This window comes from Pseudomonas sp. GW821-FHT03E01 (assembly GCF_059420765.1).
This window is the reverse complement of record NZ_JBWKUI010000009.1, coordinates 55,742-111,937: the sequence shown is the minus strand read 5'-3', so window position 1 is coordinate 111,937 and position 56,196 is coordinate 55,742. Positions and strand designations below refer to the sequence as shown.

The window sequence follows — 56,196 nt, the reverse complement described above, 5'->3', positions numbered from 1 at the left end:
GCGCGTGTGGGGTGGCCGGTCAGGCGTGCGAGCACCAGCCATTGTTCGGCGACGCCGAGTTGTTCAAAACCGGGATGACGGTGGCGGACACGACGCAGGATGTCTTGCTGCAAGGCGTGCAACAGGCTGTGCTGACCGCTGCGGCGCAGCATGAAATCGGCGCTTGCGCGCAGGTGTTCCTGAAGATGCCGACGCGCCCTTGGGGCCGGCTCCAGCAACGGGCCGCTGCGCACGCCAACGTGCCAGAAACCCAAAGCGATCAAGGCGATCAGGGCCACCAGGGCTTGGGGAAAGTAACGCCACAACAAGGTCAGCAGACTGTCGTGCTCGGTATTGAACAGCAGGGTCACATCGGTGTCAGCCGTCAGGTACCACAGCAGCCAGGCGTTGTCGTACTGGTTGATGGCCGGGGTTTTCCAGAGGTCGGCATCGGTGACCACGGTGATCGAACCCAGCCCGTGGCTCAGCTGCATCATGTGCGTGGCCTTGCCACTGTTGGCCCAGGCCTGGGCGAGGTTTTTCGGGTCGTCGAGGTGGAACGCGGTATCGAAGCTGAAGTAGGCCGGCGCCTCTTCGTTTTCCAGATAGAGCTTGGTCAGTTTGGGGTAGGGATCATCGCGCAGATCGGGAGGCGAGTCCTTGAGGTCTTTGCTCAGGAACTGGTGCAACTGCACCCGGTCGAGCAGCAGGTCATTGCTTTGGCCGGTCTTTTCATCCCACAGGGCTTCGGCGACGAATACCAGGCGCCCACCGGCCCGGGTCCAGTTCAACACCTGATCCACCTGGCGCGGCGACATGTTCGAGCGGTCGCCGAGCAACAACAGGCTGTGCTGACGCGGTTCGAGGGTCGGCAGGATGTCGAGGCTGTTGGCGTGGCTGACGGTCAGGCCCTGTTTGCGCAGAAAATGCTCGGCGGCCAGGTAGGGATTGGCCTGGGCTTCAGGGGACGGGCCGTGTTCGATTTGTACCTGATAGGGTGTGGCCTTGAAATACAGGTAAACACTCAGCGCACCCAAGAGCACGACGATGAACACGCCGACCGCCAGCCATGCCCTGCGATTCAACGGACCGCTCCGGGGCCGAACAATGCGCGCCAGCCGTCACACAGTTCCTGTTGCAAATGCGCCGGTGGCAGGCGATGCCCGTAGGCCATGTTCTGCCAGTGTGCGGTCAGGCTTTTACTGAAGGCCAGCAACGCCGGTTGCTTCAAATGTTCAACGCGCTGAAGCACTTCGCCTTCGGTGTCGGCGGGCTTGAGCGTCATGTCGAAGTCGTTCAACAAGTGGCTGAGCAAGGCGCGATAGAGCAAGCCAAGGGCTTCACGCGGGTTGGTTTGCCAGAGGCTTTCGGCGCTGGCCGCAATATCGGCGGGCAGGGTTTCGCGGTTGAGGTCCAGGCCGAACGCCTGCTGCGGCAATGGTCGCGTCACTTTTCGGTTGAGCGCTGGTCGGCGGCTGACGAACGCTTGCAACCAGTCGCGGTAACGCCAGATCAACAGGCCAATGGCGCCGATCACCGCGCCCCACAGCAACACCTCGATCAGGTTGGCCAATGCGCCGAAACGTTGGCTGTCGAGCAAACTGAACAGCGCTTTCAGCCAGGCGGGTGTTTGACCACCGTGCGCAGTATCGTCGTTGGGCTTGTCTTCGCCAAACCGATAGCGGGTCACCGTTTCCTTGTTCTTGAACGGTGGCTGATCGAGGATGGCCTTGATGCTGTCTCGGGATGCCTGACTGGTCAGCGGTTGCTCCAGCAGACGCGGGCTGTCCGGTGACATGCCCGGTTCGGCGGCCCATACGCTTTGCCCCGTCGGCACCAGCACAAACGCCGCCAGCAGTAGCGTGATGACTGCGCTGCTCAGGCGTTGGCGCAAGCGGCGGAACACCAGTTCGATGTCCCAGGCTTCCAGCCGTGTGCGCCGGTTCAGGTAAAGGCTGAAACCACAGGCGACATAAATCGGTTCCCAGACCACCAGCACCAGGGCGTAAAAAGCATTGGTCAGGTGCTCCAGCCAGCGCCAGTCTTGTGTGGCGGCGGCAATCAAGGTCTGCCAGCCCCAGTCGAGTTCGACCTGCAGCGGCAAGAGCATGTAGAACAGCACCATCAGGCCGATCCACAACGCGGTTTCCAGGTGCACGCCGATGATCGTCAGCCATTGCGCGGCACCGGCATTGCGCTGCAACAGCACGCGTAAACGCTGTTGTCGTGCTTCGCCCTCCAGGCCTTCGAGTTGTACCACCGGCATCAGAAAGCTGCGGCTCAGGCTCAGGCGGCGCCAGGTCAGGCTGGCCAGCAGTTGCGGCGGGAGCAGGCGCGGCCATTGGCGCAGGGCCTGTTTCAGTGTGGGTGTTTCGCCGAACATGGCTTTGGACAGGATGTACAGCGGTAGCCGGTCGAACGCCGGTTTGAGCCACCAGAACAGGAACAGGGCGAGGGAGGGCGACTCCCACAGCATCAAGCTGAGCAAGGTAAAAATCGGTAGGGTCACGATCGCCCAACTGGTCATCAACAGGCGTCGATGGCGCTGACTCAGCAGCACCCCCAGGTCCATGGCTTCCCAGTTTGTGCGTGGGCGAATCACTGCACTGACGTCACTCAGGCGCATGGCGGGTCCGTCCGGCAAACAGCAGATAAGTCGCGACCAACACCCAGAGCGCTGCGCCGACCAGGTATTTGGTCAGCGGCGTGACTCCGGTCCGCGACGACCAGTAGGCTTCTATAAACGCTGCAATCAACAAAAACAGCATGACCCCGCAAATCAGCAACACGCTCTTGCTCGCCGCCACTCGCAGGGCTTCGGCGCGGGGCAAACGTCCCGGCGCGATCAACGCCCAGCCCAGTTGCAGGCCGGCGGCACCGGCCAGGGCAATGGCGCTCAGTTCGAAGGCGCCGTGCCCGATCACGAATGACCAGAAGGTTTGCCCGTAGCCGATGTGCGTCAGGTGCCCGGCCACCGCACCGATCATCAAGCCGTTGAAGAACAGGAAAAACGCGCTGCCCAGGCCAAACAGCAAACCGCTGGCGAAGGTCTGAAACGCGATGCCGATGTTGTGCATGATGTAGTAACCGAACATCTCCCAGTCTTCACTGGCCGCCCGTTCTGCCAAGCGCCCCAGATGACCGGCGACGGGGTCGTACATGCTTTGCATCTCACTGACCTGCTCGGCCGGGATCAGGTTGTAGACCAGTTCCGGGAACAGATACACCAGCAGCCCGATGCCAATCAGGCTGCCAAAAAATATCAGGCTGGCGGCAAGCACGAAGGGCCATTGTTCGCGCACCAGTCGCGGGAAGTCGGCAAGGATGAAGCTCAGTACGTTGGCCCTCAGCCAACTGCGATGCCGATAAAGCTGTTGATGCCCGCGCAGCACTTGTTGCTGTAACGAGTCGACCAAAAAGCTGCTGTAACCACGCTCCTGAGCCAGGGCCAGGTGTTGGCAGAGCCGTCGATAGTCGCTGGGGAAGCTGGCGACTCGCGAGGTTTCCTTGCCGCGTTCCAGCCGTTCGAGCATGAGTGCAAACTGCTCCCATTCGGTCTTGTGGCGGCTTTCGAATAGGCTTTGCTTCATGTCGGGCCCAACAGTCCGCGGGCGATGCCGTTGAGTTCGGCCACGGCCTGCGGCGCTGAAACGTGCAGCGGTTGCGCGAGTATCGAGGCGAGTTCACCTGCCCGCGCCTCGGAGAGTTCACCCTGGCGCTCGGCAAACCCGAGGATGGCGCGTTGCTCGGTCAGCGTCAGCGCGAAAGCGGCACGGCGCGGCGGGGCATCGGGTAACTGCGGTCGGGTGAGCGGTTGTTCGCGGTAGATCACCAGCGTGCCGGCGGCCAGATCGCCGAGGCGTTTGAAGGTGGGATGTTGCAGGCAACTGATCGCCCCGAGGAAGTAGCCGAACGGCAACATGTCGACAAATCGCAACAGGTTGCGCAGCAAGGACGCGGACCAGCCGATCGGGGTGCCATCGTCGTGCACCACGCGCAATCCCATCCATTGTTTGCCCGGCGAGCGCCCCTGATTGAGCACCTCGAACAGCACCATGTACCACCAGCTCACCACGAACAGCAAAATCGAGCCAAGCCCCGCGCCGAGTTTGCCGAGGAACGCCAGCACCATGAACAGCAGGCCCAGGATCAACCCGCGCAGGCCCAGGTCGATGGTGAACGCCAGCGCACGGACCATCAACCCGGCCGGGCGCAGTGGCAAGTCGATGCCTTCGGGCGTTTCGACCTGATACCGCGTATCCAGTGGCGGGGCCAGCGTTGCTTTCCGTGGCAGTGCTGTGGTCTCGAGCATGGGCAACCTTGCTGTGGCCGGTTTGCGATTCGATGTCCGTTCGATGCTAGCAGCCTCTCGGGGGGAAACGACATAACTATGTATTGCACGGTATGCGGCCGGAGGTGATTGAATGACAACATTTCTGGTCGAGGCAGCCTGTGTGCGCCTAGACTTCGCCGGTCTTCTGTTCAGGAACAACCCGTGACCTCGATCTTCTGGTACGACTACGAAACCACTGGCATCAACCCCCGTTGCGACCGTCCGTTGCAAGTGGCGGGGATTCGCACCGACTTCGATCTCAATGAAATAGACGAGCCGGTCAATCTCTACTGCCAGCCCAGTGACGACATCCTGCCGCATCCGGCAGCCTGCGCGATCACCGGTATCACGCCTGGCCTTCTGGCCGAGCAAGGTTTGAGCGAAGCCGATTTCATGACCCGGGTTCATGCCCAGCTCGCCCTGCCCGGCACTTGTGGGGCGGGGTACAACACGCTGCGTTTCGACGACGAGATGACCCGTTACAGCCTGTATCGAAACTTTTTCGACCCCTACGCACGGGAGTGGCAGGGCGGCAACAGCCGCTGGGACCTGATCGACATCGTGCGCGCGGCTTATGCGTTGCGTCCCGATGGCTTCGTCTGGCCCACGGATGACGAAGGGCGGGTGACGCTCAAGCTCGAACGCCTGACCGCCGCCAATGGCATCGATCACGGAAATGCCCACGAGGCGCTATCGGATGTTCGCGCCACAATCGCCCTGGCGCGTCTGATTCGTGAAAAACAGCCGAAGTTGTATGACTGGCTGTTTCAGTTACGCAGCAAACAAAAGGTGATGGACCAGATTCGGCTGTTGCAGCCGATGGTGCACATTTCCGGACGCTTTTCGGCGGCCCGCCATTATGTCGGCGTGGTACTGCCACTGGCCTGGCATCCACGCAATCGCAACGCGCTGATTGTCTGTGACCTGCACCTGGACCCTCAGGGGCTGCTCGATCTGGATACCGAAACCTTGCGTCAGCGGCTTTATACACGCCGTGACGATCTGGCCGAAGGCGAACTGCCCGTGCCGCTCAAGCTCATACACATCAACAAGTGCCCGGTCGTGGCGCCGTTATCGGTACTTCGTCCCGAAGATCAGCAACGTTTGGGGCTGGACATGGCGCTCTATCAGGAACGGGCGCTGCGGCTAAGTGCCGCACAACAACTTTGGCAAGATAAAGTCTCGGGAGTTTATGCCCGCGAGGATTTCGCCGCGAGCCTGGACCCCGAGCAACAGTTATACGACGGTTTTATCGGCGATCGGGATCGGCGTCTATGTGAGCAAGTCAGAGCCGCCGACCCTGCGCAATTAGCACAAGAACAGTGGCCTTTCGATGATGAACGTTTGCCCGAATTATTGTTTCGTTATCGCGCACGCAACTTTCCGGATACGTTGAGCCTGGAAGAGCAAGAACGCTGGCGAATATTTTGTCAGCAGCGTTTGTCCGTGCCGGAGTGGGGCGCTCCCAATACGCTGGAAAGTTTTCTGACAGCTGCCGCCCAATTGACGATTAGTCCTACATCGTTTCAGCAAGAGGTTCTGGATGAATGGCAGATTCATGTCCAGGCATTACGCAAACGTTTGAATATTTGAAAACGAAAATGACTTGCGATTGAATTCCGGGCATAAAAAAACGCCAGCATTTGCTGGCGTTCTTTTGGTCGCGGATCAGTCTGCGACGTGCTTGCGGCTTAGCCCAGCAGGGTAGCCCAGCCTTCAACCACGTCACCGCCCCACTTGGCTTTCCACTCTTTCAGAGTTTTGTGGTTGCCACCTTTGGTTTCGATGACTTCGCCGTTGTGCGGGTTTTTGTATTGTTTAACTTTGCGAGCACGCTTGGTGCCAGTAGTTTTTACTGCGCCGCCACGTGGAGCCTTGGTTTTGGACTCTGGATCCAATAGGGCAATGATGTCACGCAGGGATTTGGAGTATTCGCCCATCAGGGTGCGCAATTTGCCTTCGAATTCCAGCTCGGTTTGCAGTTTGTCGTCTTGGGACAGGTTCTTCAAACGGGCTTGCAGCTCTTTGATAGCTTCTTCGGTGGCGCGATATTCGTTGATCAAGGACATGAGGACTACCTTATGTTGGCGCTGGATGACAGGGTGACAGTGCGACAATAATAGTCAGGGTGTTTCATCAAGTAAACATTTAACCGAAGTTTTACTTAAATTAGTTGCGGTGAATAGGACACACATTGGAGAGACAGTTAAATAGCGTCACAAATATTCACAGTTAACCTCTTGAAGGCTGGCTACAAGAGCACCATGCACTGGCGTATGGCACCGCCGGAACCTGTGCCGATGACCGCAATCCGCAGCCGCGCGTCATCAATACTGCAGTTTTGCTGCGCAATCGCTAGAATGGCGGCCTTTGCGAAGTTCTGGAGTTTCCCCCTCATGCGCACTTTTCGGCTGGTGATTGCTTGCCCGGACCGCGTCGGTATCGTTGCTAAAGTCAGTAACTTTCTGGCGTCACATAACGGCTGGATCACTGAAGCGAGCCATCACTCGGACAATCAGAGTGGCTGGTTCTTCATGCGTCACGAAATTCGTGCCGATTCGCTGCCTTTCGGTATCGAAGCCTTTCGCGAAGCGTTTGCACCGATTGCCCAAGAGTTCTCGATGGACTGGCGCATCACCGACACCGAGCAGAAGAAGCGCGTGGTGTTGATGGCCAGCCGTGAGTCCCATTGCCTGGCTGACTTGTTGCACCGCTGGCACAGCGACGAACTGGACTGCGAAATCGCCTGCGTGATTTCCAACCATGACGATTTGCGCAGCATGGTCGAGTGGCACGGTATTCCTTACTACCATGTACCGGTCAACCCGCAGGACAAGGAACCGGCCTTCGCCGAAGTCTCGCGCCTGGTCAAACAGCACGACGCCGAAGTGGTGGTACTTGCTCGTTACATGCAGATTCTGCCGCCCGACTTGTGCAGCGAATATGCCCACAAAGTCATCAACATTCACCATAGCTTCCTGCCGTCGTTCGTCGGCGCCAAGCCGTATCATCAGGCTTCGATGCGCGGTGTGAAGTTGATCGGTGCCACTTGCCACTATGTCACCGAAGAGTTGGACGCCGGTCCGATCATCGAGCAGGACGTGGTGCGTGTCAGCCACAGCGACAGTATTGAAGACATGGTGCGCTTCGGTCGTGACGTCGAGAAAATGGTGCTGGCCCGTGGCCTGCGTTACCACCTGGAAGACCGGGTGTTGGTGCACGGCAACAAAACCGTCGTGTTCTGACAACCATACGGTTGAAATCCGAAGGGCCTGGGCGTTCAATCGCTTCAGGCCCTTCGCCGTTTCTGCACCGAGGACATGACCATGGCCGATCCGCTGGATAAAGCCGTTTCCAAGGCGCCCGCCACATTGGGCGAGGGCTGTTTGAGCCGCTACGATCCGGACGACCTGAGCCCCGAAGACGGCACGGAGTTTCCCGGCGCCGCCGAGTTGTGGGAGCAGTTGCAGGACGATTCTGAAGATACAGCCGGTGGTGCCTGAAAAGCCCCTGTGGCGATCTTTAAGCTTGCTTGAACTTCATCAACTTCTTCAGCAATGGCCGCCCGAGCATCAGCAGAAACACCGGGCCACCGACCACCAGATAGAAGTAATAAGTCACCGTCCGCCAGATCAGAATCGCTGCCGCCGCGGTGGATTTCCCCACCATCGGCGCCAGCAGCGCCGCCGATGTCAGTTCCGCCGCCCCGGCACCGCCCGGCAACAGACTGAATTGCCCCGCACTCAATGACAGCATCTGGATCAGAAAGCACCAGGCCCATTGCAAGTCCACGCCCAGCCCGCGTAATGCCAGATACAGCACGCTATACCGCAAGATCCAATGCAGGCAGGTCAGGGCAAACACCGTGATCAATGTTTGAAAGGGTAACTTCAGTGTGTCGGTGAATGCCGCCAGGAAGTGCAGGAGCTTTCGCGCCCAACGAAGCCGGGTCGCTTCCTTGACATTGAAACGGGCGAGCAACCGACCACTCAGGCGAATCAGCGAACGGTGGCAGCGAGCCATCAATACACAGCTGAACAGCCCGCCGAACAACGAGATGGCGCTGACCGTCAGCATCCATTCCAGGCGCTGACTGAGGTGCTGGAACAGTGCATAAATCAGAATCGCGCTCAGCGCGCAGAGAAAAAACAGCAAGTCGCTCAACTGGTCCATGGCGAACACGGCGCTGCCCCTGGCCGGCCGCACGCCGTGGCGCGCCAACAGGGCCATGATGGTCAGCGGTCCACCACTGCCGCCGGGGGTGGCGCAGTAGGCGAACTCGGCGGACATCACCACCCCGAGGCTTTTGAGTCGGCTCACCTTGTCACGCTGATCGCCCAGCAACAGGCGCAAGCGCAGGGTGTTGAGCGCCCAGCACAACAGGATCATGCCGAACATGATCAGCAGCCATTCCAGCGGGAAGCGTTGCAACCGCGACCATGTCTCGCCGCCGCCCAGCAACGACGGGATGAGCACCGCAGCGAGCAGCGCGATGACCAGCAGAATTCCCCGGCTCATGCTGCGCGACCGATGGGGTCGCGTTGCAGTTTCAACCAACCGGCCTTGGTCATCGGCACACGGCCCTCGTCGAGCAAGCGCTTGAGCGTTTGCAGCCAATATTGACGCGAGAACTCATGTCGCATGTCCACCGGGTGCAGGCCGAGACGAATCACCGGCGCCTGGCGCCAGCGCTGTTCGCGCTGATCGCTGACGATTTTCGACAGGCCACGGCGCCAGGCGCTGCGTGCGCTCCAGACCAGGCCTGGGGCATCGATCGCAGTGAAATCCGGCAAACGATACAGGTGCTGCGAATCGCTGGTGTAGCGCAGCGGTAACTGACGCAACGCCTGACGGGTGCCTTCGCTCATCAGCCAGGCGGGGGCGACAAAGCCTTCGAGCGGCCAGTTGTAGCGATGGAATACCTCGATTCCGGCGCGCAGGCGGGTGAGGGCGGCGTCTAGAGGCAGGTCATAGAACTCGCCTTCATGGGTATAGATCCGGCGCATGAACCAGTCTCGGGGAGTGGTGGGAATCGACCCTTCATCGCAATGGTAGTAACCGTGCAGTACCAGTTCGTCGCCGCGAGCGACGCGACGGCTCAGCAAACGTCGAAACTCCGGATGTGCGTCAAGGTCGTCATGTTTGTGGAAATTCGGCACCACCAGCCAGGTCATCGGCACTGTACCCAGTGCGTCGACGGCTTCGACGAAGGCCTGGTAATCGGGCCAGGTCTGCGGTGCAACGTCGTGTAGCACCAATAACAGACTGGGTGTGTTCATGGGCTCAGCCATTGGCGATCAGCGGCCATTGCGTGCCGAGTACGGCGTGATAGTGCCCCAGCAGGCTGTGGACCACGGTGTCCCAGGCGTAATGTTGCTCGACATGCCGTCGGGCCTGTTTGCCCAACGCGGCGCTGCCTTGGCTGAACAGTTCGCGAACGGTGTTGGCCATCGCCACTGGATTGTTCGGCGCGCAGAGCAAGCCGCATTGATCGGTGACAATCTCCTGGAAAGCCCCGGCCGCCACGGCCACCACGGGAATGCCACTGGCCATGGCTTCGAGAACCACCAGGCCAAAGGTTTCCTGGTCGCCGGCATGCACCAGCGCGTCGGCGCTGGCCATCAGGCGTGCGACTTGCGCTGCCGGGCAGAATTCATCGAGGACGGTGACATTGCGCGGCACCAGGGTCGGCATCGACGAGCCCACCAGCAGCAAGTGGTAGCGACGACCCAGGCGTTTCATGCAGTTGAGCAGCACCGGCAGGTTTTTTTCCTTGGAGCCGCGGCCGGCGAAGATCAGCAGGTGAGTGTTTTCATCGATGCCCAATTCGGCCCGCAGGCCTGGATCCCGAACGCTGGGGTTGAACGTTTGCAGGTCGACGCCCAAGGGCTGTACGAAAACGTTCTTCACCCCTAACCCGATCAGTTTGTCGGCCATGACCTGGCTTGGCGCCAGAACCCGGTCGAAGTTGCCGTAGAGCTTGCTGACATAAGCCTCGACATTGGGTGTAACCCAGTTGCCCATGCGATTGCTGACCAGCATCGGCAGGTCGGAGTGATAAAAACCGATTACCGGCACATCGAGTTGTCGCTTGGCGTCCAAAGCGGCCCAGGCGGTCAGGTAAGGGTCGCCGACTTCAATCAGATCGGGTTGTAAATCTCGCAGAACATTGCGCCACGGCCCGAGACGGAGGGGGAAGCGATAACCCTTGCCGAAGGGCAGGGCGGGGGCCGGAACCGTATAGACACCATCCTGTTCACTCAAATGCGCCCCTGGGATCAGCAGGCTATGGCAAATGCCGGGTTTGATGCCCAAACGACGGTGCTTGGCATCCAGATACGTGCGCACGCCACCGCTGGCAGGGGCGTAGAACATGGTTATGTCAGCGATATGCACGATGAACATCCCTCCGGGTTCGATGTGCTCCCTTTGGTTGACCTATATGAAGGATAGATGTTCGGTTGGGTTTTGCGGCGATGCCGAGGGCTTTGGACTGTTGTGTGGCGAGGGAGCGTGCTCCCGCTCGGCTGCGAAGCAGTCGTAAAATCAGCTGGTGTGTTCAATCTGACACACCTTCAATCCCGATTTTTGGGTCGCTTTGCGACCCAGCGGGAGCAAGCTCCCTCGCCACGGTGTCTGTGAACAGACGCTAGATACGGAAACTGCCCACCAATTGCTTCAAGCGCGAGGCCTGCTGCTCAAGGTCCGAGCACGCCCGCAGGGTCGATTGCAGGTTTTCCACGCCTTCCTGGTTCAGCGTGTTGATCTCGGTGATGTCCACATTGATCGACTCCACCACTGCCGTCTGTTCCTCGGTCGCCGTGGCCACCGACTGGTTCATGCCGTCGATTTCGCCGATGCGCAACGTCACGCTGTTCAGGCGCTCGCCCGCCAGGTTGGCGATTTCCACGCTGTCCTGGCTGTGGCGCTGGCTGTCGCTCATGGTGCTGACGGATTCGCGGGCGCCGACTTGCAGCTCTTCGATCATGGTCTGCACCTGTTGCGCCGACTCCTGTGTGCGGTGCGCCAGGTTGCGTACCTCGTCGGCCACCACGGCAAAACCGCGCCCGGCTTCACCGGCCCGCGCTGCTTCGATGGCGGCGTTGAGCGCCAGCAGGTTGGTTTGCTGGGAAATGCTGGTGATCACTTCGAGAATCTGCCCGATGTTCACGGTTTTGCTGTTCAGCGATTCGATGTTGGTGCTCGAAGCGCTGAGCATGCTCGACAGCTGATTCATCGCGGCAATGCTGCGATCCACCACTTGCTGGCCGTCTTCGGCCAGGCTGCGGGCATCGCTGGCCTGATTCGATGCCTGGGCGGCGTTACGGGCGATTTCCTGAGCCGCGGCGCCGAGCTGGTTGATGGCCGCGGCGACGCTGCTGGTGCGCGAAGCTTGCTGGTCGGAGTTGAACATCGACGAGTTCGAGGCCGCCACCACCCGCAAGGCCACTTCGTTGACCTGGCCGGTGGCCGAGGACACTTCGCGGATCGATGTATGAATTCGCTCCACGAAACGATTGAACGCCGTGCCAAGGACGCCGAATTCGTCCTGATTCTGGATGGTCAGGCGTTTGGTCAGGTCGCCTTCACCGTCGGCGATGTCTTCCATGGCGCGGGTCATCACGTGCAGCGGCTGGATCAGCAGGCGGATCAGCATGCCCAGCAAGCCAATGATGATGGCCACTGCAATCAGGGTCGCGATGATCGCCGAGGTGCGGAATTCGCTGAGCATGGAGAAGGCTTTGTCCTTGTCCACCGACAGGCCGATGTACCAGTTGACCGAGGACAGTCCCTTGATCGGGGTGAAGGTCACGATGCGGGTTTTGCCGTCGACTTCGATCTCGCTCGGCTTATTACCGATGACGGGCGTGTCTTGTGGGTAGACGTCCTTGAGGTTTTTCATCGCCAGCGTTTTGTCCGGGTGGACCAGGATCTTGCCGTCGGCGCTGACCAGGAACGCATAGCCCATGCCGTCGAAGTCCAGCGCGTTGAGGCTGTCGGTGATCGCTTGCAGGCTCAGGTCGCCACCGACCACACCGATGTTCTGACCGTCCTTGAGAACGCTGTCGACGATGGAAATCACCAACTGGCCAGACGCCAGGTCGATGTAAGGTTCGGTCAAGGCTGACCCGCTGGTGCTTTGCGCGCTCTTGTACCAAGGGCGGACGCGAGGGTCATAGCCGTCGGGCATCTTGCTGTCCGGACGGATAATGAAGGTGCCATCCTTGTTGCCCAGGTAGGCACCCATGAAGGTCGATGTGACAGCCTTCTGTTCCAGCAGTTTGGCGACGTTGTCGGTCTCGGCGTTCAGGGCAACGGTCTGTGACAGGTTTTCGATCAACAGGCTACGACCCGCCAGCCAGGTCTGAATGTTCTTGGCGGTGACGTTACCCATTTCTTGCAGGTAGTTGTCCAGGTCGCGGCGTATCGCATTGCGCTGCAAATAGTCGTTGTACAGTGTGAACGAAGCGAATGCGGCGATAACGATCAGGGCGGCGGCAAGCAGTATTTTATGGCTGAAGCGCAGGTTTTTATTCATGGCTTGGGGTCCGCTAGGTCTTAATGTCCAGGGCGTGCTTTTATAAAGGCACGCAAATTGGGCAGTGTTGAAAGTAAGCTGATAGTTCCGTCTCTCCTTAGGGAATTACCGACGCTATTTTCAGTCTGGTCTCTCGGTTGTTATCGGCCATGCAGGATCAAAGATTAACCATGGGTGACAAAATGCCTGACTCATCGCAACTCGTTATCGGCGCTGACCTCGCTGGCCAGCCAATCGCCCAGGCCATGCGCCTGGCGAACCGTCACGGTTTGGTAGCGGGCGCTACCGGGACCGGTAAAACCGTTACGTTGCAGCGCCTGGCCGAAGCGTTCAGCGATGCAGGCGTGGCGGTGTTCGCGGCGGATATCAAAGGCGACTTGTGCGGCCTGGGCGCCGCCGGTAACCCTCAAGGCAAGGTCGCGGAGCGGATCGCCGGCATGCCCTGGCTGAACCATAAGCCTCAGGCGTATCCGGTAACCCTGTGGGATATTCACGGTCAGTCCGGTCATCCATTGCGCACCACCTTGAGCGAAATGGGACCGTTGCTGCTCGGCAGCCTGCTGGAGCTGACCGACAGTCAGCAGTCGGCACTTTATGCCGCGTTCAAGGTGGCCGACCGCGAAGGGCTGTTGCTGCTGGATTTGAAGGATTTGAAGGCGCTGCTCAATCATCTGCGCGATAACCCCGAATTGCTGGGCGATGACGCCGCGCTGATGACCACCGGTTCCAGCCAGGCACTGTTGCGCCGTTTGGCGACGCTGGAACAGCAGGGCGCCGAAGCGTTGTTCGGTGAACCGGCACTGCAACTGGAAGATATTTTGCAGCCGGCGATGGACGGTCGCGGGCGCATCCACTTGCTCGACGCCAGCCGTCTGGTGCACGAAGCACCGAAAGTCTACGCGACGTTCCTGCTGTGGTTGCTGGCTGAATTGTTCGAGCAACTGCCGGAACGCGGCGATGCCGATAAACCGCTGCTGGCGCTGTTTTTCGACGAGGCGCACTTGTTGTTCGCCGGTACGCCCAAGGCGTTGCAGGATCGTCTGGAACAAGTGGTGCGGCTGATCCGTTCGAAAGGCGTGGGCGTGTATTTCGTCACCCAATCGCCGGGGGACTTACCGGATGATGTGCTGGCTCAGTTGGGCCTGCGTGTTCAGCACGGCTTGCGCGCGTTCACCGCCAAAGAGCAGAAATCCCTGCGTGCAGTGGCCGAGGGCTTCCGGCCGAACCCGGCATTTGATGCCTTGTCGGTGTTGACTGAGCTGGGCATCGGCGAGGCATTGGTCGGCACCTTGCAGGACAAGGGCACGCCGGAGATGGTCCAGCGTGTACTGGTCGCACCGCCGCAATCGCGGATCGGGCCGCTGACCGAGACTGAGCGCACGGTGCTGATTGCCGGTTCGCCGTTTAAAGGGCGATATGACAAACCGGTTGATCGCGAATCGGCCTATGAAGTGCTGATGGGGCGCAGGGGGTTGGCGCCGGAGCCTGAAACCGCGCCGGGCAAACCTGCCCCCGAAGAGCCGAGTTTCACCGAACAGGCCGGGGAATTCCTCGGTACGGCCGCAGGACAGGCGCTTAAATCGGCGATGCGACAGGCGGCCAATCAATTGGGCCGACAACTGGTACGCGGGTTGATGGGGTCATTGCTTGGGGGCAGTAAGCGCCGCTAGCGAGTGTACGCAGTCAAAATGTGGGAGCGGCGGTGTGGCGCTCCCACATTAAATTTGAGTCAGGATTTAGGTTTTGCGTGCGCCGCAAGGCGCTCCAGCGCCGCCCTTAGATTCGGGTCGGTAATCCCGTCAGCCGTCGCCTGAATGGTCGCCGCGGCATCCGTCGACAAATCCATGGTATGCCCAGCCGCTCCTTGCTGAACGGTCGGTGGCTGCACCTTGAACAGGATCCGCGTCAGGCTGGCGAACTCGTCGAACAGCTGTAACTGGCGTTGCAGACGCTTTTGTTGATAACGCAGGCGGGTGGCCCAGTGACCGTCGGTGACAATCAGCAATAAACTGCCTTCGCGCCACGACGCCACATGGCAATGCTCGCGGGCGGCCGGTTGCAGCTGGCTTTCCACCAGACGTTGCAAATGACCCAGGCGTTGAGCGTGGCCAAAGATGGCTTTCAGCGGTTTGGCTTCGCGAAGCAGAACGGCGGGTGCTCTGGCCGTGAGAGGGCGAAATGCCATGATCGAACACCTGAAGTAACAGAACGGCTATGGTAACAGAAAGCACCCGCTGGTCCCGACCCATTGCTTTACGAGCGCTTTACCCATTAAATCAACGAGTAACTTGTACCCTCAATGGGTTGAAGTTCAGTAAAAAGCCCTTATTTTAAGTGAGCCCCGTCACAGCGCAGTGCATGCATCGTGGAACAACGCCACTTTCCTCACCATCGTTTCCGGGTAGAATGCTCGTTCGCATGCGGCCATGAGGGCTGCACGGGCGACTCACGGGGCCGCCCTCCATCCCTTTAGTGTGGAAGATCCTGCCGATATGTTTGCGCCTTTGTTAAAGAAACTTTTTGGAAGCAAGAACGAGCGTGAAGTCAAACGCATGCTCAAGACGGTGCAGCTCGTCAATGCCTTCGAAGAGCAAATGGTGGCCCTTTCGGACGATCAATTGCGTGCCAAGACCAACGAGTTCAAGGCCCGCCTCGCCAAAGGGGAAACCCTCGACAAGCTGCTGCCAGAAGCCTTTGCGGTCGCCCGCGAAGCCGGTAAGCGCGTCATGGGTATGCGCCACTTCGATGTCCAGCTGATCGGCGGCATGACCTTGCATGAAGGCATGATCGCGGAAATGCGTACCGGTGAAGGCAAGACCCTGGTGGCAACACTGGGCGTTTACCTCAACGCGCTGTCCGGCAAGGGCGTGCACGTTGTGACGGTGAACGACTACCTGGCCCGTCGTGACGCCAACTGGATGCGTCCGCTCTACGAATTCCTTGGCATGACGGTCGGCGTGGTCACGCCATTCCAGCCGCCGGAAGAGAAGCGCGCCGCTTACGCCGCCGACATCACCTACGGCACCAACAACGAATTCGGTTTCGACTACCTGCGCGACAACATGGCGTTCAGCATGGAAGAAAAATTCCAGCGCGAACTCAATTTTGCCGTGATCGACGAAGTCGACTCCATCCTCATCGACGAAGCCCGTACCCCGCTGATCATCTCCGGTCAGGCCGAGGACAGCTCCAAGCTGTACATCGAGATCAACAAACTGATCCCGCAGCTTGAATTGCACATCGAGGAAGTCGAAGGGGAAGTCACCAAGGCTGGCCATTACACCATCGACGAGAAGACCCGTCAGGTCGAACTCAACGAAGCCGGTCACCAGTTCATCGAAGAAATGCTCACCCGCGTCGGCCTGCTGGCTGAAGGCGAGAGCCTGTATTCGGCGCATAACCTGGGCTTGCTGACTCACGTCTATGCCGGCCTGCGTGCGCACAAACTGTTCCATCGCAATGTCGAGTACATCGTGCAGGACGGTCAGGTGGTGCTGGTCGACGAACACACCGGCCGTACCATGCCGGGTCGCCGTTTGTCCGAAGGTCTGCACCAGGCCATCGAAGCCAAGGAAAACCTGAACATCCAGGCCGAGAGCCAGACCCTGGCGTCGACCACGTTCCAGAACTACTTCCGTCTGTACAACAAGCTGTCCGGCATGACCGGTACCGCGGACACCGAAGCGTTCGAATTCCATCAGATCTATGGCCTGCAGGTCATGGTCATCCCGCCGAACAAGCCGTTGGCGCGTAAAGACTACAACGACCTGGTGTTCCTGACCGCCGAAGAGAAATACGCGGCGATCATCGGCGACATCAAGGAGTGCATGGCTCAGGGCCGTCCAGTGCTGGTGGGTACCGCCACCATCGAAACGTCCGAGCACATGTCCGGCCTGCTTCAGAAGGAAGGCATCGAACACAAGGTTCTGAACGCCAAGTTCCACGAAAAAGAAGCCGAAATCATCGCTCAGGCCGGTCGTCCGGGTGCACTGACCATCGCCACCAACATGGCCGGTCGTGGTACCGACATCCTGTTGGGCGGTAACTGGGAAGTGGAAGTGGCTTCGCTGGAAGACCCGACCCCTGAGCAGATTGCCCAGATCAAGGCCGACTGGCAGAAACGTCACCAGCAAGTGCTGGAGTCGGGCGGCTTGCAGGTGATCGCTTCCGAGCGTCACGAATCGCGTCGTATCGACAACCAGTTGCGCGGTCGTGCCGGTCGTCAGGGCGACGCCGGTTCCAGCCGTTTCTACCTGTCGCTGGAAGACAGCCTGATGCGCATCTTCGCCTCTGACCGGGTGAAGAACTTCATGAAGGCGCTGGGCATGCAGTCCGGTGAAGCGATCGAGCACCGCATGGTGACCAACGCCATCGAGAAGGCTCAGCGCAAGGTTGAAGGCCGCAACTTCGACATCCGTAAGCAGCTGCTTGAGTTCGACGACGTCAACAACGAACAACGTAAAGTGATCTATCACATGCGTAACAGTTTGTTGGCCGCCGACAATATTGGCGAAACCATTGCCGATTTCCGTCAGGACGTGCTCAACGCAACCGTCAGCGCACACATTCCGCCACAATCGCTGCCTGAGCAGTGGGACGTGTCCGGTCTGGAAGCGGCGTTGCAGAGCGACTTCGGTGTGGCGCTGCCGATCCAGCAATGGCTCGACGAAGACGACCACCTGTACGAAGAAACCCTGCGTGAGAAGCTGCTCAACGAACTGATCGCCGCGTACAACGAGAAAGAAGACCAGGCCGGTGCCGAAGCACTGCGCTCCTTCGAGAAGCAAATCGTACTGCGCGTGCTCGACGACCTGTGGAAAGACCACCTGTCGACCATGGATCACCTGCGTCACGGCATTCACTTGCGTGGTTATGCGCAGAAGAACCCGAAGCAAGAGTACAAGCGCGAGTCCTTCACCTTGTTCTCCGAGCTGCTGGATTCGATCAAGCGCGACTCGATTCGTGTGCTGTCGCACGTTCAGGTGCGCCGCGAAGATCCGGAAGCCGAAGAGCAACGTCTGCGTCAGGAAGCCGAGGCGCTGGCTGCGCGCATGCAGTTCCAGCACGACGAAGCGCCTGGCCTGGAGCAACCGGAAGTGTTGGGTGAAGAGATCGATGTAGCTCTCGCCACCGCACCGGTTCGCAACGAGCAGAAGCTGGGCCGTAACGAGCTGTGCTACTGCGGCTCGGGCAAGAAGTACAAGCATTGCCACGGGCAGATCCAGTAAACCCCGTTTCAAACGCTGAAATACCCGCGCCGCGACCGGCTTCTGCCGTCGCGGCGTTTTGCCATTTAAACCACCGTCCATCGCACTGACGGTGACAACATTTTTTAAGGAGCGCATTCATGGCTGTTGGTCTTGGTCCTTTGCCAACGTTGCACCCGGTTGCCGGTTTTGAACTCGGTATCGCCTCGGCCGGTATCAAGCGCCCGGGGCGCAAGGATGTCGTGGTCATGCGCTGTGCCGAAGGTTCCACAGTGGCGGGCGTGTTCACCCTGAACGCCTTTTGCGCCGCTCCCGTGATCCTGGCCAAGCAACGCGTGCAAGGTCCGGTACGTTACCTGCTGACCAACACCGGCAATGCCAACGCCGGCACCGGCGAACCAGGCCTGGCCGCCGCCGAGCGCACCTGCGCCAAGCTGGCCGAGCTGACCGGCGTTGATGCCAGCCTGGTGCTGCCGTATTCCACCGGCGTGATCGGCGAACCGCTGCCGGTCGAGAAAATCGAAGGCGCATTGCAAGCTGCCCTCGATGATTTGTCGGAAAACAACTGGGAAGCTGCCGCCACCGGCATCATGACCACCGACACTCTACCCAAGGGCGCCAGCCGTCAGTTCCAGCATGACGGCGTGACCATCACTGTCACCGGCATCAGCAAAGGCGCGGGCATGATTCGCCCGAACATGGCGACCATGCTCGGTTACATCGCCACCGACGCCAAAGTCTCCCGCGAGGTGCTGCAAAACCTGCTGCTGGACGGCGCCAACAAGTCGTTCAACCGCATCACCATCGACGGCGACACCTCGACTAACGACTGCTGCATGCTGATCGCCACCGGCAAGGCCGCACTGCCGGAAATCACCCGTGCCGAAGGCGAGCTGTTCGCCAAGTTGAAACAAGCGGTATTCGAAGTGTGCATGGACGTAGCCCAGGCCATCGTGCGTGACGGCGAAGGCGCGACCAAGTTCGTCACCGTTGAAGTCAACGGCGGCGGCAATCACCAGGAATGCCTGGACGTCGGTTACACCGTGGCCCACTCGCCGCTGATCAAGACTGCGCTGTTCGCCTCCGACCCGAACTGGGGCCGCATCCTGGCCGCTGTAGGCCGTGCCGGTGTACCGAACCTGGACGTGAGCAAGATCGACGTATTCCTTGGCGAGGTGTGCATCGCCAGCCGTGGCGCGCGTTCTGCCACCTACACCGAAGCCCAGGGCGCGGCGGTGATGCAGCAGGAAGAAATCACCATCCGCATCGAGCTGGGTCGCGGCGATTGCAGCGAAACCATCTGGACCACCGACCTGTCCCACGAATACGTGAAGATCAACGCCGAGTACCGCACGTAAGACAGATCGCTTTCGCGGGCAAACCTCGTTCCTACAGGTCACACCACCTGTAGGAGCGAGCTGTGCGGCGATCCGACTTGCCCACGAAGACGGACCACCAGACGCTAAAGATTCTGGCTTGTACTCTTACCAAAAGGCGCCCGAACATGAGCCTCCACCTGATCATCGGCGACAAACTGTATTCTTCCTGGTCCCTGCGCGCCGCGCTGGCCCTCGACCTGACCGGCGCGTCCTACACCGAAGAACTGATCAAGCTGAACCAGCCGGACACCCGCGCACGCGTGCTCAAGCATTCGCCGACCGGGAAAGTCCCGCTGCTGAAAAGCGAACACGGCACCATCGCCGATTCGCTGGCGATTGCCGAGTACCTGGCCGAGCAATTCCCCGATGCCGGCCTCTGGCCCAAAGACACCGCCGCCCGCGCCCAGGCGCGTTCGGCCTGCGCGCAGATGCACAGCGGCTTCTTCGCCATGCGCGGCAACATGCCGTTCGACCTGAGCCACAATGCGCCGTTGTTGCCGACTCCGCCTGACGTTCAGGCCGAGATCGAGCGCATGCTGGCGTTGTGGGCTGAATGTCGTGCGGCCGCGACTGAAGCCGGCCCGTTCCTGTTCGGTGGCGCGACCCTGGCCGATGCGTTTTTCGCACCGATCGCCGTCCGCCTGCGCACCTATCAAGTGAAGCTGCCCGAGGTCGATGCAGCCTATGTCGAAACCATTTACCAATGGCCAGCTTTCAAGGCCTGGCAGAAGGCAGGTCTGGAGGAGGTCGGGCAGTGAAACGAGTACACGTGGCCGCGGCGGTTATCCGCGATAGCAACGGCAAGATCCTCATCGCCCGGCGTGCCGACACCCAGCATCAGGGCGGCTTGTGGGAGTTCCCCGGTGGCAAGGTCGAGGATAACGAATCCGTCGAAACCGCCCTGGCCCGCGAGCTTCACGAAGAGTTGGGCATCGTGGTCAATACCGCGCGACCGTTGATCAAGGTTCGCCACGACTACCCGGACAAGCAGGTGTTGCTGGATGTCTGGGAAGTCTCGGCGTTTACCGGCGAACCCCATGGTGCCGAAGGTCAGCCTTTGGCCTGGGTGACTGCGCGGGAACTGCTGGACTACGAGTTTCCAGCCGCCAACCAGCCGATCGTCTCGGCAGCACGCTTGCCTGGCGAGTACCTGATCACCCCGGACGGTCTGGAAACCCCGGCCTTGCTGCGCGGTATTCAGAAAGCCATCGCGGGCGGCATCAAGCTGATTCAGTTGCGTGCGCCCAATGGCTATGACCCGCAATACCGCGATTTGGCGGTGGACGCGGCAGGGCTGTGTGCCGGCAAGGCGCAGTTGATGATCAAGGGGCCGTTTGAATGGCTGGGGGACTTTCCGTCCGCCGGCTGGCACATCACTGCCGCGCAGTTGCGCAAGTACGCGGCGGCCGGCCGACCGCTACCGGCGTCGCGCTGGTTGGCGGCGTCCTGCCACAACGCTGAAGAGCTGGCGCTGGCCGAGCAGATGGGCGTGGACTTTGTGACCCTGTCGCCGGTGCAGCCGACCCAGACGCACCCGGATGCTCAGCCGCTGGGTTGGGAGCTGGCGTCGACTTTGATCGAAGGCTTCAGCAAACCGGTGTTCTTGTTGGGTGGTGTTAGCCCGGTAGAGCGGCAGAAAGCCTGGGAAGCGGGCGCGCAGGGTGTGGCGGGAATTCGGGCGTTCTGGCCTGAGGCTTGATTTGCAGTGCTGTGATCATTCCCACGCTCCACGTGGGAATGATCAGTCGATCAGTTTGAAGGTTTCGCCGCAGGCTGCCATAAAATCTCGGCAATCCCCTGGCGCTTGGCAATCAACCGTGCCGCCACAAACAACAAATCCGACAACCGATTGATATACGCCAGGCCCACCCCGGCCAACGGTTCGATCGTATTCAATTGCTGACACCGGCGCTCGGCACTGCGCGCCAGGCTGCGGCACACGTGGGCCTGGGCAATCAGCGCCGAACCGCCGGGCAGAATGAAATTCTCCAGCGGCCCCAGTTCTTCATTCCACACATCAATGGCCGCTTCCAGCCGTTCGATTTCTGCCGTGTTCAGTGCCTGATACACCGGCATGGCCAGTTCGCCACCGAGGTCGAACAACCGATGCTGGCAGGGCGCCAATACCTCGATCACTTCGCCAAGTCCGGGAAACTCGCCACTTTGCGCGGCCAACCCGACCAACAGCACGCCCACCTGGCTGTTCAGCGTATCGACCTCGCCAATGGCCTCGATTCGCGGATGGTCCTTGGGCACCCGGCGGCCGTCACCAAGCCCGGTTTCGCCTTTGTCACCGGTGCGGGTGTAAATCTTCGACAAACGAAAGCCCATGGTTACCTCGACAGCTGATTGAGTTCTTGAGAGTTCACCGCAGTGCCCGACAAAGGCAGGCGCAAGGTGAAGCAAGTGCCTTGGCCCGGCGTCGATTGCACTTCCATCTGGCCCTTGTGGTTGTTGGTGATGATGAAATACGAAACCGAGAGCCCAAGGCCGGTGCCCTGACCGATTTCCTTGGTGGTGAAGAACGGCTCGAACGTGCGTTTGCGCACGCTTTCGCTCATGCCGATGCCGTTGTCCTCGACCTGGATTTCCGCCCACGGCGGATTCAGTTTTGTGCGCAGAATGATCCGCCCCGGTTCGCGGTCGTCTGTACGCTGGTGAATGGCTTGCGCAGCGTTTTTCAGCAGGTTGAGCAGCACCTGTTCCAGTTCGTTGGCGGTGCCGGGTACCGGGCCCAGCGCCGGATCGAACTGGCGAATGATCGCCTGGCCCTTGAAGTCGAAGCCAATGGCCAGGTCGAAGTCGTTGCCGGCGATTTCCACCGCTTGATCGATCAGTGCCGGCAGGTCGCATGGTGCCATTTGCCGAGTGCTGCGGCGGCTGAAGCTGAGCATGTGGGTCACGATCTTCGCCGCCCGGGCGCCAGCCTGCTGAATGCCGTCGAGCAGCTGCGGTACTTCACGCGCTTTCAGGTACTTATTGACCGTTTCCAGTTCGATGCCCATTTGCTCGGCCTGTTCGAGGTTCTTCGGCAGGTCGGGGGACAGACGTCGACGAATGTTCTGCACGTTGTGCAGGATCGCGCCCAGCGGGTTGTTGATCTCATGGGCCATACCGGCGGCGAGGCCGCCGACCGAGAGCATTTTTTCCGACTGCACCATCATCTCTTCCAGGGACAGACGCTGGGTGATGTCGTCGATCCGGATGACCACGCCACGTCCGGCACCGCCCATCAAGGGGTAGAACGTCAGGGCGTAATGCCGGGGTTCGTCGTCCTTGGGCCAGGTAACGCGTTCGATCTTGGCCACCGTATGCTGCTCGACGGTTTGCTTGAGCTGCGGCAGGAACGGCTTGAGGGGTTTGAAGGCGAGAAAAATCGGCTGGTTCAGGGCTTCGTCCAGGCGCGTGCCGGACAGTGCGCTGGCCTCCTGATTCCACTGGGTCACGTAAAGCTGCTCGTCGAGGGCGATCAGTGCCGATGGCATGGAGTCGATGATGCTGTTGAGGTAGTTCTGGAAACCGGTGAGTTTTTTCTCGATCTTGCTCCGCACCTGAACTTCCAGTTCCAGCTTGCGGTTGGTGTGACGGGTTTCTTCGGCCAGCCCCTGGGCCTGGTCGTAAGCCGCCTGGGAATCGTCGCGGGCGCGCTTGAGCTGCTGCTCCCGGGCCTCGATGCGCGAGAGCATGGTGTTGAACGCTTCGGCGAGGCTGCCGATTTCGTCGTGGTTGCCGCGAGAGGCGCGCAGGGCGTAGTTCTCTTCCCGGGTGACTTGCCGGGACAGCTCTTCGAGCTGATGGATGGGGCGGGTAATCAGGCGTTTGATCTGCCGGGCGATCACCAGCCACAACAGCACGCTGAAGATCAGAATCCCCAGGCTGGCGGTCAGGGTCCCGGTGTAGAACGCCATCGGCAATTCGCTGCTGGCCACCAGCAGCAAATGCCCGGGAGCGGTGCCGGGGCGGGGCAGGGTGATCACTTGATTGCTGCGAAACTCCGTGGCTTGCCAGGCTTCGAGGTGCTGGTAGTGCTCTGGCAGGCTCAGCATGTCGCCGTGTTGCAGCTGCGCCAGACGCGTACCCGTGCCGTCGTAAAGGGCTGCCGCACGCAGTGGTGAATAACTGTTGAGTTCGTTGAGCAGGCGTTCGGCGTTTTGCGGCGACTTCAGGGCGTCGGACACCAGGCTCGGGTTGGACACCAGTCGGCCGATGGTCTGCAGGGCCTGGGGGGCCATGCTTTCCTGGGAGATGTAATACGCGGCGCTGATAAAGGTCAGGTTGGCGACCAGCAAAACGGTGGTCAACAGCACCAGCAGGGCGGCCAGCAGTTTCTGGCCGACCGGAAGGTTTTCAAGGCGCTGGCGCAATGGCATCAGGTTCATCGCTGAAAAGGAACAAGTGGCCAGCGTAGCCGCTGCTCAGTCGCTGGGCAATCCAAGGCTGTGCAGATGATCGATCAAGCGCTGCTGCAATTGATTGAGGTGGGGCAGGTTCAACTGATGCCGCGACGCAACTTTGCAGGCATGGCCCAAGAGGTAGCTGATTTCGGTGCGGCGCTGATTGGCGACGTCCTGGTACATCGAGGAGAAATTGGTCGCGGTAGCCTTGATCACCCGTTCGACTTCCTCCCGGAGGTTTTCGGCTGCCGCCGGCTGGCCGCAGCGCTCCAGCAGTTCGGTGAGTTCGGCGCACAGGGTGGCCACTTCGCACTGATGTTGCTGCAAGCCGCCGTTGCGGCATTCGTGCAGGACGGTCAACGGGTTGATTGCACAATTGAGCGCCAGCTTGCGCCACAGCCTTGTGAGAATGTCGGTGCTCCACTCATGGGGAATGCCGGCGTCGCTCAAGTCCTCCAGCCAGAACGGTGCCACTGGATGGCCGGCATCTCCCAGCCAGGTGTAACCATGACCGGCAAACACCACACGCCAGTCGCCATCGCGAAACGCGCCTTCGGTACTGGAAGCGAAGATGCAGCGGGCATGCGGGACTTGCGCGGCGACGGCGTCCTGGCTGCCAAGGCCGTTTTGCAACAGGATCAGTTCGGCGTCCGGTGTCAGGCGGTGGGCGAGCTGGGCCACGGCTGTTACGGCGTCATAGGCTTTACAGGCTACCAGCAGACGGCTGATCGGCCCGTCGCTGTCGGCTGTTTCGCCAGGCACCGGGTACAGCTGCGCTTCGCCGTGCTCGACCAGCGTCAGCCCGCCCGCCGCCTGATAGGCCTGCAGGCGTGCCGCGTCCCGTACGATCAGCCTGACCGGCACTGAAGCCCGTGCCAGACGGGTGGCCCACAACGTGCCGAGGCTGCCGGCGCCCAGAACATGCCAAGGGGTAGACATCAGCTTTTTACTCGGTTTGTCGCTGGCATGTGAGGCTCGCAGTATCGGTTGGAAAAGACCCGTTATAATGAGCCCGATTTTAACCGCAAGCCAAGCGCGCTCCATCGTTATCGAGCGCGCCTTTTTATTGGAGAAATTACATGCCGTCGTTCGACGTGGTATCCGAACTGGACAAACACGAAGTCACCAACGCGGTCGAGAACGCCGTCAAGGAACTCGATCGTCGTTATGACCTGAAAGGCAAGGGCAGCTTCGAGTTCAAGGAAAAAGACCTGACCGTCAACCTGACCGCTGAAGCCGATTTCCAGCTCGAAGCGATGATCGAGATCCTCAAGCTGGCCCTGGTCAAGCGCAAGATCGACGTGCAATGCCTTGAAGTCAAGGATGCCTATGCGTCGGGCAAGCTGATGAAGCAGGAAGCGGTCCTCAAGGAAGGCATCGACAAAGAGCTGGCGAAGAAAATTGTCGCTCACGTCAAAGATGCCAAGCTCAAGGTCCAGGCTGCCATTCAGGGTGAGCAGGTGCGTATCACCGGTAAAAAGCGTGACGATCTGCAGGAAGCCATCGCCGCCCTGCGCGCCAAAACTTTCGACATGCCGCTGCAGTTCAATAACTTCCGCGACTGATCTTTCAAGCGGGAACCTCTCGGCGATTTCGACGTCCGAGGCCCAAGCAACGGCAGAAACGACCGAGCCTTATGGGGGCGGTCTTTCTGCCGCTCATTTTTTGCGTGCCGGGCAGCCGGAAATCAGGAGAAAGTAGATGGATTTGAATACTGAAGTGGACAACCTGGTCAAGGCATCTCAAGCCTGGATTCCGATGATCATGGAATACGGCAGCCGCGTGTTGCTGGCGGTGATCACCCTGGCCATTGGCTGGTGGCTGATCAACAAAGTCACGCAAAAACTGGGCGGCCTGTTGGCGTTGCGCAACGCCGACCTGGCGCTGCAAGGCTTCATCAGCAGCCTGGCGAACATCATTCTCAAGGTTCTGTTGATCGTCAGCGTGGCGTCGATGATCGGTGTGGAAACCACCTCCTTCGTCGCGGCTATCGGTGCAGCCGGCCTGGCCATCGGTCTGGCCCTGCAGGGCAGCCTGGCGAATTTCGCCGGCGGCGTGTTGATTCTGTTGTTCCGTCCGTTCCGTATCGGTGACTGGATCGAAGCCCAAGGTGTTGCCGGTACTGTCGACAGCATCCAGATCTTCCACACTGTTCTGCGCACAGGCGATAACAAAACCATCATCGTGCCTAACGGTAATCTGTCGAATGGCATCATCACCAACACCAACCGCCAGCCGACCCGCAAAGTAGTATTTGATGTGGGTGTGGACTACGAAGCGGACTTGCAGAAGGCCCGTGAAGTGTTGCTGGACCTGGCCAAGGATCCGCGAGTATTGGCTGAGCCGGCACCGGAAGCGGTGATTTCCACACTGGGCGACAGTTCGATCACTGTTTCTCTGCGGGTGTGGGTGAAGACTGCCGACTATTGGAATGTGATGTTCATGTTTAACGAGCAATCGCGTGATCGTTTGAAGAATGCCGGTATCGATATTCCGTTTCCGCAGCGGGTTATTCGCGTGGTGCAGGAATCGGCGGCGGTGTAAGGAACAGTCAATCAACTGATGTCTGACCTTTTGGTCAAACATTTTGCAAGCCCCGATCCTTTAAACAATGCTGTAGCCAATAAAAAAGGCCCATCCGAAGATGGGCCTTTTTTTGATTACCGCGAACTAACTTTCTGCGATTACAGAATGTTGAGCGGGTAGTCGGTGATCAGGCGGAACTCAGAGATATCGCCTTCGCCTTCGTCTGCGTTGGCGGTGTGCCATGCTTGACGGATGCGGAACGACAGATCTTTAGCTGGGCCGGACTGAATTACGTATTTAACTTCCACGTTGGTTTCGTGGTGTTTACCGTCTGCACCGTACAGGCCAGCGTAAGGGCTGCCTGCTGGAGTGTTGGTGCCGTCGATGTCCCAACCTTTCACGTAACGGGTCATGAAGCTCAGACCAGGGATGCCGTATTCGGCCATTTTCAGGTCGTAACGGGCCTGTACCGATTTCTCGCCAGGGGCGTTGAAGTCAGAGTACTGGATGGAGTTGGCGAGGAAGATCGAGTCGCCACCACGGTTGTTTTTACCCACGCCGATATAGTCGAACGGAGTATCGCCATTCACTTTCTGGAAGCCCAGGGTGATGGTGTGTGCCTTCAGGAACGAGAAAGCAGCAGCGAGGGAGTAGGCGGTGTTATTGATTTCGCCTGCTTTAGCGCTACCAGTGTCCCTGGTGTTGTAGATGTTACCGTCGAAGTTGATCGACTGATCGCCACCCAATGCGAGGGTGTAGTTCGCGTTGGCGTAGTACTGGTTCCAGATGTCTTCGAGCTTGGCACCGTAGAGCGACACGCTCAGGTCTGGGGTAATGCCGTACTTGCCACCGAAGTAGTCGATGGAGTTGGCTTTCACGCCAGCGTAGGTTGCCCACAGGTCGCCATCACGGGCATTTCGGTCCTGACTGGTCGCCGAGTAGAAGTGACCGGCTTCGAGGTCGAGGTCTTTGACTTCGCTGCTCTGCAGTTGGATACCGCTGGCAGTTTGGTGAAGGATGCGGGAGCCGCCAACAGCGAACACCGGAGAAGTGCTTGGCTGCATGTCGCCGATTTTCAGCTCGGTCTTGGAGATGCGGAACTTGGCGGCAGCGCCGGCTTTGCCCTGGTTGTTTTCGACTTCGCCATCATTGCCCACGGGCATGTTGCCGGTACCCGAATACTTGTCGGAACCGTCCAGCTTAATGGCCAGTTGGCCCCAAGCTTCAACGCCAACACCGATCAGACCTTGGGTGTAGCCCGAGCTGTACATGCCCTGGATGCCCTGGGTCCAGTCTTTGTCATCGACGGCGCCGTCTTTCTTGTTACGGTTGTAGTAGTAGTTGCGAACCAGCAAGTCGAGCTTGCTATCTTCAACAAAACCTTTGGCGTCAGCCTGGTCACTTACGAAAGGTGCGGCCGTAGCCAATTGAGTACTGGCTGCTGCTGCAACTGCCAGTGCGATCATGCTCCACTTCATCACGCGCATCGTGATTTGCTCCTTTGGTTTTTAGAAGAGTACTGCCGTCCCACCTGTTTTATTATCTGGGCGGCTCTTTCTTTTTGTGTCGGCGCAAACTTATATCACGCCGACCCTATTGGCGATACTTGCACATCTAACCTTTCAGCTTCTTTACGACCCTGTCGCAAATGGCTGGGTAGATGTCGCAAATTCACAGTCCCGACGCAATCGGACTGACAACTTCAGCGCTGTTTTCCAGGGCTTGAGCATCGGTAAAAAAGAGTCCTTGGTCCTACACTTGAATCTCCATCGGGCAACCCTGCCACTGTTTTTATTGGCCTTAAGGCTTCCACTTCCAGCGGAGCACTTATAGACGATACGGGGGTGAATGCAACAAGCGTGCACAAACCAGAATTCTGTTGCTGTTTTTTTCTGAAAGCCTGCCTGTTGCTGTAAAAACCTCATAAAACCGGGGGGTTCAAGCTCGTTTTTCTTAGGCTTGACGCCATGCTTTGCATCGTGGTTACCGCATTGGAGCTGCGAGGTGACAACCAAAAACGTTACCGGTTCACCCCGTCAGTGAGTAATTGGCGGATGCTGACGCACTGAGCGTAGACGCGTTGTGCGGTTTTGGTGCAAAAAATTTTATTTCCTGTACTGAATTCACACATGGTGGCGTTGCCGTGGGTTCGAACAGTGCGTTGTTTATGGGCTGTTTCGGCGTTTTTTCCGTGATGGCCGGTTCCGTCATGGTGCGTCCCGAATCAAAATGGCGCATCTCGGCGCGCCCGCAGGGCGGTGCTGGCGGCAGTTCGTCGTGAAGCGCATGGCATTCGCAGGTATGCTGCCGTCCTGTCGCTTGGTGCGCCGTCTTTCGGTGGGGGCGCTAAGCTGAAAAAGGATGACCAGAGGGGAGTGTGCGCTGTGTTCGCTTTAGATCCACGACTTCAACAAGACACGTTGCCAATCGGCGATTTCCCGCTCTGCCGGTTACTGCTGTCCAATGATTCGAATTACCCCTGGTTCATCCTCGTGCCACGCCGCGAGGATATCAGTGAAATATTTCAGCTGGATGGCGCAGATCAACAGCAGCTGTGGCGGGAAACGACTGAGCTGGCGGAAATCCTCAAGGACTCTTTCGACGCGGACAAGTTGAACGTCGCGGCCCTGGGTAACGTCGTCAATCAGTTGCATATGCATGTGATTGTGCGCAAGCGTGAGGACGCCGCCTGGCCAGCTCCGATCTGGGGCAAACAGGAGGCCAAGCCATACAGTTCAGAGCAGATCGCGACGATTCGCGAGCGACTGCGTCTGGTATTGACCGACGATTTCAAGTTTCTGGAGGGCTGAATCATGAGCCTGGGCGAACGCGTTACCGATCTGGAAAGCCGACTGGCATTTCAGGATGACACCATCCAGGCATTGAATGATGTGCTGGTGGCGCAGCAGCGGATGGTCGAGCGTCTGCAATTGCAAATGTCGGCGTTGCTCAAGCGGCAGGAGGAAATGGCCGGCCAGTTTGCGACGCTTGAAGAAGAAGAGGCGCCACCGCCTCATTACTGAGAAGCAGGCGATAAAAAACCGCGAACAGCCAAGCTGTTCGCGGTTTTTTTTAGCCTTGAATCAGCGGCGCGGCAGTGCGGCGATCACATCTTCGGCTTGCAGGCCTTTGTCACGGTTCATGACGGAGAACTCCACGCGCTGGCCTTCCACCAGAACGCGGTGGCCTTCACCGCGAATCGCCCGGAAATGCACGAAAATATCATCGCCGGAGTCGCGGGAAATAAAGCCGAAGCCTTTGGAGGTGTTGAACCATTTGACGGTGCCAGTATCGCGGTTGCTCATGTCATAGCTTGGCGCGGCGGCGGCCGGTGAAGATTTGTAGAAGCTGATGGCCAGGTGCAGGAATACGGCGATCAGGGCAGCGACCAGGCTGAACAGAACGGCAGGTTGACCGGCGATGACAGGCATCGGAGCGATCAGCGTCAGGGTTTGCAGTACGACAGCCAGAACCAGCAAAGCGCTGACCAGGTTTTGCAATTGATGACGCGGGCCTTTGTTCCAGTAAGGGATAACAGGCGCGAGGGTGAGGTTGAGCAGGCCGAAAAAGGCCAGGTAAAGCGCATCGGGTTGTTGCAGGTAAGGTACCGCTTCGGATCGCAGGCTAGGGATGAAGGACAGCAGCAGGGCTGCTGCGCCCATTAGCAGGTGGACGATTTTCAACATTTTGATTAACTCACGTTAAGACGGATCACAAGGAAGAGCTGATAGAGCACGGTTCGCTTCAGAACAATAAGAGGCGTTGGGCACGTACCTGATATCAGCCTATGCGCAGCCCCCGGAAAATAGGTGGTAGCGACACACTGCCTATTTAACAGCAAAGCCTGCGGCTACTCAAATCAGGCGGTCCGGCGGTGTTTCCATTGGCATGGCGCGCGGATGACGATGCCGAGTGTTATTCGTGCGCTGTGTTTCTCGGATCTTTCGCCTTTTCGTTGAGTGATGTTGCGTCAGTTTTCGTAGGAAATCGTCCGGCCTAGGACGAGCTCCATGATCGCCCCTCCATTGTTGGCTTATCCTACGTTGATGGTCATAAAGTCATCTGGATATACCGTTGCGCCTGCGCTTTTATAAGGAAACGGAATATGGCCCTTACAAGCAGCAAGGATGACAAAGGAGTGTCAACGGTATGGTTCATGAAGAAAGACAAGACGAGGGGAGGATCGGTCCACTCAAGGATATAAGGATTGATTCACTTGTCAGCGAATTCGATATGGGGCTGGCCCAGCCCTTATCCCGGTCGGTGCGTTTGAATGGCTTTGCGACCTGTTTGCGGCTTGAGCAGGTCTATTGGGATATTTTGGGCAACATGGCCAAGGTCAATTGCTGCTCGGTCAGTGCGCTGTTGTCTCAGGTGGATCGCGAGGTGCACTTGCGCCATGGCGGGGTGAAAAATTTCACCGGGCTGGTGCGGGTTGTCTGCGTCGTGCACAGCCTGAAGGAGGGCAGTTGCCCCGTCATGGCTTAGCGAGAGCGGCTGAATGAGTCGAGTGTCGGTCTGTGCAGTCTTACGGCTGCACAGGCTGCATTTAATGGATATAATCCCGCTCTTTGCCGCGAAGCCCTGCATGCGCGGTAGCAATCTGATCGCCGAGACAACCCCCATGCCGATGTACGATTACCAATGTGCTTCCTGTGGTCATCAGTTGGAAGCCATTCAAAAGATCAGCGCAGCACCGCTGGTCGACTGCCCTGCCTGCCAGGCGCCAGAGCTTAAAAAGATGCTGTCCATGCCCGGTTTCCGCCTCAGTGGCACCGGCTGGTACGAAACCGACTTCAAGACCGGTTCCAAGAAAAATCTGGCCGGTGGCGACAAAGCTGACTAGGGTCTAGCGCCCGGGTTGAACGACACGCGCGAGCTCTTGCATCATCTGGCACCTTATTCAAGTGCGGTGGTGTGGCAAGACCTCCACCCGAATTTCGAATTACGAGAAGTGAAACCACTACCATGATGCGCAGCCATTATTGCGGCCAACTGAACGAAAGCCTGGAAGGCCAGGAAATTACCCTTTGCGGATGGGTTCACCGTCGCCGTGACCATGGCGGGGTGATTTTCCTCGATATCCGTGATCGTGACGGTCTGGCCCAGGTGGTGTTCGATCCGGACCGTGCCGAGAGCTTCGCCGCCGCCGATCGCGTGCGCAGCGAGTACGTCGTGAAGATCACCGGCAAGGTTCGCCTGCGTCCGGCCGGTGCAACCAACGCCAACATGGCGTCGGGCATGATCGAGGTCCTGGGCTACGAGCTGGAAGTGCTGAACGAATCGGAAACCCCGCCGTTCCCGCTGAACGAGTTCTCCGACGTTGGCGAAGAAACCCGCCTGCGTTATCGCTTCCTTGATCTGCGTCGCCCTGAAATGGCCGAGAAGCTGCGTCTGCGTTCGCGCATGACCACCAGCATCCGCCGCTACCTGGACGAGAACGGTTTCCTCGATGTCGAGACGCCGATCCTGACCCGTGCGACGCCGGAAGGCGCGCGTGACTATCTGGTGCCGAGCCGTACTCACGCCGGTTCGTTCTTCGCCTTGCCGCAATCGCCGCAGCTGTTCAAGCAGCTGCTGATGGTGGCCGGCTTCGACCGTTACTACCAGATCGCCAAGTGCTTCCGCGACGAAGACCTGCGGGCTGATCGCCAGCCGGAATTCACTCAGATCGACATCGAGACCAGCTTCCTCGATGAAAAAGACATCATGGGCCTGACCGAAGGCATGATCCGCAACCTGTTCAAGGAAGTGCTGGGTCTGGAATTCGGCGAATTCCCGCACATGACCTTCGAAGAGGCCATGCGCCGCTACGGTTCCGACAAGCCAGACCTGCGTAACCCGCTGGAACTGGTGGATGTTGCCGATCAGCTCAAGGAAGTCGATTTCAAGGTGTTCAGTGGCCCGGCCAATGACCCGAAATGCCGTATCGCCGCCTTGCGCGTTCCAGGCGGTGCGAGCATGCCGCGCAAGCAGATCGACGATTACACCAAGTTCGTCGGCATCTACGGTGCCAAGGGCCTGGCGTACATCAAGGTCAACGAGCGTGCTGCCGGTGTTGAAGGTCTGCAGTCGCCGATCGTGAAAAACATCCCGGAAGCCAACCTGAACGTGATCCTCGATCGCGTGGGTGCGGTCGATGGCGACATCGTGTTCTTCGGCGCCGACAAAGCCAAGATCGTCAGCGAAGCCCTGGGCGCGCTGCGGATCAAGCTGGGTCATGACCTCGAGCTGCTGACCTGCAAGTGGGCGCCAATGTGGGTCGTCGACTTCCCGATGTTCGAAGAGAACGACGACGGCAGCTTCAGCGCCTTGCACCACCCGTTCACCGCGCCGAAGTGCACTCCTGAAGAGCTGGAAGCCAACCCGGCTGGCGCTTTGTCCCGTGCCTACGACATGGTTCTGAACGGCACCGAGCTGGGTGGCGGTTCGATCCGTATCCACCGTAAGGAAATGCAACAGTCGGTGTTCCGTCTGTTGGGTATCAACGAAGCGGAACAGGAAGAGAAGTTCGGCTTCCTGCTCGACGCCCTGAAATATGGCGCGCCGCCGCACGGTGGTCTGGCCTTCGGTCTGGATCGTCTGGTGATGCTGATGACCGGCGCCCAGTCGATCCGTGAAGTGATCGCCTTCCCGAAAACCCAGAGTGCTGCGGACGTGATGACGCAGGCTCCGGGCGTGGTAGATGCCAAGGCGTTGCGTGAGCTGCACATTCGTCTGCGCGAAACGCCAAAGGCAGAGTAAGGCTGACCGCAAAGGCGCATCCTGTGGGATGCGCCTTTTCTTTAGGTCAAGATTTTTTTGTTGCTGGCCGACACTCCCTGTGTGGCGGGCGATGTTTCAAAGAGAAATTCGGAGCGAGTTATGGCGGGTCATTCCAAGTGGGCGAACATCAAGCACCGCAAAGAACGTCAGGATGCCAAGAAGGGCAAGATTTTCACCAAGTGGATTCGTGAGCTGACGGTCGCTGCCCGTCAGGGCGGCGCTGATCCGGGCTCCAACCCGCGTCTGCGTCTGGCGCTGGATAAAGCGCTGGGTGCGAACATGAGCCGCGACATCATCGACCGCGCGGTGGCCCGTGGTGCCGGCGCTGCCGATACCGATGACATGGTCGAGCTGACCTACGAAGGCTATGGCCCGGGCGGTGTGGCGGTGATGGTCGAATGCATGACCGACAACCGCAACCGTACCGCAGCCGCTGTTCGCCATGCGTTCAGCAAGTGCGGCGGTAACCTCGGTACCGACGGTTCGGTGGCTTATCTGTTCGAACGCAAAGGGCAGATTTCCTTCGCGCCAGGGGTTGATGAAGACGCGCTGATGGAAGCAGCCATGGAAGCCGACGCCGATGACGTGGTGACCAACGAAGACGGCTCCATCGACGTGTTCACCTCGTTCGCCGGCTTCTATTCCGTGCGTAACGCCTTGGAGGCCGCAGGCTTCAAGGGCAGCGATGCGGAAATCGTCATGTTGCCGACCACCAGTGCCGAACTGGATCTGGAAGGCGCCGAGAAGGTTCTCAAGCTGATCGACATGCTCGAAGACCTGGATGACGTGCAGAACGTGTACTCCAACGCGGACATTCCAGAGGCGGTGGCCGCGCAGCTCGGTTGATGCCTTTATAAAGATCGCAGCCTTCATCAGCCCTGCAGGCGCTGGCGAAGCCTGCGATCTTTTGATTTACAGTTATTTATTTTAAAGATCGTCCGAACGCGGCCCGAGCCTTCGGCAGCTCCTACGGTTACTCTCAGATATTCGCACTAGCTTCGCAGGCGTTATGACTTTAATTCTTGGTATCGACCCCGGCTCGCGTATCACCGGTTACGGCATTGTTCGCGATACTGGCCGTGGTTGTGTTTACGTGGCATCGGGCTGTATTCGCACCGGTGCTGGCGAGTTGCATGAGCGTCTGCAGATCGTCTATCGCGGCGTGCGTGAAATCATTCAGACTTATGGCCCGGTCACCATGGGCATCGAGAAGGTGTTCATGGCGCGCAATGCCGACTCCGCGCTGAAACTGGGGCAGGCCCGTGGCGCGGCGATTGTCGCCGGCGCCGAAGAGAGCCTGGAAATTGCCGAGTACACCGCAACCCAGGTCAAGCAGGCCGTGGTCGGCACCGGCGCCGCCAATAAAGAACAAGTGCAAATGATGGTCATGCACATGCTGAAACTGACCAGCAAGCCGCAAATCGATGCCTCGGATGCCCTGGCCATCGCGATTTGCCACGCTCACACCCGTTCCAGCCTGTTGCCTCATGGCCTGGGCGCGGCACGCAGTCGTGGCGGGCGCCTGCGTCTCTGATAGCATCAGCAATCATTTTTTGTGGGATGAGGGTTTTGCGCCTGTGTTGTCGGCGCAAAACCCTTGTTCTGTCAGTCGCCAGCACTGATCTGGCCAACGCTCAAGGATCTGAAACGTGATTGGACGCTTGCGCGGCACATTGGCTGAGAAACAGCCGCCGCACCTGATTCTGGATGTAAACGGTCTGGGGTATGAGCTGGAAGTGCCCATGACCACGCTTTATCGTTTGCCGTCGGTCGGTGAACCGCTGACCTTGCACACCCATTTGGTCGTACGCGAAGACGCGCAGTTACTCTATGGCTTCTTCGGCAAGCGTGAGCGAGACTTTTTTCGCGAACTGATCCGTCTCAATGGGGTGGGGCCGAAACTGGCGCTGGCCCTGATGTCGAGCCTGGAAGTCGACGAGTTGATCCATTGCGTGCAGTCCCAGGACACCTCGGCGCTGACCAAGGTGCCGGGGGTGGGCAAGAAGACTGCCGAACGTTTGCTGGTGGAACTCAAGGATCGCTTCAAGGCCTGGGAAACCGTACCGAGCATGTTTGCGTTGGTGCCGAACCAGCCGGATGCGCCAGCGCAACAAGTCGCTGCCGCCGAAAATGACGCGGTCAGCGCGCTGATTTCCCTGGGCTACAAGCCGCAGGAAGCCAGCAAGGCGATTTCCGCGATCAAGGAGAAAGGTTTGAGCAGTGAAGACATGATTCGTCGTGCCCTGAAGGGAATGATCTAAGTGATTGAAGCTGATCGTCTGATCGCCGCTACGGGTGGCCCCCGTGAGCGCGAAGAAGTCCAGGACCGGGCGATTCGTCCCGTCAGCCTGGCCGAATACATTGGCCAGCCGACTGTTCGCGAGCAAATGGAGTTGTTCATCCAGGCCGCGCGCGGGCGCAATGAATCACTGGATCACACCCTGATTTTCGGCCCGCCGGGCCTGGGTAAAACCACCCTGGCCAACATCATTGCCCAGGAAATGGGCGTGTCGATCAAAAGCACCTCGGGGCCGGTCCTCGAGCGTCCTGGTGATCTGGCTGCATTGCTGACCAACCTTGAGCCCCATGACGTGCTGTTCATCGACGAGATCCATCGGTTGTCGCCGATCGTCGAAGAAGTGCTGTACCCGGCCATGGAAGATTTCCAGCTCGACATCATGATCGGCGAAGGGCCGGCCGCGCGCTCGATCAAGCTCGATCTGCCACCGTTTACCCTGGTTGGCGCAACGACCCGTGCCGGTATGCTGACCAACCCGTTGCGCGACCGTTTCGGGATCGTCCAGCGCCTGGAGTTCTACAGCACCGCCGATCTGGCAACGATTGTCAGCCGTTCGGCGAACATTCTCGGTTTGCCGCTGGACCCGGAAGGCGCCTTTGAAATCGCCCGGCGTGCCCGCGGTACACCGCGAATCGCCAACCGCTTGCTGCGCCGGGTCCGGGATTTTGCCGAGGTTCGTGCCAAGGGCCACATCACTAAACCGATCGCCGACCTGGCCTTGAACCTGCTGGATGTCGATGAGCGTGGCTTCGACCATCAGGACCGACGCCTGCTGTTGACCATGATCGAGAAGTTCGACGGTGGGCCGGTGGGGGTGGACAGTCTGGCCGCTGCGATCAGCGAAGAACGCCACACCATTGAAGACGTGCTGGAGCCGTACCTGATCCAGCAGGGCTATATCATGCGCACGCCGCGGGGGCGGGTAGTGACCCGGCATGCGTATTTGCACTTCGGCTTAAACATTCCGTCACGATTGGGCGAGATGCCCGTGGTAGACGAGTTCCTCGATGCCGTGGACGATTAATCACCTTTGCGTGCTGATTTATTCGGGGTTTGTGCTGTCCCAGGACGGTACTTTCGCCAGAAAGCCGCGAATCAATGAAAAACAGTTGCCTGGCCGGATTGGCAACCTGAGGAGTAAGCACTAGAGTATGCGCGCGCAAAACGGGCTTGAGCCGTTCGCACATCGTTGTCGCGTTTATTACGAGGACACCGATGCCGGCGGCATCGTGTATTACGTCAATTACCTCAAGTTTATGGAACGGGCTCGAACCGAGCGGCTCCGAGAGCTGGGCTTTGCCCAGTCGGCGCTGGCAGGGGAGGACCTGTTGTTCGTCGTGCATTCCAGCGAAGCGCGTTACCACGCGCCGGCGCGACTGGACGACGAACTGCTGGTAAGCGCCGAAGTAATTGAATTGAACCGGGTCAGCCTGCGCTTCAAGCAGCAGGTCAGGCGGGCTACGGATAACGTGCTGCTCTGCGAAGGGCAGTTTCTGGTGGCCTGTGTGCGCACTAACAGTTTGAAACCCCGGGCCATTCCCGAAGCTCTACGTGCGGCCTTTGCCGACGTGAGCGGCGCGGGTACACACTCAAAGCAGGAGATAAAGCGTGGAAGCTAACGTCGTCGACCATTCCTCCATGTGGAGCCTGGTCAGCAATGCCAGTGTCGTGGTGCAACTGGTAATGCTGATCCTGGTAGCCGCATCGGTGACCTCGTGGATCATGATCTTTCAGCGCAGCAACTTGCTGCGCGCCGGTCGACGTGCCCTGGAGAGCTTTGAAGAGCGCTTCTGGTCCGGTATCGACCTGTCCAAACTCTACCGTCAGGCTGGCAGCAACCCTGATCCGGATTCCGGTGTCGAGCAGATCTTCCGTGCCGGCTTCAAGGAATTCTCCCGTCTGCGCCAGCAGTCGGGCGTTGATCCGGAAGCGGTCATGGAAGGCGTGGCGCGTGCCATGCGCGTAGCCATCTCCCGCGAGGAAGAGAAGCTCGAGCAGAGCCTGCCGTTCCTCGCCACCGTCGGTTCCGTCAGCCCGTACATCGGTCTGTTCGGTACAGTCTGGGGCATCATGAACTCCTTCCGTGGTCTGGCGACTGCCCAGCAAGCGACCCTGGCCACTGTGGCTCCAGGTATCGCCGAAGCACTGGTTGCTACTGCGATCGGTCTGTTTGCCGCCATTCCGGCCGTTATCGCCTACAACCGTTTTGCTGCCCGCAGCGAAACCCTGCTGGGCCGCTATTACACCTTCGCCGACGAATTCCAGGCGATCCTGCACCGCAAAGTGCACACCAGCGAAGAATAAGCAGGTAATTTCCAATGGCTTTAATCGCTCGAGCTCGCAAAAAGCGCAAGCCGGTTGCCGAGATGAACGTGGTGCCTTACATCGACGTGATGCTGGTACTGCTGGTCATCTTCATGGTGACCGCGCCGATGCTCAATCAGGGCGTGAAAGTTGATCTGCCCAAGGTTTCCAGCGAAGCCTTGCCGCAGGACAACAACACTCAGGTCCTGACCATTTCGATCAAGGCTGACAAGACCTACTACTGGAACCTTGGCAGCGAAGTCGACACCGAAAAGCAGCAGGACAAGGCCATGACCTTGCCGCAAATGACCGACGCCGTGACCAAGATCATTCGCGTTGGCAACGGTAACGGCAAGCGCACGCAGGTGTTCATTCGTGGCGACAAAACCGTCGATTATGGCTCCGTCATGGGCGCCATGGGCGGGTTGCAGAAGGCCGGGGTCGGTAATGTTGGCTTGATTACCGAGGCGCCCTGATGCAGCAACTGCGAGAGCCGTCCGCCTCGGAAAGCTACTTCTGGCCTAGTGTCTGGGCGATTGTCTTGCACGTGCTGGTGTTCGGCATGCTGTTCGTCAGTTTCGCCTTCACACCGGAGCTGCCGCCGGCCAAGCCGATTGTCCAGGCAACCCTGTACCAGCTGAAATCGAAAAGTCGGGCGACCACCCAGACCAATCAGAAGATCGCGGGTGAGGCGCAGAAATCTGCTGCGCGTCAGACCGAAGTCGAGCAGATGGAACAGAAGAAGGTCGAGCAGGAAGCGGTGAAGGCTGCGGAACAAAAGAAAGAAGAAGCGGCTCAAAAGGCCGAGGAAGCCAAGAAGGCCGACGAGTCGAAGAAAGCGGAAGAGGCGAAAAAGGCTGATGAAGCCAAGAAAGCCGACGAAGCGAAGAAGACCGCCGAAGCCAAAAAGGCCGAAGAGAAACAATTGGCTGATATAGCCAAGAAGAAAGCCGAAGAAGAAGCCAAAAAAGCTGCTGAAGAAGAGGCCAAGAAAGCGGCCGCTGAAGAAGCGAAGAAAAAGATCGTCGAAGACGCGAAGAAGAAAGCCGCGGAAGACGCCAAGAAGAAAGCTGAAGCGGAAGAGGCGAAGAAGAAAATCGCCGAAGACGCGAAGAAGAAAGCGACTGCCGATGCCGCGAAGAAGAAAGCGCAGGATGCGGCTCGCAAATCGGTAGAGGACAAGAAGGCTCAGGCTCTGGCTGACTTGCTGTCCGATAAGACCGAGCGTCAGCAGGCTTTGGCGGATGAGCAAGGCGATGAAACCGCGGGCAACTTTGATGATCTGATTCGTTCGCGAGCATCTGAAGGTTGGGCGCAGCCACCGTCGGCCCGCAAGGGCATGAAGGTGATTCTGCAAATCAACATGCTCCCTGACGGAACGATCTCCGGTGTTTCGGTTGCTCATTCCAGCGGTGACGCGCCGTTCGACAGTTCTGCAGTCGCGGCTGTAAAAAATATTGGTCGATTGACCGAAATGCAGGGTCTGAAGCCAGCTGATTTCGCACCCTATCGTTCATTCAAGATGACATTCACACCTGAGGATCTAGCCTTGTGAGAAACCTTCTTCGAGGACTGCTTGTAGTCATGTTCTGCTTTGCAGGACTGGCCACGGCAGATGAAAAAAATATCCTGGTCAGCAGTGGCAGCTCCCAGGCAACTCCAATTGCCGTTGTGCCTTTCGGCTTCCAGGGCGGTAGCGTGCTGCCGGACGACATGGCTGAGATTATCGGTAACGACCTGCGCAATTCGGGTTACTACGCGCCGATTCCAAAGCAGAACATGATCAGCCAGCCAAGCCAGGCTAGCGAAATCATCTACCGTGACTTCAAGGCGGTGGGTGCCCAGTACGTCATGGTCGGCAGCATTGTTCCGGCGGGCGGTCGCCTGCAGGTGCAGTACGCACTGTTCAACGTCGCCACCGAGCAGCAAGTGCTGACCGGCAGCGTGTCGGGCGGTGTCGATCAACTGCGCGACATGGCGCACTACATCTCCGACCAGTCGTTCGAAAAACTCACTGGTGTCAAAGGTGCGTTCTCGACGCGTCTGCTGTACGTGACGGCCGAGCGTTTCTCTGAGAAGAACACTCGCTACACACTGCAACGTTCGGACTACGACGGTGCCCGTGCCGTGACGCTGCTGCAATCGCGCGAGCCAATCCTGTCGCCGCGTTTCGCACCGGATGGCAAGCGCATTGCCTACGTGTCGTTCGAGCAGAAGCGTCCACGCATTTTCATGCAGAACATCGACACCGGTCGCCGTGAGCAGATCACCAACTTCGAAGGCCTGAATGGCGCGCCAGCCTGGTCGCCGGATGGCAATCGCCTGGCATTCGTGTTGTCGAAAGACGGTAACCCGGACATCTACGTGATGAACCTGGGGTCGCGTCAGATCACCCGTGTCACCAATGGTCCAGGCATCAACACCGAACCGTTCTGGGGTAAGGATGGTTCGACCATCTACTTCACCTCTGACCGTGGCGGCAAGCCTCAGATCTATAAAACCAGCGCAGGCGGTGGTGGTGCGGAGCGTGTGACCTTCATCGGTAACTACAACGCCAACCCTAAACTGTCGGCCGATGAAAAGACCCTGGTAATGATTCACCGCCAGGACGGTTTCACCAACTTCAAGGTGGCGGCCCAGGATTTGCAGCGCGGTAGTGTAAAGATCCTCACTGATAGCACTCTGGACGAGTCTCCTACTGTTGCGCCCAACGGCACCATGGTAATCTACGCCACCCGCCAGCAGGGCCGGGGAGTCTTGATGCTCGTGTCCATTAATGGACGCGTGAGGCTCCCGCTTCCTACCGCACAAGGCGAAGTCAGAGAACCGTCCTGGTCCCCTTACCTGAACTGACGCGGCGCTATACGTTTTACTTAACACACTGGGGTTCATTAGGAGTTTCACGATGGAAATGCTGAAGTTTGGTAAATTTGCTGCGCTGGCTCTGGCCATGGCTGTAGCTGTAGGTTGCTCGTCCAAAGGCGGCGACAACGCCGGTGAAGGCGCTGTAGATCCAAACGCTGGTTACGGCGCTAACACTGGTGCAGTTGACGGCTCCCTGAGCGAAGAAGCTGCTCTGCGCGCAATCACCACCTTCTACTTCGAATACGACAGCTCGGACCTGAAGCCAGAAGCCATGCGCGCTCTGGACGTTCACGCCAAAGACCTGAAAGCAAACGGCGCTCGCGTTGTTCTGGAAGGCAACACCGACGAACGTGGTACTCGTGAGTACAACATGGCACTGGGCGAGCGTCGTGCGAAAGCCGTTCAGCGCTACCTGGTACTGCAAGGTGTTTCCCCAGCTCAGCTGGAACTGGTTTCCTATGGCGAAGAGCGTCCAGTTGCTACCGGCAACGACGAGCAGTCCTGGGCTCAAAACCGTCGCGTCGAACTGCGTAAGTAATTCGTCATGCGAACGTGCCGTCGTGCTGTAACTATTTTGGCTCTCAGTCTCGCACCGCTTGCGGTGTGGGCTGCGGTTCCTGTGGTCGAGGACAACTCCGGCTATAACAATAGCGGGAGCAGTTATCCGCCTGCAGGTTACGGTACGAACGGCGCCTATGCCGGGGGAGGGGTTTCGGCCCCTGTCTCGGCACAGGGCGAGCTGTTCAACCAACTGCAATCGATGCAGGAGCAGATCTCGCGCCAACAAGGCATCATTGAAGTTCTGCAAAATGATGTAGCGCGCATGAAGCAAGAGAACCTGGAGCGATATCAGGATCTTGATCGGCGCATAGGAACCGGCGTTGCACCAGCCGCGACTCCTGATAATTCTTCCGCCGGTGGCAATTTGAATGCCCCCGGTGCAGCAGCCGGCGCAGGTGCGGGAGCGGCTGCCGCTCAAGCCCCGGCCGCGGGTGGCGAACCGGCTGACCCGGCGAAGGAAAAACTGTATTACGATGCAGCCTTCGACCTGATCAAAGCCAAGGATTTCGACAAGGCCAGCCAGGCTTTCGCCGCATTCCTGCGCAAATACCCGAACAGCCAATACGCGGGCAATGCCCAGTACTGGTTGGGGGAAGTGAACCTGGCCAAAGGCGATCTGCAAGGTGCGGGTCAGGCATTTGCCAAGGTTTCGCAGTTGTACCCCAAGCACCCCAAAGTGCCTGATTCGCTGTACAAGCTCGCTGATGTAGAGCGTCGTCTCGGTCATACCGACCGGGTCAAAGGCATTCTGCAACAGGTCGTGTCCCAATATCCGGGCACTTCCGCCGCTCAGCTGGCGCAACGGGACTTGCAGCGCATGTAAGCCTGTTTAGCCCGTTTTGAAGAAACCCGCGCTTGTCGCGGGTTTTTTCGTTAGAATTCATGCCCTTTTTATGAAACACGCTTTTTGGGATCTGCGCGTTGACGGGGTTCCTTGAAGTGCCTGACGGAGGCGGACAGCCTGTTTAGCTGTTACGCCCGTGGCGACTATGCAAGACACATTGAGAATCACCGAAGTTTTCTACTCGTTGCAGGGTGAAACGCGGACTGCCGGGCTGCCCACTGTTTTTGTGCGCCTGACCGGTTGCCCATTGCGTTGCCAATACTGCGACAGCGCCTACGCGTTCACTGGCGGCACCCTCCGCACGCTCGACGACATCCTCGAGCAAGTGGCCGGTTTTCGCCCGCGTTACGTCTGTGTCACGGGCGGTGAGCCCTTGGCGCAGCCCAATGCCATTCCCTTGCTCAAGCAGTTGTGTGACGCCGGTTACGAAGTGTCGCTGGAAACCAGCGGCGCGCTGGACATCTCGGCGGTCGATCCACGGGTCAGTCGCGTCGTCGACCTGAAAACCCCGGGTTCGAAAGAAGCCCACCGCAACCGCTACGAGAACATCGAACTGCTCACGCCCAACGATCAGGTGAAGTTTGTCATCTGCTCGCGGGAAGACTATGACTGGGCCGTGTCCAAGCTGATTCAATACGGTTTGAACGAGCGTGCCGGCGAAGTCCTGTTCTCGCCGAGCCACCATGACCTGAATGCACGTGATCTGGCGGACTGGGTGGTGGCGGACAATCTGCCTGTGCGTCTGCAATTGCAGCTGCATAAATATCTTTGGAATGACGAGCCGGGGCGCTGAAATGACTGAACAACTGAACACTGCTGAAAAACGTGCGGTCATCCTGCTGTCCGGCGGCCTGGACTCGGCGACGGTCGTGGCCATGGCCCGTGCCGAAGGCTATAGCTGCTACACCATGAGCTTCGATTACGGTCAGCGCCACCGTGCCGAACTGCAAGCCGCCGAGCGTGTTGCCCGCGACTTGGGTGTGGTCGAGCACAAGGTGATCGGCCTGAACCTGAACGGTATCGGCGGCTCGGCCCTGACCGACAGTTCCATCGACGTACCGGAGGCGCCGAGCGAAGGCATTCCGGTGACTTATGTGCCGGCGCGCAACACGGTGTTTCTGTCCCTGGCGTTGGGTTGGGCCGAAGTGCTGGGTGCGCGTGACATCTTTATCGGTGTAAACGCGGTGGATTATTCCGGTTACCCGGATTGCCGTCCCGAGTTCATCGAAGCCTTCGAGCTCATGGCTAATCTGGCGACCAAGGCCGGCGTAGAAGGGAATGGCTTCCGTATCCAGGCGCCCCTGCAGAACCTGAGCAAGGCGCAGATCGTTCAGGCGGGCGTGAAGCTTGGCGTCGATTACGGGCTGACCGTTTCCTGCTATCAGGCGGACGATAACGGCCGTGCTTGCGGTAAATGCGACAGCTGCCGTCTGCGTGCAGAAGGCTTTGCGGCGGCCGGAATCAGCGACCCGACACCTTATTTTTGATTTATTTCAAATTAGGTGTTGAATAGTCCTTAAAAATCAGTATTATACGCGCCACCACACAGCGGGTCGTTAGCTCAGTTGGTAGAGCAGTTGGCTTTTAACCAATTGGTCGTAGGTTCGAATCCCACACGACCCACCATTTTAAAAAATCTGGAAGGCCCACGTAAGTGAGGATTTCCGGGTTTTTTTTTGCCCGCGATTTGAGGTTGTCCCGGTCCGGGATCGCACCGAGTGACGCAGGTCAGAATCATCTTTTGCATCCGCCGGATATTCTGTAGCCTTGCGCAGCTTCAACGCTGTCCGTGCCTGATGAATACTCACTCTCCCGGCGGTACCCCGAAGGGTCCGGAGCCGGGTGTATACTCGACTTTCGCGCGAAAGCGCCTGCAGGTCTTGCGAACATGACGCAGATTTCCGAACGCCTTCTGGTTCAAGCCCACCTCGACGCCAAGCAGCCCAAGCCGCTGACAGCCGAGGAAGAGGCTTATTACCGCACAGCCATCGCAGCCGAGCTCAAAGCTCAGGACGCGGTGCTGGTTGCACACTTCTATTGTGATCCAGTCATTCAGGCCCTGGCTGAAGAAACCGGTGGCTGCGTCTCCGACTCTCTGGAGATGGCCCGCTTCGGCAATGCTCACCCGGCCAAGACCGTAGTGGTCGCCGGTGTGAAATTCATGGGCGAAACCGCCAAGATCCTCAACCCTGAAAAACGTGTGCTGATGCCAACCCTGGAAGCGACCTGCTCGCTGGACCTGGGTTGCCCGGTGGACGAGTTCTCGGCGTTCTGCGATCAGCACCCGGAACGTACGGTGGTGGTGTATGCCAACACCTCGGCGGCAGTCAAAGCCCGGGCGGATTGGGTGGTGACTTCCAGTTGCGCGCTGGAAATCGTCGAAAGCCTGATGGATAACGGCGAAACCATTATCTGGGGCCCGGACAAGCACCTGGGTACTTACATCCAGCGCCAGACCGGCGCCGACATGCTGCTGTGGGATGGTGCCTGCATCGTTCACGAAGAGTTCAAGGCCAAGCAGCTCGAAGACATGAAAGCGCTGTACCCGGACGCGGCCATTCTGGTGCACCCGGAGTCGCCGACCGCCGTGATCGAATTGGCCGATGCGGTGGGTTCCACCAGTCAGCTGATCGCTGCTGCGCAAAGCCTGCCGAACAAGACCCTGATCGTTGCCACCGACCGCGGCATCTTCTACAAGATGCAGCAGCTGTGCCCGGACAAGGTCTTTATCGAAGCGCCAACGGCCGGTAACGGCGCGGCTTGCCGCAGTTGCGCGCATTGCCCGTGGATGGCGATGAACACCCTTGAACGCACGCTGAAGAGCTTGAAGGAGGGGACCAACGAGATCTTCGTCGATCCGGCGTTGATTCCGCAGGCGATTCGGCCGTTGAAGCGCATGCTCGATTTCACGCAGGCGGCGCGGATGAAGCTGGCGGGTAACGCCTGATTCGTTGGCAGTGAGCCAAAAAAAACGCCCCGGGTTGATCGGGGCGTTTTTGCATCTGGAGGATTATTTGGTCTTCTTCGGAATCCGCACCAACTGGGTGTTGGAATAGATGTCGTGCCAGCTGCGCTTCTGCTTGTCGAACAGCGACCAGAAGAACCCCAGCCCGAGGCATAACCAGGACGCGATCGACACCACAAAGCGCAGCAGCGCCTGCCACAGGCTGATGGATGAGCCGTCGGCGTTTTGTACGCGGATGCACCACACCTGCATGCCCAGGGTCTGGCCCGACCAGGTCCAGAACTTGGCGAAGAAGCCGAACAGCACAAACAGCAGAACCGTCGACAGCAGTGGGTCACCGTCCAGGGCGCCGGCCTCGGTCAGGGTGCGCATCCGGTCTTCGCCGATGAACGCCATCTGGATCATCTTGTAAATGCCGCTGGTGACGATCAGCAGCGCGGTGCACAGCAGGAAGTCGTAGAACATCGCTGCCAGGCGACGACCCAGGCCTGCGGCGGGAAAGTCGCCTTGGGGGTTGAGCAGGTGTTTCGACATGGCTGCCTCAGAACGGAAAAAAGAAGCCATTTTACGGATTTGCGCGCACAAAAAAGCCCCTGATGTCAGCATCAGGGGCTTTTTCGTAACAGAAGATTAGCCTTCTGCTTGTACTTCGTCAGCCTGCATGCCTTTCTGGCCTTGCACAGCAACGAACGTCACTTTCTGGCCTTCTTTCAGGCTCTTGAAGCCGTTGCCCTGAATAGCGCGGAAATGCACGAACAGATCCGGACCGCTTTCTGGAGTGATAAAACCAAAACCTTTCTCGTCGTTAAACCACTTGACGGTACCGCTCTGACGTTGGGACATTTCTTATTTCCTTTGACGCAAAAATGAATGACAGTCTCCTTCTCGTGAAAGAGTACTGGGGCTGGTTGCAGGAGAGTAAGAAGACGTCGAACGGGATGTAGCTAACTTGTAGGCTACTGCCCAGGTCACGATTTCCAAGCGACCCATGCAAACACAGTGAACAAACTCTACGCCAACTACGGGAGAAAAAACAAGCCCCGCGAAGGCCCGGATTTCCTCAGGTTGATGGCAATTAGAGTGGTCACTAGTGCGGGCTTATTCGATCGAGTTGTTCATTGCTTTTCGATTGTTATAAGTAGCGTTCATAAACGAAACGTATGCACTATTTTATGGCGGTTGCGTTACAGATTAGTGCACTGTTAACGCAACCGCGTTACTTATAGAAACAGTCAATCAGCCACGATAGTAGCGTTGTGGAACAAATGGCATTTTGCTTACAAGCAAAGGCACCTTTTTCCCACGCACAATGGCCCAAACTGGCGTTTCCAAAACGGTATAAGCGCTGTCGAGGTAACCCATGGCCAAAGGACCGCCCAAGGTCGGACCGAAGCCGCCGCTGCAAACGCTGCCGATGATTTCGCCAGCTTCGTTGACGATCTCTGCACCTTCACGCACCGGTGTACGTTCCTGCGGCAGCAGGCCAACGCGCTTGCGGCTGACACCGGTTTGCTGTTGGGCGAACACGGTTTCGGCGCCAGGGAAGCCGCCGGCCCGCGCACCATCGGCACGTCGGGGCTTGGAGATGGCCCACAGCAGGCTTGCTTCGATCGGCGTGGTTTCGGTGTTCATGTCGTGGCCGTACAGGCACAGACCGGCTTCCAGGCGCAGGGAATCGCGGGCGCCGAGGCCGATGGCCTCGACTTCCGGTTCGGCCAGCAGGGCGCGAGCCAGCGCTTCGGCGTTGGCCGCCGGCACGGAGATTTCGTAACCGTCTTCGCCGGTGTAGCCCGAACGGCTGACAAAGCAGTCCACGCCCAACAGTTTCACGCGGGTGAACTGCATGAAGGTCATCTTCGCAACTTCCGGTGCCAGGCGTGCGAGCACGGTGACGGCAGCCGGGCCTTGCAGAGCGAGCAGGGCACGCTCTTCGAACAGCGGTTCAATGGTGCACTGGTCGCCGATGTGCTTGCGCAGGTGCGCCAGGTCCTGGTCCTTGCAGGCGGCGTTGACCACCAGGAACAGTTCGTCGTTACCGAGGTTGGCGACCATCAGGTCGTCGAGGATGCCACCGGCCTCGTTGGTGAACATCGCGTAGCGCTGCATGCCCACCGGCAGGTCGATGATGTCCACCGGCACCAGGGTTTCCAGGGCTTTGGCGGCGTTGGCACCGGTCAGGCGGATCTGGCCCATGTGCGAGACATCGAACAGCCCGGCCTGATCACGGGTGTGCTGGTGTTCTTTCATCACGCCCAACGGGTATTGCACCGGCATGTCATAACCGGCGAACGGCACCATGCGGGCGCCGAGTTCGAGGTGCAGTGCGTGCAACGGGGTCTTCAACAGTTGTTCGGTGGACATATACAGCTCCTGAAAATAGTGCAGATGCGCGCATCAGCACTCGATAATGTTGACCGCCAAACCGCCACGGGCGGTTTCCTTGTATTTGCTTTTCATGTCGGCGCCGGTCTGGCGCATGGTGCGGATGACCTTGTCGAGGGAGACGAAGTGCTGACCGTCGCCACGCAGGGCCATGCGCACCGCATTGATGGCCTTGACCGACCCCATGGCGTTGCGCTCGATGCAAGGCACTTGCACCAGTCCGCCAATCGGGTCGCAGGTCAGGCCGAGGTTGTGTTCCATGCCGATTTCGGCCGCGTTTTCCACCTGCTGCACCGTACCGCCGAGCACTTCGCACAAGGCGCCGGCCGCCATGGAACAGGCAACGCCGACTTCACCCTGACAGCCGACTTCGGCGCCGGAGATCGAGGCGTTTTCCTTGTACAGAATGCCGATTGCAGCGGCCGTCAGTAGAAAACGCACCACGCCGTCTTCGTTGGCTCCGGGGATGAAGCGCATGTAGTAATGCAGCACCGCCGGGATGATGCCGGCTGCACCATTGGTGGGCGCAGTGACCACGCGTCCGCCGTTGGCGTTTTCTTCATTGACCGCCAGGGCGTACAGGTTGACCCAGTCCAGTACCGACAGTGGATCGCGCAGCGACGATTCCGGGTTTTTGCACAGTTGCCGATGCAGCGCCGCCGCCCGCCGTTTGACCTTCAGCCCACCGGGCAGGATGCCTTCGTTGCGGCAACCGGCGGCGACGCAGTCTTGCATCACTTGCCAGATCTTCAGCAGTCCGGCGCGGGTTTCCGCTTCCGGGCGCCAGGCGCTTTCGTTGGTCAGCATCACCTGACTGATCGATAAACCGTAGGTGCTGCAGTGACCAAGCAAGTCCTTGGCGCTTTTGAACGGGAAGGTCAGCGGCGTGGCGTCTTCAACGATGCGGTCGGCGCCGGCCGCGTCTTCATCGACCACGAACCCGCCACCGACCGAGTAATACTCGCGGCTGCGCACTTGCAGGCCGGCCGCGTCGAATGCGCGAAAGATCATGCCGTTGGGGTGATAGGCCAACGGTTTTCGAATCATTGCCAGGTGTTCTTTCTCGTTGAACGCGATGCTGTGTTCACCGAGCAGGTTCAAGCGACCGCTGCTGCGAATCTCTTGCAGGCGGGCGGTGACGGTTTCGGTGTCCACGGTGTCCGGGTGTTCGCCTTCCAGGCCCAGCAATACGGCCTTGTCACTGCCGTGGCCTTTGCCGGTGGCGCCGAGCGAGCCGTAGAGCTCGATTTTGACGCAGGTAGTTGCCGATAGCAGCCCTTCACGGCGCAGACCTTCGGCGAAGCGCGCAGCGGCACGCATCGGGCCGACGGTGTGGGAGCTGGAGGGGCCGATACCAATTTTGAACAGGTCGAACACGCTTAACGACATGGTTGTTCTCCGGTTTTCTTGTTATAGGCGTTAGATGAAACCGTAGGAGCGAGGCTTGCCCGCGAAGGCGTTGTATCAGCCACCATCAATGCTGAATATGAAATCGCCTTCGCGGGCAAGCCTCGCTCCTACAGAGAGTGCGGTGTTCTTGAGGGGGGCGAGCAACTCGCCCCCCTTAGATCAAGCGTAGCTTTCGATCGACGGGCAGGCGCAGACCAGGTTGCGATCGCCAAACACGTTGTCGACGCGACCGACCGGTGGCCAGTACTTGGCTTCGATCAGCGACGCTACCGGGTAAACGGCTTGCTCGCGGCTGTACGGATGAGTCCACTCGCCGACGATTTCCGCAGCGGTGTGCGGGGCGTTTTTCAGCGGGTTGTCATCCTTGTCCAGCGTGCCGTTTTCCACCGCGCGGATTTCTTCGCGGATGCGGATCATGGCGTCGCAGAAGCGGTCCAGTTCTTCCTTGGATTCGCTCTCGGTCGGCTCGATCATCAACGTGCCGGCCACCGGGAACGACATGGTCGGGGCGTGGAAGCCGAAGTCGATCAGGCGCTTGGCCACGTCATCGACGCTGATGCCGCTGCTGTCTTTCAGCGGACGCAGGTCGAGGATGCATTCGTGCGCCACCAGACCGTTGCTGCCGGTGTACAGCACTGGATAGTGCTCTTCGAGGCGACGGGAAATGTAGTTGGCATTCAGGATCGCCAATTGCGAAGCGCGCTTGAGGCCGGCGCCACCCATCATACGAATGTACATCCAGGTGATCGGCAGAATGCTCGCGCTGCCGAACGGTGCCGCGCAGACCGCGCCTTCCTTGCGTTCCATCTGGGCGTGGCCCGGCAGGAACGGCGTCAGGTGCGACTTGACGCCAATCGGGCCGACGCCTGGGCCGCCACCGCCGTGTGGGATGCAGAAGGTTTTGTGCAGGTTCAGGTGCGATACGTCGCCGCCGAACTTGCCCGGTGCGCAGAGGCCGACCATGGCGTTCATGTTCGCGCCATCGATATACACCTGGCCGCCGTTGTCGTGAATGATGCCGCAGATTTCGCGGATGCCTTCTTCGAACACACCGTGGGTCGACGGGTAGGTGATCATCAGTGCGGCGAGGTGTTCGCGATGCTCGATGGCCTTGGCACGCAGGTCTTCGATGTCGACGTTGCCGCGGGCATCGCACGCGGTCACAACCACACGCATGCCGGCCATGTTGGCGGTGGCCGGGTTGGTGCCGTGGGCGGACGACGGGATCAGGCAGATGTCGCGACGGTCTTCGCCACGGCTCTGGTGGTAGGCACGGATCGCCAACAGACCGGCGTATTCACCCTGGGAACCGGCGTTCGGTTGCAGGGAGATCGAGTCGTAACCGGTGGCGGCGCAGAGCATCGCTTCCAGTTCATCGGTCAGTTGCTGATAGCCGGCGCTTTGCTCGGCCGGAGCGAACGGGTGCAGGGCACCGAATTCAGCCCAGGTCACCGGGATCATTTCGCTGGCGGCGTTGAGTTTCATGGTGCAGGAACCCAGCGGGATCATGGTGCGATCCAGGGCCAGGTCCTTGTCCGCCAGTTTGCGCAGGTAGCGCATCAGCTCGGTTTCGGAGTGATAACGGTTGAACACCGGGTGGCTGAGGATTGGCGATTGGCGAACCAGTGCGGCCGGGAGGGTGCTTTGGACCGAGGCGGCGAGGGCAGCGAAGTCCGGCAGTGCCTTGCCGTCGGCCAGCAGGTTCCACAGGGTTTCGACGTCAGCCTGGCTGCTGGTTTCGTCGAGGGACAGACCCAGACGCTCAGCATCGACCACGCGCAGGTTGATCTTCTGCGCATGAGACTTTTCGTGCAGGGCAGCTGTTTGCGCGCCGGTTTTGATCGTCAAGGTGTCGAAGAAGCTGGCTTGCTCGACGCTCAGGCCCAGTGCGCTCAAGCCTTTGGCGAGGATCGCGGTCAGGTGATGAATGCGATTGGCGATCTGCGTCAGGCCTTTCGGGCCGTGGTACACGGCGTACATGCTGGCGATGTTGGCCAACAGCACCTGGGCGGTGCAGATGTTGCTGGTGGCTTTCTCGCGACGGATGTGTTGCTCGCGGGTCTGCATGGCCAGGCGCAGGGCCGGCTTGCCGAAACGGTCCACGGAAACGCCGACCAGACGGCCCGGCATGTCGCGCTTGAACGCATCCTTGGTGGAGAAGTACGCCGCGTGCGGGCCACCGAAGCCCAGCGGAACACCGAAGCGTTGCGCGCTGCCGATGGCCACGTCGGCGCCGAACTCGCCCGGCGGGGTCAGCACGGTCAGGGCCAGCAGGTCAGCAGCGACCGCGACCAGCGCATTCGCCGCGTGGAAGCGCTCGGTCAGTTCGCGGTAGTCGAACACGTCACCGTTGCTGGCCGGGTATTGCAACAAGGCGCCGAAGAACGGCGTCACGTCGGTCAGTTCACGCTCGTCGCCCACCACAACGTCGATGCCCAAAGGCTCGGCACGGGTGCGCAAAACGTCGAGGGTTTGCGGGTGGCAATGAACGGAGGCGAAGAAGGCGTGGCTGCCTTTGTTCTTGCTCAGGCGTTTGCAGAAGGTCATCGCTTCGGCGGCAGCGGTGGCTTCGTCCAGCAGCGAGGCGTTGGCGATCGGCAGGCCGGTCAGGTCGCTGATCAGGGTCTGGAAGTTCAGCAGCGCTTCGAGACGACCCTGGGAAATTTCCGGTTGGTACGGGGTGTAGGCGGTGTACCAGGCCGGGTTTTCCAGCAGGTTGCGCAGGATTGGCGACGGCGTGTGAGTGCCGTAGTAGCCCTGACCGATGTAAGTCTTGAACAGCTGGTTTTTACCGGCGATGGATTTGATCAACGCCAGGGCATCGGCTTCGCTCAGGCCGTCTTCAAGGCCGAGGATGCTGGTGCCTTTGATACTGTCGGGAATCACGCTGGCGCTCAGGGCTTCCAGGGAGTCGAACCCGAGGCTGTTGAGCATGGCTTGCTCGTCGCCTGCACGCGGGCCGATGTGGCGGGTGATGAATTCGTTGGCGGTCGTCAGATTGACTTGAGTCATGTCGGCGCTCCTCAGGCTTGGGCAATCAGACGGTCGTAAGCGTCTTGATCCAGCAGTTGGCCGACAGCCGAGGCGTCGGTTGGCTTGAAGCGGAAGAACCAGCCTTCGCCCAGCGGATCTTCGTTGACCAGTTCAGGGCTGCTATCGAGGGCCGGGTTGGTCTCGACCACTTCTCCGTCCAGAGGCATGTACACGCCGCTGGCAGCTTTTACCGACTCCACGGTGGCGGCTTCTGCGCCTTTGTCGTAGGACTGCAGCTCAGGCAGTTGTACGAAAACCACGTCGCCCAGTGCGTTCTGTGCGAAAGCGGTGATGCCGACCGTAACGGTGCCGTCAGCTTCGGTGCGCAGCCATTCGTGATCTTCAGTAAAACGCAACTCGCTCATGGAAACTCCTAAGGGGGCCAGACTCGTCTGGTGGACGCGATGGAATGCAGGGGCAAAAACCCTGCTTTATAGGAGGTTACTAAGCAAAAAGGCGGCCAATGTTATTTTTATGTTTAAAAACAATAACTTATAAGTTTTCGTAAGCCGTTATATTTCTGCAGCTGTAGCGAAATCGCTACAGCCTGAAGCAAAGAAAAAAGCCTAGGTGGATCAAAGCCTTGGACAGCGGTGATCAGGATGGGGTGTATTGATATCATTCCACTGTAGCGCTTTCAGTACAGATGGAGGTCGCTTTTAATGGGTTTTTCCCGGTAATCCCTGAAGAAACCTTTTATGTAGGAGCGAGGCTTGCCCGCGAAGCTTTTAGCGGTCTTGATGGCCTCTTCGCGGGCAAGCCTCGCTCCTACAGTAATGCTGTTCACTTAAACACACTCTTCAGTCATGCCTACCTTTTGTGGCGAGCGAGCTTGCTCGCGCTGGGCTGCGTAGCGGCCCCAAAAATCTGACAACCATTGCCGATTTTTGTGAGTGCTGCGCACTCAAGCGGGAGCAAGCTCCCTCGCCACAGGTCTCTCTGACTCAATACTTCCTTAAGTGAACGGCATTGCGCTTCTACAGGGGCTTGTTGGGAATCCCGTACTTGCGCAACCGATGGGCAATCGCGGTGTGGGAGGTTTGCAGGCGGCTGGCCAGTTGGCGGGTCGAGGGGTAGCTGACGTAGAGCTTTTCCAGCAGGTCCTTCTCGAACGCTTCCATGGCCTGTTCGAGGCTGTCGACCTCAATGTCGCTCTGGCGCGCCACAGAGGTGCCGGCGATGTCGAGGTCGCCGATGTCCACCAGGCTGCTTTCGCAAATCGCCGCGGCGCGGAAGATCACGTTCTGCAATTGCCGTACGTTGCCTGGCCAGCGATTGCCCAGCAGCGCCGGGTAAGTGCCGGGGGCCAGGCGACAGACCGGGCGCTGGATCTGCGCGCAGGCCTGCTGCATGAAGTAACGCGCCAGCAGCAAAATGTCCTGGCCGCGCTCGCGCAGGGGCGGGACTTCGACATTCAGCACGTTGAGGCGATAGAACAGGTCTTCGCGGAAAGTGCCTTCGCTGACCATTTTTTCCAGGTCGCGATGGGTCGCGCTGAGGATCCGCACGTTGACCTTCACTTCGCGATCGCCGCCAACCCGACGGAAGCTGCCGTCGTTGAGAAAGCGCAGCAGTTTCGCCTGCAAATACGGCGACATTTCACCGATCTCGTCGAGAAATACCGTGCCCTGGTTGGCCAGTTCCATCAGCCCCGGCTTGCCGCCCCGTTGCGCCCCGGTGAAAGCGCCGGGGGCGTAGCCGAACAGTTCGCTTTCGGCGAGGTTTTCCGGCAATGCCGCGCAGTTCAAGGCCAGGAACGGCGAACTGTGGCGGGCGCTGATGGCGTGGCAGGCGCGGGCCACCAGTTCTTTGCCGGTGCCGGTTTCACCCTGGATCAGCAACGGTGCATCGAGGGCTGCGACGCGCTGGGCGCGGGCCTTGAGCGTACGAATCGCCGGGGATTCGCCGAGCAGCGCATCGAAACCTTCAGCGTGATCGTGGTGCAGCGCCGAGAGGCGTTCACCGATGCGGTTCGGTTGATACAGGGTCAGCAGGGCGCCGGCGTCGGTGATCGGCGTGGCATCCAGCAGCAGGGTTTGACCGTTGACGGTGATCTCGCGCAGCGGCAGGCGGAAGCCGTTTTCCAGCAATGTGTCGAGCAGCACCGGGTCGGCAAACAGCTCGCTGATGCTTTCACCCGCCGGTTCGCGACCGTACAGGGCAATCAGTGCCGGGTTGGCCAGCAGCACCTTGCCGGCGCTGTCCAGGGCCAGCACCGGGTCGGTCATGGCGGCGAGTAGCGCATCGAGCTGCAAGTGACGGCGTTGGCCGGGAAGGATGTCGACCACCGTCACCGCTTGTACACCACGCACGTTGAACAGCGCATCGCGCAGCTCTTCGAGCACGGCCGGGCTCAAGGTCGGGGCGTCGATGTAGACGTTGGGTGGCACCATTTCCACCGCATCCAGATTGAGATTGCGCCCACCGAGCAGGGCCAGGACTTCCTGGGTGATACCGACGCGGTCGATGAAACTGACGTGGATGCGCATGGGGCGGTTTGGTTCTGGAGTGCGGAGGGTGGCAAGTATGCCTTGGGGCGGGCCAATGGTGAAATCCTGTACAGGACTTCATGACAACGATGATCTCCTGTGGGAGCGGGCAAGCCCCGCTCCCACAGGTTCAGCGTTCACCGTTTTATCCCAGGTGTTCAGGTTTGACCGGGTCGCCGGATTTGATGTCGAGTTGGGCCCGCACGTCTTCAAACATTTCGTCGTAGTACTTGTGCATGGCGCCGATGTTGGCGGTCTTGGGCATGCCGTACTTTTGCGCGATGCGCGTGGCGTGGCGGGCAAAGTCGAAGGCCTGGTCCTTGGGCAGATAAAACGCTTCATTCAGCTCCTTGCCCTCGACCGAACCACGCAGCGTGAAGAGCATGCCTTGGCCTTCCTTGGGATCCTGAGCAATTTTGTATTCGATGTGCAGGTTGTAGCTGTAATCGTCCTTGTTCAGCGCATGGCGCTCGATGTGCAGGTGTCCGGGTTCGAACGTAGCCATTGGCGTCTCTCCTTCAAAGGCATTGAATCAGGGCAGACCTCACGCCTGCCCCCCCTGCGTTTCTTTCTATTGATAACTGATGCCAGGCGTCGCTGTGCTGATACGGGTGCCGGCTTTGCCCTGGATGATCGCTTCGATGTCCGAGAGTGAACCGATTACCGCGACTTTCCCAGTATGGCGGGCGAACTCGCAAGCCGCCTGGACCTTTGGTCCCATGGAGCCGGCGGCGAAGCCGAGTTTGTCCATTTCATCGGGGTGAGCCTGGGCGATGGCTTTCTGGGTGGGCTTGCCGAAATCGATAAAGGCCGCATTGACGTCAGTGGCGATCACCAATAGATCACTTTCCAACTGTTCGGCCAGCAACGCCGAGCACAGGTCTTTGTCGATCACCGCTTCCACACCCTGCAGTTTTCCGTTGGCGTCGTAAATCGTCGGGATGCCGCCACCACCGGCGCAGATCACGATGCTGCCTTTTTCCAGCAGCCACTTGATCGGGCGGATTTCGAAGATACGTTTGGGTTTCGGGCTGGCGACCACGCGCCGGAACTTGTCGCCGTCCGGGGCGATGGCCCAGCCTTTCTCGGCGGCGAGTTTCTCGGCGTCGGCCTTGGAATAAACCGGGCCGATCGGTTTGCTGGGGGCCTGGAACGCCGGGTCGTTGGGGTCGACTTCGACCTGGGTCAGCAGGGTGGCGAAGGGCACTTCGAAGTCCAGCAGGTTGCCCAGTTCCTGTTCGATGATGTAGCCGATCATGCCGTCGGTTTCGGCGCCGAGTACGTCCAGCGGGTAAGGCGAAACCTGGCTGTAGGCCGCCGCTTGCAGCGACAACAGGCCGATCTGCGGACCATTGCCGTGGGCGATCACCAGTTGGTTGCCGGGATGAATCTTGGCGATCTGTTCGGTGGCGATCCGGATGTTCGCGCGCTGGTTGTCCGCGGTCATGGGCTCACCCCGGCGGAGCAGGGCGTTACCGCCCAGAGCAATGACGATACGCATAGTGCAGATCCTTTCAGAATTCGGTGAGCCCCGTGGGAATGCCGCTCGGGACGCTCCGCGATCATCAGTTCGGTGAGCCCTGTAGGAGCGAGGCTTGCCCGCGAAGCTTTTAGCGGTCTTGAGGGTCTCTTCGCGGGCAAGCCTCGCTCCTACGGGTTCAGTGGATGATTACAAACCAGTGTGCAGCCTCAGATATCCGCCAGCGCCGACACCAGAATAGCCTTGATGGTGTGCATACGGTTCTCCGCTTGCTCGAAGGCGATGTTGGCCGGCGATTCGAAGACTTCTTCAGTCACTTCGACGCCGTTGGCCAGGTGCGGATAGCGTGCGGCGATGTCCTTGCCGACCTTGGTTTCGCTGTTGTGGAACGCCGGCAGGCAGTGCATGAACTTCACGCGCGGGTTGCCCGAGGCCTTCATCA

General features: G+C 59.2%; 55 protein-coding genes, 1 tRNA gene and 1 pseudogene (2 of these 57 only partly in view). 30 read left to right on the top strand and 27 right to left on the bottom strand.

Annotated features, from left to right (window positions below; translation table 11 throughout):
- The 4 genes in view from AC07VO_RS16780 to AC07VO_RS16765 are tightly spaced (each overlapping or abutting the next) and all read right to left on the bottom strand, a layout consistent with a single transcriptional unit that may run on beyond the window.
- Positions 1-1,064: the 5' portion of a DUF4350 domain-containing protein gene (locus AC07VO_RS16780; protein ID WP_064616340.1), read on the bottom strand. It extends 100 nt beyond the left edge of the window; 1,064 of the gene's 1,164 nt are visible here — the first part of the coding sequence; the start codon lies at positions 1,062-1,064; the stop codon falls past the left edge of the window.
- Positions 1,061-2,605 carry a DUF4129 domain-containing protein gene (locus tag AC07VO_RS16775; RefSeq protein WP_495007625.1) on the bottom strand — a complete coding sequence of 515 codons (1,545 nt, stop codon included), beginning with the start codon at positions 2,603-2,605 and terminating at the stop codon, positions 1,061-1,063. Before AC07VO_RS16775 ends, AC07VO_RS16780 begins: the two co-directional genes overlap by 4 nt.
- Positions 2,592-3,569 carry a stage II sporulation protein M gene (locus tag AC07VO_RS16770; protein WP_064616342.1) on the bottom strand — a complete coding sequence of 326 codons (978 nt, stop codon included), beginning with the start codon at positions 3,567-3,569 and terminating at the stop codon, positions 2,592-2,594. Before AC07VO_RS16770 ends, AC07VO_RS16775 begins: the two co-directional genes overlap by 14 nt.
- A complete protein-coding gene (locus AC07VO_RS16765) occupies positions 3,566-4,291 on the bottom strand; it encodes an RDD family protein (protein WP_018926528.1) in 726 nt (241 codons plus the stop codon). Before AC07VO_RS16765 ends, AC07VO_RS16770 begins: the two co-directional genes overlap by 4 nt.
- 183 nt (positions 4,292-4,474) lie before the next feature.
- Here AC07VO_RS16765 and sbcB point away from each other — a divergent pair, with 183 nt between their 5' ends.
- Complete coding sequence (gene sbcB, locus AC07VO_RS16760) at positions 4,475-5,905, top strand: exodeoxyribonuclease I (RefSeq protein ID WP_086944493.1); 1,431 nt, start codon at positions 4,475-4,477, stop codon at positions 5,903-5,905.
- 98 nt (positions 5,906-6,003) lie between these two features.
- On the opposite strand, the gene mvaT is transcribed toward sbcB, so the two are convergent.
- Positions 6,004-6,381 (bottom strand): histone-like nucleoid-structuring protein MvaT, encoded by a 378-nt coding sequence (gene mvaT / locus AC07VO_RS16755; protein WP_007933316.1) that lies wholly within the window; start codon positions 6,379-6,381, stop codon positions 6,004-6,006.
- A 327-nt stretch (positions 6,382-6,708) separates the two neighbouring features.
- Between mvaT and purU the strand changes: the two genes are divergently transcribed.
- On the top strand, positions 6,709-7,557 hold the full coding sequence (purU, locus tag AC07VO_RS16750) for a formyltetrahydrofolate deformylase (RefSeq protein WP_018926525.1): 849 nt from the start codon (positions 6,709-6,711) through the stop codon (positions 7,555-7,557).
- Positions 7,558-7,638: 81 nt separating this feature from the next.
- Positions 7,639-7,815: a hypothetical protein gene (locus AC07VO_RS16745; RefSeq protein WP_173861182.1), complete on the top strand. Its 177-nt coding sequence runs from the start codon at positions 7,639-7,641 to the stop codon at positions 7,813-7,815.
- A gap of 19 nt (positions 7,816-7,834) precedes the next feature.
- Here the strand turns inward: AC07VO_RS16745 and gpgF are convergent, their stop codons facing one another.
- The 5 genes and pseudogenes from gpgF to AC07VO_RS16720 all read right to left on the bottom strand — a co-directional run.
- A complete protein-coding gene (gpgF, locus tag AC07VO_RS16740; RefSeq protein WP_495007624.1) occupies positions 7,835-8,830 on the bottom strand; it encodes a glucosaminyl phosphatidylglycerol flippase in 996 nt (331 codons plus the stop codon).
- Positions 8,827-9,603 carry an N-acetylglucosaminyl phosphatidylglycerol deacetylase gene (gene gpgD / locus AC07VO_RS16735; protein ID WP_495007623.1) on the bottom strand — a complete coding sequence of 259 codons (777 nt, stop codon included), beginning with the start codon at positions 9,601-9,603 and terminating at the stop codon, positions 8,827-8,829. Before gpgD ends, gpgF begins: the two co-directional genes overlap by 4 nt.
- The gene (gene gpgS / locus AC07VO_RS16730; protein ID WP_018926521.1) at positions 9,596-10,717 is read right to left on the bottom strand and encodes an N-acetylglucosaminyl phosphatidylglycerol synthase; all 1,122 of its coding nucleotides are present in this window, start codon (positions 10,715-10,717) and stop codon (positions 9,596-9,598) included. The genes gpgD and gpgS overlap by 8 nt, the downstream gene beginning before the upstream one ends.
- Before the next feature lie 244 nt (positions 10,718-10,961).
- Entirely contained in the window at positions 10,962-11,726 is a 765-nt protein-coding gene (locus AC07VO_RS16725; RefSeq protein ID WP_425439644.1) for a methyl-accepting chemotaxis protein, read from the bottom strand.
- A 93-nt stretch (positions 11,727-11,819) separates the two neighbouring features.
- Positions 11,820-12,851 (bottom strand): annotated as a pseudogene (locus AC07VO_RS16720) (HAMP domain-containing protein); the annotation flags it as partial.
- A 182-nt stretch (positions 12,852-13,033) separates the two neighbouring features.
- Between AC07VO_RS16720 and AC07VO_RS16715 the strand changes: the two are divergent.
- The gene (locus tag AC07VO_RS16715; protein WP_495007622.1) at positions 13,034-14,521 is read left to right on the top strand and encodes a helicase HerA-like domain-containing protein; all 1,488 of its coding nucleotides are present in this window, start codon (positions 13,034-13,036) and stop codon (positions 14,519-14,521) included.
- Positions 14,522-14,580: 59 nt separating this feature from the next.
- Here AC07VO_RS16715 and AC07VO_RS16710 read toward each other — a convergent pair whose 3' ends face one another.
- Positions 14,581-15,036 carry a DUF721 domain-containing protein gene (locus AC07VO_RS16710; protein ID WP_018926518.1) on the bottom strand — a complete coding sequence of 152 codons (456 nt, stop codon included), beginning with the start codon at positions 15,034-15,036 and terminating at the stop codon, positions 14,581-14,583.
- Positions 15,037-15,343: 307 nt separating this feature from the next.
- Here AC07VO_RS16710 and secA point away from each other — a divergent pair, with 307 nt between their 5' ends.
- The 4 genes from secA to AC07VO_RS16690 all read left to right on the top strand — a co-directional run bounded on the left by secA (position 15,344) and on the right by AC07VO_RS16690 (position 21,136).
- Positions 15,344-18,079 carry a preprotein translocase subunit SecA gene (secA, locus tag AC07VO_RS16705; RefSeq protein ID WP_018926517.1) on the top strand — a complete coding sequence of 912 codons (2,736 nt, stop codon included), beginning with the start codon at positions 15,344-15,346 and terminating at the stop codon, positions 18,077-18,079.
- A gap of 119 nt (positions 18,080-18,198) precedes the next feature.
- Positions 18,199-19,416, top strand: a complete 1,218-nt coding sequence (gene argJ / locus AC07VO_RS16700; protein ID WP_019581492.1) for a bifunctional glutamate N-acetyltransferase/amino-acid acetyltransferase ArgJ — start codon at positions 18,199-18,201, stop codon at positions 19,414-19,416.
- 146 nt (positions 19,417-19,562) lie between these two features.
- On the top strand, positions 19,563-20,195 hold the full coding sequence (locus AC07VO_RS16695) for a glutathione S-transferase family protein (protein WP_019581491.1): 633 nt from the start codon (positions 19,563-19,565) through the stop codon (positions 20,193-20,195).
- Positions 20,192-21,136 (top strand): Nudix family hydrolase, encoded by a 945-nt coding sequence (locus tag AC07VO_RS16690; protein ID WP_495007621.1) that lies wholly within the window; start codon positions 20,192-20,194, stop codon positions 21,134-21,136. Before AC07VO_RS16695 ends, AC07VO_RS16690 begins: the two co-directional genes overlap by 4 nt.
- Positions 21,137-21,186: 50 nt before the next feature.
- Here AC07VO_RS16690 and AC07VO_RS16685 read toward each other — a convergent pair whose 3' ends face one another.
- From AC07VO_RS16685 to AC07VO_RS16675, 3 genes are read right to left on the bottom strand one after another with little or no spacing between them, the layout of a single operon-like run.
- Entirely contained in the window at positions 21,187-21,768 is a 582-nt protein-coding gene (locus AC07VO_RS16685) for a cob(I)yrinic acid a,c-diamide adenosyltransferase (protein ID WP_495007620.1), read from the bottom strand.
- Between the two features lie 2 nt (positions 21,769-21,770).
- Positions 21,771-23,807 carry a sensor histidine kinase gene (locus tag AC07VO_RS16680; protein WP_064621203.1) on the bottom strand — a complete coding sequence of 679 codons (2,037 nt, stop codon included), beginning with the start codon at positions 23,805-23,807 and terminating at the stop codon, positions 21,771-21,773.
- Between the two features lie 45 nt (positions 23,808-23,852).
- Positions 23,853-24,770, bottom strand: a complete 918-nt coding sequence (locus AC07VO_RS16675; protein WP_086944496.1) for a putative 2-dehydropantoate 2-reductase — start codon at positions 24,768-24,770, stop codon at positions 23,853-23,855.
- Positions 24,771-24,910: 140 nt separating this feature from the next.
- Here AC07VO_RS16675 and AC07VO_RS16670 point away from each other — a divergent pair, with 140 nt between their 5' ends.
- Positions 24,911-25,396: a YajQ family cyclic di-GMP-binding protein gene (locus tag AC07VO_RS16670; RefSeq protein ID WP_018926510.1), complete on the top strand. Its 486-nt coding sequence runs from the start codon at positions 24,911-24,913 to the stop codon at positions 25,394-25,396.
- A 136-nt stretch (positions 25,397-25,532) separates the two neighbouring features.
- Positions 25,533-26,375 carry a mechanosensitive ion channel family protein gene (locus AC07VO_RS16665; RefSeq protein ID WP_258613219.1) on the top strand — a complete coding sequence of 281 codons (843 nt, stop codon included), beginning with the start codon at positions 25,533-25,535 and terminating at the stop codon, positions 26,373-26,375.
- 140 nt (positions 26,376-26,515) lie between these two features.
- On the opposite strand, the gene AC07VO_RS16660 is transcribed toward AC07VO_RS16665, so the two are convergent.
- Positions 26,516-27,844: an OprD family porin gene (locus tag AC07VO_RS16660; RefSeq protein WP_018926508.1), complete on the bottom strand. Its 1,329-nt coding sequence runs from the start codon at positions 27,842-27,844 to the stop codon at positions 26,516-26,518.
- An 897-nt stretch (positions 27,845-28,741) separates the two neighbouring features.
- Here AC07VO_RS16660 and AC07VO_RS16655 point away from each other — a divergent pair.
- A complete protein-coding gene (locus AC07VO_RS16655) occupies positions 28,742-29,167 on the top strand; it encodes an HIT family protein (protein ID WP_007933275.1) in 426 nt (141 codons plus the stop codon).
- Positions 29,168-29,170: 3 nt separating this feature from the next.
- A complete protein-coding gene (locus tag AC07VO_RS16650) occupies positions 29,171-29,380 on the top strand; it encodes a SlyX family protein (protein ID WP_018926506.1) in 210 nt (69 codons plus the stop codon).
- 60 nt (positions 29,381-29,440) lie between these two features.
- Here the strand turns inward: AC07VO_RS16650 and AC07VO_RS16645 are convergent, their stop codons facing one another.
- The gene (locus AC07VO_RS16645) at positions 29,441-30,043 is read right to left on the bottom strand and encodes a cold-shock protein (RefSeq protein ID WP_019651434.1); all 603 of its coding nucleotides are present in this window, start codon (positions 30,041-30,043) and stop codon (positions 29,441-29,443) included.
- A 463-nt stretch (positions 30,044-30,506) separates the two neighbouring features.
- Here AC07VO_RS16645 and AC07VO_RS16640 point away from each other — a divergent pair, with 463 nt between their 5' ends.
- The 18 genes from AC07VO_RS16640 to nadA all read left to right on the top strand — a co-directional run bounded on the left by AC07VO_RS16640 (position 30,507) and on the right by nadA (position 44,942).
- Positions 30,507-30,845, top strand: coding sequence for a ribbon-helix-helix domain-containing protein (locus AC07VO_RS16640; RefSeq protein WP_258613221.1), 339 nt, complete (start codon positions 30,507-30,509; stop codon positions 30,843-30,845).
- 136 nt (positions 30,846-30,981) lie between these two features.
- On the top strand, positions 30,982-31,203 hold the full coding sequence (locus AC07VO_RS16635; protein WP_010457489.1) for an FmdB family zinc ribbon protein: 222 nt from the start codon (positions 30,982-30,984) through the stop codon (positions 31,201-31,203).
- 122 nt (positions 31,204-31,325) lie between these two features.
- The gene (gene aspS, locus AC07VO_RS16630) at positions 31,326-33,101 is read left to right on the top strand and encodes an aspartate--tRNA ligase (RefSeq protein ID WP_018926502.1); all 1,776 of its coding nucleotides are present in this window, start codon (positions 31,326-31,328) and stop codon (positions 33,099-33,101) included.
- Positions 33,102-33,221: 120 nt separating this feature from the next.
- Positions 33,222-33,968, top strand: a complete 747-nt coding sequence (locus AC07VO_RS16625; RefSeq protein WP_018926501.1) for a YebC/PmpR family DNA-binding transcriptional regulator — start codon at positions 33,222-33,224, stop codon at positions 33,966-33,968.
- Between the two features lie 163 nt (positions 33,969-34,131).
- The gene (gene ruvC / locus AC07VO_RS16620; RefSeq protein WP_018926500.1) at positions 34,132-34,656 is read left to right on the top strand and encodes a crossover junction endodeoxyribonuclease RuvC; all 525 of its coding nucleotides are present in this window, start codon (positions 34,132-34,134) and stop codon (positions 34,654-34,656) included.
- A gap of 115 nt (positions 34,657-34,771) precedes the next feature.
- Complete coding sequence (gene ruvA, locus AC07VO_RS16615) at positions 34,772-35,383, top strand: Holliday junction branch migration protein RuvA (RefSeq protein WP_495007619.1); 612 nt, start codon at positions 34,772-34,774, stop codon at positions 35,381-35,383.
- A complete protein-coding gene (ruvB, locus tag AC07VO_RS16610) occupies positions 35,384-36,445 on the top strand; it encodes a Holliday junction branch migration DNA helicase RuvB (RefSeq protein WP_018926499.1) in 1,062 nt (353 codons plus the stop codon).
- A gap of 127 nt (positions 36,446-36,572) precedes the next feature.
- Positions 36,573-37,040, top strand: a complete 468-nt coding sequence (gene ybgC / locus AC07VO_RS16605) for a tol-pal system-associated acyl-CoA thioesterase (protein WP_007933231.1) — start codon at positions 36,573-36,575, stop codon at positions 37,038-37,040.
- The gene (gene tolQ / locus AC07VO_RS16600; protein WP_018926498.1) at positions 37,030-37,725 is read left to right on the top strand and encodes a protein TolQ; all 696 of its coding nucleotides are present in this window, start codon (positions 37,030-37,032) and stop codon (positions 37,723-37,725) included. Before ybgC ends, tolQ begins: the two co-directional genes overlap by 11 nt.
- A 23-nt stretch (positions 37,726-37,748) precedes the next feature.
- Complete coding sequence (gene tolR / locus AC07VO_RS16595) at positions 37,749-38,201, top strand: protein TolR (protein ID WP_167331185.1); 453 nt, start codon at positions 37,749-37,751, stop codon at positions 38,199-38,201.
- Entirely contained in the window at positions 38,201-39,280 is a 1,080-nt protein-coding gene (gene tolA, locus AC07VO_RS16590) for a cell envelope integrity protein TolA (protein WP_018926496.1), read from the top strand. The genes tolR and tolA overlap by 1 nt, the downstream gene beginning before the upstream one ends.
- A gap of 29 nt (positions 39,281-39,309) precedes the next feature.
- A complete protein-coding gene (gene tolB / locus AC07VO_RS16585) occupies positions 39,310-40,578 on the top strand; it encodes a Tol-Pal system beta propeller repeat protein TolB (protein WP_495007618.1) in 1,269 nt (422 codons plus the stop codon).
- Positions 40,579-40,630: 52 nt separating this feature from the next.
- A complete protein-coding gene (gene pal, locus AC07VO_RS16580) occupies positions 40,631-41,128 on the top strand; it encodes a peptidoglycan-associated lipoprotein Pal (protein ID WP_003178634.1) in 498 nt (165 codons plus the stop codon).
- 6 nt (positions 41,129-41,134) lie between these two features.
- A complete protein-coding gene (ybgF, locus tag AC07VO_RS16575) occupies positions 41,135-41,974 on the top strand; it encodes a tol-pal system protein YbgF (protein ID WP_026286449.1) in 840 nt (279 codons plus the stop codon).
- Between the two features lie 166 nt (positions 41,975-42,140).
- Complete coding sequence (gene queE / locus AC07VO_RS16570) at positions 42,141-42,788, top strand: 7-carboxy-7-deazaguanine synthase QueE (protein ID WP_018926493.1); 648 nt, start codon at positions 42,141-42,143, stop codon at positions 42,786-42,788.
- A 1-nt stretch (position 42,789) separates the two neighbouring features.
- The gene (gene queC / locus AC07VO_RS16565) at positions 42,790-43,482 is read left to right on the top strand and encodes a 7-cyano-7-deazaguanine synthase QueC (protein ID WP_064616361.1); all 693 of its coding nucleotides are present in this window, start codon (positions 42,790-42,792) and stop codon (positions 43,480-43,482) included.
- A gap of 63 nt (positions 43,483-43,545) precedes the next feature.
- Positions 43,546-43,621 (top strand) — tRNA-Lys (locus AC07VO_RS16560).
- A gap of 262 nt (positions 43,622-43,883) precedes the next feature.
- A complete protein-coding gene (gene nadA / locus AC07VO_RS16555) occupies positions 43,884-44,942 on the top strand; it encodes a quinolinate synthase NadA (protein ID WP_018926491.1) in 1,059 nt (352 codons plus the stop codon).
- A gap of 63 nt (positions 44,943-45,005) precedes the next feature.
- Here nadA and AC07VO_RS16550 read toward each other — a convergent pair whose 3' ends face one another.
- From AC07VO_RS16550 to AC07VO_RS16500, 11 genes are all read right to left on the bottom strand, one after another.
- Positions 45,006-45,494 carry an RDD family protein gene (locus AC07VO_RS16550; RefSeq protein WP_305409978.1) on the bottom strand — a complete coding sequence of 163 codons (489 nt, stop codon included), beginning with the start codon at positions 45,492-45,494 and terminating at the stop codon, positions 45,006-45,008.
- Between the two features lie 96 nt (positions 45,495-45,590).
- A complete protein-coding gene (locus AC07VO_RS16545) occupies positions 45,591-45,803 on the bottom strand; it encodes a cold-shock protein (protein WP_007934683.1) in 213 nt (70 codons plus the stop codon).
- Positions 45,804-46,196: 393 nt separating this feature from the next.
- Positions 46,197-47,321 (bottom strand): glycine cleavage system aminomethyltransferase GcvT, encoded by a 1,125-nt coding sequence (gene gcvT / locus AC07VO_RS16540; protein WP_018926489.1) that lies wholly within the window; start codon positions 47,319-47,321, stop codon positions 46,197-46,199.
- A 33-nt stretch (positions 47,322-47,354) separates the two neighbouring features.
- On the bottom strand, positions 47,355-48,731 hold the full coding sequence (locus AC07VO_RS16535; protein ID WP_495007617.1) for an L-serine ammonia-lyase: 1,377 nt from the start codon (positions 48,729-48,731) through the stop codon (positions 47,355-47,357).
- A gap of 180 nt (positions 48,732-48,911) precedes the next feature.
- Positions 48,912-51,764 (bottom strand): aminomethyl-transferring glycine dehydrogenase, encoded by a 2,853-nt coding sequence (gene gcvP / locus AC07VO_RS16530; protein ID WP_495007616.1) that lies wholly within the window; start codon positions 51,762-51,764, stop codon positions 48,912-48,914.
- Between the two features lie 11 nt (positions 51,765-51,775).
- Complete coding sequence (gene gcvH / locus AC07VO_RS16525; protein WP_018926486.1) at positions 51,776-52,150, bottom strand: glycine cleavage system protein GcvH; 375 nt, start codon at positions 52,148-52,150, stop codon at positions 51,776-51,778.
- 272 nt (positions 52,151-52,422) lie between these two features.
- Positions 52,423-52,572, bottom strand: a complete 150-nt coding sequence (locus AC07VO_RS16520; RefSeq protein ID WP_018926485.1) for a hypothetical protein — start codon at positions 52,570-52,572, stop codon at positions 52,423-52,425.
- A 190-nt stretch (positions 52,573-52,762) separates the two neighbouring features.
- A complete protein-coding gene (gene gcsR / locus AC07VO_RS16515) occupies positions 52,763-54,274 on the bottom strand; it encodes a transcriptional regulator GcsR (RefSeq protein WP_258613223.1) in 1,512 nt (503 codons plus the stop codon).
- A 145-nt stretch (positions 54,275-54,419) separates the two neighbouring features.
- Entirely contained in the window at positions 54,420-54,779 is a 360-nt protein-coding gene (locus AC07VO_RS16510) for a DUF5064 family protein (protein ID WP_086944502.1), read from the bottom strand.
- Between the two features lie 66 nt (positions 54,780-54,845).
- The gene (arcC, locus tag AC07VO_RS16505) at positions 54,846-55,775 is read right to left on the bottom strand and encodes a carbamate kinase (protein WP_018926482.1); all 930 of its coding nucleotides are present in this window, start codon (positions 55,773-55,775) and stop codon (positions 54,846-54,848) included.
- Between the two features lie 188 nt (positions 55,776-55,963).
- Positions 55,964-56,196, bottom strand: the 3' end of a protein-coding gene (locus tag AC07VO_RS16500; RefSeq protein ID WP_018926481.1) for an ornithine carbamoyltransferase. The gene runs 778 nt beyond the window's last position; the window shows 233 of its 1,011 coding nt (coding positions 779-1,011); its start codon lies beyond the right edge, outside the window — the gene reads right to left on this strand; its stop codon occupies positions 55,964-55,966.

What these genes read in the sequence shown, in the direction of transcription:
- AC07VO_RS16775 (WP_495007625.1), bottom strand. Translation starts at nt 2,605, where the DNA reads ATGCGCCTGAGTGACGTCAGTGCAGTGATTCGCCCACGCACAAACTGG.
- AC07VO_RS16770 (WP_064616342.1), bottom strand. Translation starts at nt 3,569, where the DNA reads ATGAAGCAAAGCCTATTCGAAAGCCGCCACAAGACCGAATGGGAGCAG.
- AC07VO_RS16765 (WP_018926528.1), bottom strand. Translation starts at nt 4,291, where the DNA reads ATGCTCGAGACCACAGCACTGCCACGGAAAGCAACGCTGGCCCCGCCA.
- mvaT (WP_007933316.1), bottom strand. Translation starts at nt 6,381, where the DNA reads ATGTCCTTGATCAACGAATATCGCGCCACCGAAGAAGCTATCAAAGAG.
- purU (WP_018926525.1), top strand. Translation starts at nt 6,709, where the DNA reads ATGCGCACTTTTCGGCTGGTGATTGCTTGCCCGGACCGCGTCGGTATC.
- AC07VO_RS16745 (WP_173861182.1), top strand. Translation starts at nt 7,639, where the DNA reads ATGGCCGATCCGCTGGATAAAGCCGTTTCCAAGGCGCCCGCCACATTG.
- gpgF (WP_495007624.1), bottom strand. Translation starts at nt 8,830, where the DNA reads ATGAGCCGGGGAATTCTGCTGGTCATCGCGCTGCTCGCTGCGGTGCTC.
- gpgD (WP_495007623.1), bottom strand. Translation starts at nt 9,603, where the DNA reads ATGGCTGAGCCCATGAACACACCCAGTCTGTTATTGGTGCTACACGAC.
- gpgS (WP_018926521.1), bottom strand. Translation starts at nt 10,717, where the DNA reads ATGTTCATCGTGCATATCGCTGACATAACCATGTTCTACGCCCCTGCC.
- AC07VO_RS16725 (WP_425439644.1), bottom strand. Translation starts at nt 11,726, where the DNA reads ATGTTCAACTCCGACCAGCAAGCTTCGCGCACCAGCAGCGTCGCCGCG.
- AC07VO_RS16715 (WP_495007622.1), top strand. Translation starts at nt 13,034, where the DNA reads ATGCCTGACTCATCGCAACTCGTTATCGGCGCTGACCTCGCTGGCCAG.
- AC07VO_RS16710 (WP_018926518.1), bottom strand. Translation starts at nt 15,036, where the DNA reads ATGGCATTTCGCCCTCTCACGGCCAGAGCACCCGCCGTTCTGCTTCGC.
- secA (WP_018926517.1), top strand. Translation starts at nt 15,344, where the DNA reads ATGTTTGCGCCTTTGTTAAAGAAACTTTTTGGAAGCAAGAACGAGCGT.
- argJ (WP_019581492.1), top strand. Translation starts at nt 18,199, where the DNA reads ATGGCTGTTGGTCTTGGTCCTTTGCCAACGTTGCACCCGGTTGCCGGT.
- AC07VO_RS16695 (WP_019581491.1), top strand. Translation starts at nt 19,563, where the DNA reads ATGAGCCTCCACCTGATCATCGGCGACAAACTGTATTCTTCCTGGTCC.
- AC07VO_RS16685 (WP_495007620.1), bottom strand. Translation starts at nt 21,768, where the DNA reads ATGGGCTTTCGTTTGTCGAAGATTTACACCCGCACCGGTGACAAAGGC.
- AC07VO_RS16680 (WP_064621203.1), bottom strand. Translation starts at nt 23,807, where the DNA reads ATGCCATTGCGCCAGCGCCTTGAAAACCTTCCGGTCGGCCAGAAACTG.
- AC07VO_RS16675 (WP_086944496.1), bottom strand. Translation starts at nt 24,770, where the DNA reads ATGTCTACCCCTTGGCATGTTCTGGGCGCCGGCAGCCTCGGCACGTTG.
- AC07VO_RS16670 (WP_018926510.1), top strand. Translation starts at nt 24,911, where the DNA reads ATGCCGTCGTTCGACGTGGTATCCGAACTGGACAAACACGAAGTCACC.
- AC07VO_RS16665 (WP_258613219.1), top strand. Translation starts at nt 25,533, where the DNA reads ATGGATTTGAATACTGAAGTGGACAACCTGGTCAAGGCATCTCAAGCC.
- AC07VO_RS16660 (WP_018926508.1), bottom strand. Translation starts at nt 27,844, where the DNA reads ATGCGCGTGATGAAGTGGAGCATGATCGCACTGGCAGTTGCAGCAGCA.
- AC07VO_RS16650 (WP_018926506.1), top strand. Translation starts at nt 29,171, where the DNA reads ATGAGCCTGGGCGAACGCGTTACCGATCTGGAAAGCCGACTGGCATTT.
- AC07VO_RS16645 (WP_019651434.1), bottom strand. Translation starts at nt 30,043, where the DNA reads ATGTTGAAAATCGTCCACCTGCTAATGGGCGCAGCAGCCCTGCTGCTG.
- AC07VO_RS16640 (WP_258613221.1), top strand. Translation starts at nt 30,507, where the DNA reads ATGGTTCATGAAGAAAGACAAGACGAGGGGAGGATCGGTCCACTCAAG.
- AC07VO_RS16635 (WP_010457489.1), top strand. Translation starts at nt 30,982, where the DNA reads ATGCCGATGTACGATTACCAATGTGCTTCCTGTGGTCATCAGTTGGAA.
- aspS (WP_018926502.1), top strand. Translation starts at nt 31,326, where the DNA reads ATGATGCGCAGCCATTATTGCGGCCAACTGAACGAAAGCCTGGAAGGC.
- AC07VO_RS16625 (WP_018926501.1), top strand. Translation starts at nt 33,222, where the DNA reads ATGGCGGGTCATTCCAAGTGGGCGAACATCAAGCACCGCAAAGAACGT.
- ruvC (WP_018926500.1), top strand. Translation starts at nt 34,132, where the DNA reads ATGACTTTAATTCTTGGTATCGACCCCGGCTCGCGTATCACCGGTTAC.
- ybgC (WP_007933231.1), top strand. Translation starts at nt 36,573, where the DNA reads ATGCGCGCGCAAAACGGGCTTGAGCCGTTCGCACATCGTTGTCGCGTT.
- tolA (WP_018926496.1), top strand. Translation starts at nt 38,201, where the DNA reads ATGCAGCAACTGCGAGAGCCGTCCGCCTCGGAAAGCTACTTCTGGCCT.
- tolB (WP_495007618.1), top strand. Translation starts at nt 39,310, where the DNA reads ATGTTCTGCTTTGCAGGACTGGCCACGGCAGATGAAAAAAATATCCTG.
- pal (WP_003178634.1), top strand. Translation starts at nt 40,631, where the DNA reads ATGGAAATGCTGAAGTTTGGTAAATTTGCTGCGCTGGCTCTGGCCATG.
- ybgF (WP_026286449.1), top strand. Translation starts at nt 41,135, where the DNA reads ATGCGAACGTGCCGTCGTGCTGTAACTATTTTGGCTCTCAGTCTCGCA.
- queE (WP_018926493.1), top strand. Translation starts at nt 42,141, where the DNA reads ATGCAAGACACATTGAGAATCACCGAAGTTTTCTACTCGTTGCAGGGT.
- queC (WP_064616361.1), top strand. Translation starts at nt 42,790, where the DNA reads ATGACTGAACAACTGAACACTGCTGAAAAACGTGCGGTCATCCTGCTG.
- nadA (WP_018926491.1), top strand. Translation starts at nt 43,884, where the DNA reads ATGACGCAGATTTCCGAACGCCTTCTGGTTCAAGCCCACCTCGACGCC.
- AC07VO_RS16550 (WP_305409978.1), bottom strand. Translation starts at nt 45,494, where the DNA reads ATGTCGAAACACCTGCTCAACCCCCAAGGCGACTTTCCCGCCGCAGGC.
- AC07VO_RS16545 (WP_007934683.1), bottom strand. Translation starts at nt 45,803, where the DNA reads ATGTCCCAACGTCAGAGCGGTACCGTCAAGTGGTTTAACGACGAGAAA.
- gcvT (WP_018926489.1), bottom strand. Translation starts at nt 47,321, where the DNA reads ATGTCCACCGAACAACTGTTGAAGACCCCGTTGCACGCACTGCACCTC.
- AC07VO_RS16535 (WP_495007617.1), bottom strand. Translation starts at nt 48,731, where the DNA reads ATGTCGTTAAGCGTGTTCGACCTGTTCAAAATTGGTATCGGCCCCTCC.
- gcvP (WP_495007616.1), bottom strand. Translation starts at nt 51,764, where the DNA reads ATGACTCAAGTCAATCTGACGACCGCCAACGAATTCATCACCCGCCAC.
- gcvH (WP_018926486.1), bottom strand. Translation starts at nt 52,150, where the DNA reads ATGAGCGAGTTGCGTTTTACTGAAGATCACGAATGGCTGCGCACCGAA.
- gcsR (WP_258613223.1), bottom strand. Translation starts at nt 54,274, where the DNA reads ATGCGCATCCACGTCAGTTTCATCGACCGCGTCGGTATCACCCAGGAA.
- AC07VO_RS16510 (WP_086944502.1), bottom strand. Translation starts at nt 54,779, where the DNA reads ATGGCTACGTTCGAACCCGGACACCTGCACATCGAGCGCCATGCGCTG.
- arcC (WP_018926482.1), bottom strand. Translation starts at nt 55,775, where the DNA reads ATGCGTATCGTCATTGCTCTGGGCGGTAACGCCCTGCTCCGCCGGGGT.